General features: G+C 62.9%; 54 protein-coding genes (1 of these 54 only partly in view). 36 read left to right on the top strand and 18 right to left on the bottom strand.

Annotated elements, in window-relative coordinates; translation table 11 throughout:
* Positions 1-61: 61 nt before the first annotated feature.
* From PZL22_RS02555 to PZL22_RS02540, 4 genes are all read left to right on the top strand, one after another.
* Positions 62-1,159, top strand: coding sequence for a DUF475 domain-containing protein (locus PZL22_RS02555; RefSeq protein ID WP_003526275.1), 1,098 nt, complete (start codon positions 62-64; stop codon positions 1,157-1,159).
* A 206-nt stretch (positions 1,160-1,365) separates the two neighbouring features.
* A complete protein-coding gene (locus PZL22_RS02550) occupies positions 1,366-1,710 on the top strand; it encodes a hypothetical protein (protein ID WP_127594839.1) in 345 nt (114 codons plus the stop codon).
* Between the two features lie 257 nt (positions 1,711-1,967).
* Positions 1,968-3,716 carry a type I secretion system permease/ATPase gene (locus tag PZL22_RS02545; RefSeq protein WP_003526273.1) on the top strand — a complete coding sequence of 583 codons (1,749 nt, stop codon included), beginning with the start codon at positions 1,968-1,970 and terminating at the stop codon, positions 3,714-3,716.
* Positions 3,713-5,032 (top strand): HlyD family type I secretion periplasmic adaptor subunit, encoded by a 1,320-nt coding sequence (locus tag PZL22_RS02540; protein ID WP_003526269.1) that lies wholly within the window; start codon positions 3,713-3,715, stop codon positions 5,030-5,032. Before PZL22_RS02545 ends, PZL22_RS02540 begins: the two co-directional genes overlap by 4 nt.
* A 102-nt stretch (positions 5,033-5,134) precedes the next feature.
* Here the strand turns inward: PZL22_RS02540 and PZL22_RS02535 are convergent, their stop codons facing one another.
* Positions 5,135-5,908 carry a GntR family transcriptional regulator gene (locus PZL22_RS02535; protein ID WP_127615180.1) on the bottom strand — a complete coding sequence of 258 codons (774 nt, stop codon included), beginning with the start codon at positions 5,906-5,908 and terminating at the stop codon, positions 5,135-5,137.
* Between the two features lie 215 nt (positions 5,909-6,123).
* Between PZL22_RS02535 and PZL22_RS02530 the strand changes: the two genes are divergently transcribed.
* The 9 genes from PZL22_RS02530 (at position 6,124) to PZL22_RS02490 (ending at position 15,265) form a co-directional block, all read left to right on the top strand.
* Positions 6,124-7,509 carry a 6-phospho-beta-glucosidase gene (locus PZL22_RS02530; protein ID WP_284718445.1) on the top strand — a complete coding sequence of 462 codons (1,386 nt, stop codon included), beginning with the start codon at positions 6,124-6,126 and terminating at the stop codon, positions 7,507-7,509.
* A complete protein-coding gene (locus PZL22_RS02525; protein WP_003526260.1) occupies positions 7,500-8,435 on the top strand; it encodes a carbohydrate kinase family protein in 936 nt (311 codons plus the stop codon). The genes PZL22_RS02530 and PZL22_RS02525 overlap by 10 nt, the downstream gene beginning before the upstream one ends.
* A 35-nt stretch (positions 8,436-8,470) precedes the next feature.
* On the top strand, positions 8,471-9,733 hold the full coding sequence (locus PZL22_RS02520; RefSeq protein WP_127515735.1) for an ABC transporter substrate-binding protein: 1,263 nt from the start codon (positions 8,471-8,473) through the stop codon (positions 9,731-9,733).
* 90 nt (positions 9,734-9,823) lie between these two features.
* Positions 9,824-10,936: an ABC transporter ATP-binding protein gene (locus PZL22_RS02515; protein WP_284718444.1), complete on the top strand. Its 1,113-nt coding sequence runs from the start codon at positions 9,824-9,826 to the stop codon at positions 10,934-10,936.
* Positions 10,933-11,826, top strand: coding sequence for a carbohydrate ABC transporter permease (locus PZL22_RS02510; RefSeq protein ID WP_003526255.1), 894 nt, complete (start codon positions 10,933-10,935; stop codon positions 11,824-11,826). The genes PZL22_RS02515 and PZL22_RS02510 overlap by 4 nt, the downstream gene beginning before the upstream one ends.
* An 11-nt stretch (positions 11,827-11,837) precedes the next feature.
* Positions 11,838-12,713, top strand: a complete 876-nt coding sequence (locus PZL22_RS02505) for a carbohydrate ABC transporter permease (protein WP_003526252.1) — start codon at positions 11,838-11,840, stop codon at positions 12,711-12,713.
* A gap of 144 nt (positions 12,714-12,857) precedes the next feature.
* Positions 12,858-13,295: a hypothetical protein gene (locus PZL22_RS02500; RefSeq protein ID WP_003526251.1), complete on the top strand. Its 438-nt coding sequence runs from the start codon at positions 12,858-12,860 to the stop codon at positions 13,293-13,295.
* A gap of 300 nt (positions 13,296-13,595) precedes the next feature.
* Positions 13,596-14,873, top strand: a complete 1,278-nt coding sequence (locus tag PZL22_RS02495; RefSeq protein ID WP_127515734.1) for a DUF763 domain-containing protein — start codon at positions 13,596-13,598, stop codon at positions 14,871-14,873.
* Between the two features lie 122 nt (positions 14,874-14,995).
* The gene (locus tag PZL22_RS02490; protein ID WP_013850427.1) at positions 14,996-15,265 is read left to right on the top strand and encodes a hypothetical protein; all 270 of its coding nucleotides are present in this window, start codon (positions 14,996-14,998) and stop codon (positions 15,263-15,265) included.
* 264 nt (positions 15,266-15,529) lie between these two features.
* Here PZL22_RS02490 and PZL22_RS02485 read toward each other — a convergent pair whose 3' ends face one another.
* Complete coding sequence (locus tag PZL22_RS02485) at positions 15,530-15,865, bottom strand: hypothetical protein (RefSeq protein WP_284718443.1); 336 nt, start codon at positions 15,863-15,865, stop codon at positions 15,530-15,532.
* A gap of 140 nt (positions 15,866-16,005) precedes the next feature.
* Here PZL22_RS02485 and PZL22_RS02480 point away from each other — a divergent pair, with 140 nt between their 5' ends.
* Positions 16,006-16,221, top strand: coding sequence for a hypothetical protein (locus PZL22_RS02480; RefSeq protein WP_003526237.1), 216 nt, complete (start codon positions 16,006-16,008; stop codon positions 16,219-16,221).
* 16 nt (positions 16,222-16,237) lie between these two features.
* Here PZL22_RS02480 and PZL22_RS02475 read toward each other — a convergent pair whose 3' ends face one another.
* Positions 16,238-16,777 carry a cupin domain-containing protein gene (locus tag PZL22_RS02475; RefSeq protein ID WP_003526236.1) on the bottom strand — a complete coding sequence of 180 codons (540 nt, stop codon included), beginning with the start codon at positions 16,775-16,777 and terminating at the stop codon, positions 16,238-16,240.
* Positions 16,778-16,969: 192 nt separating this feature from the next.
* Between PZL22_RS02475 and PZL22_RS02470 the strand changes: the two genes are divergently transcribed.
* A complete protein-coding gene (locus PZL22_RS02470) occupies positions 16,970-17,692 on the top strand; it encodes a glutathione S-transferase (protein ID WP_284718442.1) in 723 nt (240 codons plus the stop codon).
* A 4-nt stretch (positions 17,693-17,696) separates the two neighbouring features.
* Here the strand turns inward: PZL22_RS02470 and PZL22_RS02465 are convergent, their stop codons facing one another.
* Both PZL22_RS02465 and treZ read right to left on the bottom strand, forming a co-directional pair.
* Positions 17,697-18,338, bottom strand: coding sequence for a UdgX family uracil-DNA binding protein (locus PZL22_RS02465; protein ID WP_127515732.1), 642 nt, complete (start codon positions 18,336-18,338; stop codon positions 17,697-17,699).
* Between the two features lie 86 nt (positions 18,339-18,424).
* Positions 18,425-20,230: a malto-oligosyltrehalose trehalohydrolase gene (gene treZ / locus PZL22_RS02460; protein WP_127515731.1), complete on the bottom strand. Its 1,806-nt coding sequence runs from the start codon at positions 20,228-20,230 to the stop codon at positions 18,425-18,427.
* 143 nt (positions 20,231-20,373) lie between these two features.
* Here treZ and glgX point away from each other — a divergent pair, with 143 nt between their 5' ends.
* Positions 20,374-22,470 (top strand): glycogen debranching protein GlgX, encoded by a 2,097-nt coding sequence (gene glgX / locus PZL22_RS02455; RefSeq protein WP_003526232.1) that lies wholly within the window; start codon positions 20,374-20,376, stop codon positions 22,468-22,470.
* Positions 22,463-23,605: a DNA topoisomerase IB gene (locus tag PZL22_RS02450; RefSeq protein ID WP_127515730.1), complete on the top strand. Its 1,143-nt coding sequence runs from the start codon at positions 22,463-22,465 to the stop codon at positions 23,603-23,605. Before glgX ends, PZL22_RS02450 begins: the two co-directional genes overlap by 8 nt.
* Before the next feature lie 422 nt (positions 23,606-24,027).
* Here the strand turns inward: PZL22_RS02450 and PZL22_RS02445 are convergent, their stop codons facing one another.
* A complete protein-coding gene (locus PZL22_RS02445; protein WP_284718441.1) occupies positions 24,028-24,771 on the bottom strand; it encodes a BON domain-containing protein in 744 nt (247 codons plus the stop codon).
* Positions 24,772-24,937: 166 nt separating this feature from the next.
* Here PZL22_RS02445 and PZL22_RS02440 point away from each other — a divergent pair, with 166 nt between their 5' ends.
* From PZL22_RS02440 to PZL22_RS02425, 4 genes are all read left to right on the top strand, one after another.
* The gene (locus tag PZL22_RS02440) at positions 24,938-25,102 is read left to right on the top strand and encodes a hypothetical protein (protein ID WP_003526228.1); all 165 of its coding nucleotides are present in this window, start codon (positions 24,938-24,940) and stop codon (positions 25,100-25,102) included.
* An 86-nt stretch (positions 25,103-25,188) separates the two neighbouring features.
* Positions 25,189-25,518 carry a DUF2934 domain-containing protein gene (locus tag PZL22_RS02435; protein ID WP_127515727.1) on the top strand — a complete coding sequence of 110 codons (330 nt, stop codon included), beginning with the start codon at positions 25,189-25,191 and terminating at the stop codon, positions 25,516-25,518.
* A 61-nt stretch (positions 25,519-25,579) separates the two neighbouring features.
* Positions 25,580-26,020: a CBS domain-containing protein gene (locus PZL22_RS02430; protein ID WP_003526225.1), complete on the top strand. Its 441-nt coding sequence runs from the start codon at positions 25,580-25,582 to the stop codon at positions 26,018-26,020.
* Positions 26,021-26,093: 73 nt separating this feature from the next.
* On the top strand, positions 26,094-26,450 hold the full coding sequence (locus PZL22_RS02425; protein ID WP_033048287.1) for a hypothetical protein: 357 nt from the start codon (positions 26,094-26,096) through the stop codon (positions 26,448-26,450).
* Between the two features lie 116 nt (positions 26,451-26,566).
* Here the strand turns inward: PZL22_RS02425 and PZL22_RS02420 are convergent, their stop codons facing one another.
* Positions 26,567-27,001: a DUF4168 domain-containing protein gene (locus PZL22_RS02420; protein WP_003526223.1), complete on the bottom strand. Its 435-nt coding sequence runs from the start codon at positions 26,999-27,001 to the stop codon at positions 26,567-26,569.
* A 308-nt stretch (positions 27,002-27,309) separates the two neighbouring features.
* On the opposite strand from PZL22_RS02420, the gene PZL22_RS02415 reads away from it, so the two are divergent.
* From PZL22_RS02415 to PZL22_RS02395, 5 genes are all read left to right on the top strand, one after another.
* Entirely contained in the window at positions 27,310-27,702 is a 393-nt protein-coding gene (locus tag PZL22_RS02415) for a RidA family protein (protein ID WP_003526222.1), read from the top strand.
* A 135-nt stretch (positions 27,703-27,837) separates the two neighbouring features.
* Positions 27,838-28,836 carry a TRAP transporter substrate-binding protein gene (locus PZL22_RS02410; protein WP_003526221.1) on the top strand — a complete coding sequence of 333 codons (999 nt, stop codon included), beginning with the start codon at positions 27,838-27,840 and terminating at the stop codon, positions 28,834-28,836.
* An 82-nt stretch (positions 28,837-28,918) separates the two neighbouring features.
* The gene (locus tag PZL22_RS02405) at positions 28,919-29,395 is read left to right on the top strand and encodes a TRAP transporter small permease (RefSeq protein WP_033048304.1); all 477 of its coding nucleotides are present in this window, start codon (positions 28,919-28,921) and stop codon (positions 29,393-29,395) included.
* Positions 29,392-30,672, top strand: a complete 1,281-nt coding sequence (locus PZL22_RS02400) for a TRAP transporter large permease (RefSeq protein ID WP_003526219.1) — start codon at positions 29,392-29,394, stop codon at positions 30,670-30,672. The genes PZL22_RS02405 and PZL22_RS02400 overlap by 4 nt, the downstream gene beginning before the upstream one ends.
* A gap of 36 nt (positions 30,673-30,708) precedes the next feature.
* Complete coding sequence (locus tag PZL22_RS02395; RefSeq protein ID WP_003526218.1) at positions 30,709-31,953, top strand: Zn-dependent hydrolase; 1,245 nt, start codon at positions 30,709-30,711, stop codon at positions 31,951-31,953.
* A 55-nt stretch (positions 31,954-32,008) separates the two neighbouring features.
* Here PZL22_RS02395 and PZL22_RS02390 read toward each other — a convergent pair whose 3' ends face one another.
* Both PZL22_RS02390 and PZL22_RS02385 read right to left on the bottom strand, forming a co-directional pair.
* Positions 32,009-32,929 carry a LysR family transcriptional regulator gene (locus tag PZL22_RS02390; RefSeq protein ID WP_010976084.1) on the bottom strand — a complete coding sequence of 307 codons (921 nt, stop codon included), beginning with the start codon at positions 32,927-32,929 and terminating at the stop codon, positions 32,009-32,011.
* 278 nt (positions 32,930-33,207) lie between these two features.
* The gene (locus PZL22_RS02385) at positions 33,208-34,017 is read right to left on the bottom strand and encodes a class I SAM-dependent methyltransferase (protein ID WP_003526215.1); all 810 of its coding nucleotides are present in this window, start codon (positions 34,015-34,017) and stop codon (positions 33,208-33,210) included.
* Between the two features lie 105 nt (positions 34,018-34,122).
* Here PZL22_RS02385 and PZL22_RS02380 point away from each other — a divergent pair, with 105 nt between their 5' ends.
* From PZL22_RS02380 to PZL22_RS02370, 3 genes are all read left to right on the top strand, one after another.
* Positions 34,123-35,256: an ABC transporter substrate-binding protein gene (locus tag PZL22_RS02380; protein ID WP_003526214.1), complete on the top strand. Its 1,134-nt coding sequence runs from the start codon at positions 34,123-34,125 to the stop codon at positions 35,254-35,256.
* A gap of 129 nt (positions 35,257-35,385) precedes the next feature.
* On the top strand, positions 35,386-36,453 hold the full coding sequence (locus PZL22_RS02375) for a FecCD family ABC transporter permease (protein ID WP_411974186.1): 1,068 nt from the start codon (positions 35,386-35,388) through the stop codon (positions 36,451-36,453).
* Positions 36,447-37,208: an ABC transporter ATP-binding protein gene (locus PZL22_RS02370; protein WP_003526212.1), complete on the top strand. Its 762-nt coding sequence runs from the start codon at positions 36,447-36,449 to the stop codon at positions 37,206-37,208. The genes PZL22_RS02375 and PZL22_RS02370 overlap by 7 nt, the downstream gene beginning before the upstream one ends.
* 24 nt (positions 37,209-37,232) lie before the next feature.
* On the opposite strand, the gene rfbC is transcribed toward PZL22_RS02370, so the two are convergent.
* Positions 37,233-37,772 carry a dTDP-4-dehydrorhamnose 3,5-epimerase gene (rfbC, locus tag PZL22_RS02365; protein ID WP_127515723.1) on the bottom strand — a complete coding sequence of 180 codons (540 nt, stop codon included), beginning with the start codon at positions 37,770-37,772 and terminating at the stop codon, positions 37,233-37,235.
* A gap of 136 nt (positions 37,773-37,908) precedes the next feature.
* Between rfbC and PZL22_RS02360 the strand changes: the two genes are divergently transcribed.
* The 3 genes from PZL22_RS02360 to PZL22_RS02350 are packed head-to-tail and all read left to right on the top strand — an operon-like array spanning position 37,909 to position 40,017.
* Complete coding sequence (locus PZL22_RS02360) at positions 37,909-38,397, top strand: acyltransferase (protein ID WP_003526209.1); 489 nt, start codon at positions 37,909-37,911, stop codon at positions 38,395-38,397.
* Positions 38,397-39,239 (top strand): NAD-dependent epimerase/dehydratase family protein, encoded by an 843-nt coding sequence (locus PZL22_RS02355; RefSeq protein WP_003526208.1) that lies wholly within the window; start codon positions 38,397-38,399, stop codon positions 39,237-39,239. The genes PZL22_RS02360 and PZL22_RS02355 overlap by 1 nt, the downstream gene beginning before the upstream one ends.
* A 1-nt stretch (position 39,240) precedes the next feature.
* Positions 39,241-40,017, top strand: coding sequence for a cephalosporin hydroxylase family protein (locus PZL22_RS02350; protein WP_003526207.1), 777 nt, complete (start codon positions 39,241-39,243; stop codon positions 40,015-40,017).
* A gap of 46 nt (positions 40,018-40,063) precedes the next feature.
* Here PZL22_RS02350 and PZL22_RS02345 read toward each other — a convergent pair whose 3' ends face one another.
* From PZL22_RS02345 to PZL22_RS02325, 5 genes are all read right to left on the bottom strand, one after another.
* The gene (locus tag PZL22_RS02345) at positions 40,064-41,800 is read right to left on the bottom strand and encodes a CocE/NonD family hydrolase (protein WP_003526206.1); all 1,737 of its coding nucleotides are present in this window, start codon (positions 41,798-41,800) and stop codon (positions 40,064-40,066) included.
* Positions 41,801-41,802: 2 nt separating this feature from the next.
* Positions 41,803-42,798, bottom strand: a complete 996-nt coding sequence (locus PZL22_RS02340) for an ABC transporter permease (RefSeq protein WP_010976073.1) — start codon at positions 42,796-42,798, stop codon at positions 41,803-41,805.
* Complete coding sequence (locus tag PZL22_RS02335; protein ID WP_127515719.1) at positions 42,791-44,287, bottom strand: sugar ABC transporter ATP-binding protein; 1,497 nt, start codon at positions 44,285-44,287, stop codon at positions 42,791-42,793. The genes PZL22_RS02340 and PZL22_RS02335 overlap by 8 nt, the downstream gene beginning before the upstream one ends.
* Positions 44,284-45,345 carry a sugar ABC transporter substrate-binding protein gene (locus PZL22_RS02330; protein WP_003526202.1) on the bottom strand — a complete coding sequence of 354 codons (1,062 nt, stop codon included), beginning with the start codon at positions 45,343-45,345 and terminating at the stop codon, positions 44,284-44,286. Before PZL22_RS02330 ends, PZL22_RS02335 begins: the two co-directional genes overlap by 4 nt.
* Before the next feature lie 73 nt (positions 45,346-45,418).
* A complete protein-coding gene (locus PZL22_RS02325; RefSeq protein WP_003526201.1) occupies positions 45,419-46,846 on the bottom strand; it encodes an arabinose isomerase in 1,428 nt (475 codons plus the stop codon).
* 245 nt (positions 46,847-47,091) lie between these two features.
* Between PZL22_RS02325 and PZL22_RS02320 the strand changes: the two genes are divergently transcribed.
* Positions 47,092-47,979 (top strand): helix-turn-helix domain-containing protein, encoded by an 888-nt coding sequence (locus tag PZL22_RS02320; RefSeq protein WP_284718440.1) that lies wholly within the window; start codon positions 47,092-47,094, stop codon positions 47,977-47,979.
* Positions 47,980-48,000: 21 nt separating this feature from the next.
* Here PZL22_RS02320 and PZL22_RS02315 read toward each other — a convergent pair whose 3' ends face one another.
* Genes PZL22_RS02315 through rfbF form a run of 3 tightly spaced genes read right to left on the bottom strand, consistent with a single transcriptional unit; the run spans position 48,001 to position 51,074 of the window.
* Entirely contained in the window at positions 48,001-49,233 is a 1,233-nt protein-coding gene (locus PZL22_RS02315) for a class I SAM-dependent methyltransferase (RefSeq protein ID WP_003526197.1), read from the bottom strand.
* 6 nt (positions 49,234-49,239) lie between these two features.
* Positions 49,240-50,310 carry a CDP-glucose 4,6-dehydratase gene (rfbG, locus tag PZL22_RS02310; protein WP_003526196.1) on the bottom strand — a complete coding sequence of 357 codons (1,071 nt, stop codon included), beginning with the start codon at positions 50,308-50,310 and terminating at the stop codon, positions 49,240-49,242.
* Positions 50,307-51,074, bottom strand: a complete 768-nt coding sequence (gene rfbF, locus PZL22_RS02305) for a glucose-1-phosphate cytidylyltransferase (protein WP_003526195.1) — start codon at positions 51,072-51,074, stop codon at positions 50,307-50,309. Before rfbF ends, rfbG begins: the two co-directional genes overlap by 4 nt.
* A 243-nt stretch (positions 51,075-51,317) precedes the next feature.
* Between rfbF and PZL22_RS02300 the strand changes: the two genes are divergently transcribed.
* From PZL22_RS02300 to PZL22_RS02290, 3 genes are all read left to right on the top strand, one after another.
* A complete protein-coding gene (locus PZL22_RS02300; protein WP_003526194.1) occupies positions 51,318-52,757 on the top strand; it encodes an FAD-binding oxidoreductase in 1,440 nt (479 codons plus the stop codon).
* A gap of 42 nt (positions 52,758-52,799) precedes the next feature.
* A complete protein-coding gene (locus tag PZL22_RS02295; protein ID WP_284718439.1) occupies positions 52,800-54,221 on the top strand; it encodes a pyridoxal phosphate-dependent decarboxylase family protein in 1,422 nt (473 codons plus the stop codon).
* A 172-nt stretch (positions 54,222-54,393) separates the two neighbouring features.
* A protein-coding gene (locus tag PZL22_RS02290; RefSeq protein ID WP_003526192.1) for an EF-hand domain-containing protein crosses the window boundary here: on the top strand, positions 54,394-54,542 show its start. 319 nt of this gene lie beyond the right edge of the window; the window shows 149 of its 468 coding nt (coding positions 1-149); it begins with the start codon at positions 54,394-54,396; the stop codon falls past the right edge of the window.

The following is a 54,542-nucleotide window of genomic DNA, read 5'->3' as shown; positions in this document are numbered from 1 at the left end:
TTGTCTCCGGAAATCTCCCTTTCGCCAACGCTTCCACAGCGCGTGGAGGGGAGGTTCGCCCATGACCGGATCCAGCACACAGACACCCGCCCTCGGTTATTTCAAATGGGCGTTCATCGTTACGGCTGCCGGGCTTCTGCTTGGCGGATGGCTCGGCTGGCAGTCGACCGGCACCATCGGCGGAATGATGACGGTGTTCTTCATCTGCACCGTGCTTGCCGTCCTGGAAATCTCGTTGTCCTTCGACAACGCCATCGTCAATGCCAACAAGCTCAAGGACATGACTCCCGTCTGGCAGCAACGCTTCCTGACCTGGGGCATTCTCATCGCCGTTTTCGGCATGCGCATCGTCTTTCCGCTGCTGATCGTGGTCATCGCCGCGGGTATCGGTCCGATCGATGCCGTGATTCTCGCCGCGTCCCGGCCCGAGGAATACTCCCGGATCATGCACGAGGCGCATCTGCCGATCGCCGCGTTCGGCGGTACGTTCCTGATGATGGTCGGTCTCACCTACTTCTTCGATCATGAGAAGGACGTGCACTGGATCGCATGGCTGGAGAGCCGGATGGCACGCTTTGCGACCATCAAGGGCGTCGAGATTGCCTTCGTGCTTGCGCTCATACTCGGCTTTTCGAGGCTGCTCGAAGCGGAAGAAGCCGTGGTCTTCGTTCATGCCTGCGTTTACGGCCTCCTCACCTTCCTGGCGGTCGAGGTGGTCGGCGGTCTGCTCGACGCCTCTCAGCAGACGATGAGCGCTGCGGCGAAGGGGGGCTTCGGGGCTTTCCTTTATCTGGAAGTGCTCGACGCCAGCTTCTCCTTCGACGGGGTCATCGGCGCTTTCGCTCTGACCCAGAACCTTTTCATCATCGCCATCGGGCTCGGCATCGGGGCGATGTATGTCCGCTCAATGACGATCATGCTGGTCGAGAAGGGCACGCTCAGTGAATACCGTTACCTGGAGCACGGCGCCTTCTACGCAATCCTGATCCTTTCCGTGGTCATGTACTTCCAGACGCTGATCCACATTCCCGAAGTCATTACCGGCCTCGGCGGGGCGGGCCTCATAGGTCTTTCGCTCTGGTCTTCGATCCGGCACAACAGGTGGGAAATGGAGCAGGACGAGGACGACACGCGCGGGCGCAGACGCGTCGAGGCCTGAGCCAGACCCGGGCCCCTGGACCCATCCGGCCGAAAGGCCTCATCAGGACAAGGAACGACCCGGCGGAAATTCCGCCGGGTCGTTCTTTTTCGTGCGCCGTATTTTCTCCTGTCTTGCCGGAAAAGGGCCAAAGTCTTGGGCAATTGGGGCCGGCCCTGCCGGCCGCGAGCCCCTGCGCCGTCGGGCTGAAGAAATTATGCGGAGGAATGCTTGTGAACGCCAGTCCGAACGATCTTGCCCTGATTGCGGTAATGCGCCGGTATTTTTCGCTGAAGGAGGAGTCGGGCGCCTTGAAGGGGCGGCTCGAGGCCGCCCGCAGAAGCGCCGGCGACGAGATAGACCGCTTCTATGATCCGCGCACGAATGCGACGCACGCGGACGACATCCTGGCATGGCATCGGCTTCGGCGGGAAATGGAGGAACTGATGAGCCTTGCCGCGACATGGGGAAGGGGCGGCAGCATCGAGGGAAGCCCTCTGGCAGCGGCGGACGCGCCTGCGCCTCCGACCGAGTCCGCCCCTCTGGCCGAGGCCGCTGCTTCGATGGAGTGATGGCGCCGAATGCCGGCGGCAAAGCGCGGGATTCGCAGTGCCCGGTAGTCAATTAAGCAAGTTTGGCGTACATCATTGTATTTCGGGGAACAACTCTTCCTTGCGAGCTTTTGAAGTATGAGCCGGCACGATCCAGACAGCGAGACAAAAAGCGTCGATGCGGATGACCGGTCTCCGGTGTTCGGCGGCGGAGCAAGAGAGAAGGGGCCACATGCACCTGAAACCCGATAGCGAGACATCAGCCGGTGCCTGAGTTCATGGCTACATCCAAGGGCAGGAATGCCGATCCAGCCGCCGCGCTTCGCGATTGCCGGGCGGCCTTTATCGGCGTCGGCGTCGCCAGCGCGCTCGTCAATCTTCTCTATCTCACCGGTTCGTTCTTCATGCTCGAAGTCTACGATCGGATCCTGCCGAGCCGCAGCATTCCGTCGTTGATTGCGCTCTCTCTTCTCGCGCTGTTGCTTTATGCCTTTCAGGGAGCCTTCGAGCTCATCCGCGGGCGGATGCTGGTGCGCATCGCCGGCGCGCTCGATGAGAGCCTGAACGGACGCATTTACCGCGCCATCGTGAAGGCGCCGTTGAAGCTCAGAATGCAGGGAGACGGCCTCCAGGCGCTGCGCGACTTCGATCAGGTCCGGTCGTTCCTGTCGGGTGTCGGTCCGGCGGCGCTCTTCGACCTGCCCTGGCTACCTTTCTACATCGCGATTTGTTTTCTCTTTCACCCGGTCATCGGATTGATCGCGATCATCGGCGGGTTGATCCTGACGTTGCTCACCTATCTCACCAACCGCGGCACGCAGGCGCCTGCCAAGAAAGCGTCCGAAGCCGGGGGGCTGCGCAACGTCTTCGCTCAGGCCTCCCAGCGCAATGCCGAGGTAGTGCATGCCATGGGCATGTCCGCGCGGCTCACCGCGCTGTGGGAGCGCCGCAATACGGAGTTCCGCGACGAGAACCGGCGTACGTCCGACATCGGCAACGGCTACGGCGCGTTGTCGAAGGTCTTCCGCATGGCGCTGCAATCCGGCGTTTTGGCGGCCGGCGCCGTTCTGGTGATCCGCGGCGAGGCTTCGCCCGGCATCATCATCGCCGGCTCGATCCTGACGGCCCGGGCTCTTGCACCCGTGGAACTTGCGATCGGCAATTGGCGCGGTCTTGTCGCCGCGCGTCAGAGCTGGCAGCGTCTCAAGGAATTGCTCAAAGCCCTGCCGGAAGCCGATGCGCCGCTCCAGCTTCCGGACCCGCACGAACGCCTTACGGTCGAGGGGCTGGCAAGCGGTCCGCCAGCGGCGCAGCGCCTCATCGTCTCTGATGTGAACTTCACCGTCCGTGCAGGCGGCGCCGTCGGCGTTATCGGCCCGAGTGCCTCGGGAAAATCGTCCTTGGCGCGCGCCATCCTGGGCATCTGGCCCGCCTATCGCGGTTCCGTTCGGCTCGACGGCGCGGCGCTCGACCAGTGGGACAGCGACGCGCTCGGCAGACATGTCGGATACCTGCCGCAGGACGTGGAACTGTTCGCCGGGACGATCGCGCAGAACATCTGCCGCTTTGCCGAAGACGCGACATCGGAGGCGATCGTCGCCGCCGCCAAGGCGGCGCGTGTCAACGACCTGATCCTGCGCCTGCCGAACGGCTATGACACCGAAATCGGCGATGGCGGCATGACGCTGTCGGCCGGCCAGCGTCAACGGGTGGCTCTGGCGCGGGCCCTTTACGGCGATCCCTTCCTCGTCGTTCTCGACGAGCCGAATTCCAATCTCGATGCGGAGGGCGAGCAGGCGCTCAGCGAAGCGATCATGAGCGTGCGCAGCCGCGGCGGCATCGTCATCGTCGTCGCCCATCGGCCGAGTGCGCTTGCAAGCGTCGATCTCGTGCTGATGATGAACGAGGGCCGCATGCAGGCCTACGGGCCGAAGGAGCAAGTTCTCGGCCAGGTACTTCGCCCGCAACAGGTGGAGCGACAGAATGCCCTGAAAGTCGTTGCAGAGGGGCAGGAGGCGAAGCAATGAAAGGATGGCTCCAGCAGCAGAAGCCGACTGCACGTCGGTCGCTCTCCCGCCATTTGATCGGCGTCTCGGTCCTTGCGCTTGCCCTCGTCGCCGGCGTCGGCGGCTGGGCCGCGACGACGGAGCTGTCGAGCGCCATCGTTGCCGGCGGTGTCGTGATCGTCGACGACAACGTCAAGAAAGTCCAGCATCTGACCGGCGGCATCGTCGGCGAACTCCTGGTCAAGGAGGGCGATCGCGTCGAGGCGGGCCAGGTGCTGATCCGCCTGGACGGTACGACCGTGCGCGCCAATCTGGCGATCATCGAAAGCACGCTGGCGCAGTTCTACGCCCGACGCGCCCGGCTGCAGGCCGAGCGGATCGGCGCCGCATCCTTCGAAATCGAAGAGGATCTTGCCGAGTTCATCCCCGGCACGGCGGCGGCGAAGCTCATAGAGGGCGAACAGCGGCTCTTTGCGAGCCGCCGGTCGGCGCTCTCGGGCATGAAGGGACAGCTCGATTCGAGAAAGGCGCAGCTCGCCGATGAGGTCGAGGGGCTCACGGTCCAGTTGAACGCGATCGAGGAGGCGCTGAAGCTGATTGCGGAGGAACTGACCGGGGTCGATTCGCTTTTCGGCCAGGGGCTCGTGCCGATGCAGCGGGTAACGACGCTGAAGCGCCAGCGGGCGGAGCTCGAGGGTGGACGCGGCAGGCACATCGCCGCCCGGGCCCAGGCCCGCGGCAAGTCGAGCGAGATCGACCTGCAGATCCTGCAGCTGGACGAGGACCGGCGCAGCGAGATATCGAAGGAACTGACGGACGTCGAGGCGAAGATCGCCGAATATGAGGAGCGCCGCACCGCCGCGACCGACCAGCTGCGCCGCCTCGATATTACCGCGCCGCTTCCCGGGCGCATCTACCAACTGGCGATCCATACGGTCAACGGCGTCATCAATCCGGGCGAAACGCTGATGCTTGTCGTGCCGGAGGCCGAGGACCTGACGGTCGAGGCGAAGGTAGCGACCCATGACATCGACCAGATCCGTGTCGGCCAGCCGGTCGAAATCCGCTTCAGCGCCTTCAACCAGCGCACCACGCCGGAGGTCGAAGCCGAAGTCGTGACCGTCGCTCCTGATCTCGTCACCGACGAGCGCACCGGCGCCAGCTACTACCCGCTGCGCATCCGGCCGAAAGCGGAGAGCCTCGCCAAGCTGAAGGGCCTTTCGCTCTATCCCGGCATGCCGGCCGAGGTGTTCATCAAGATCGCTGACCGGACGGTCATCTCCTATCTGACCAAGCCCCTTACCGACCAGATGCGGCATGCCTTCCGGGAAGATTGAGGCTGGCGGGAGGGCGGTATTAGACGTTTCCCGGAGTTGCTCTAACGCTTTGATACTACGCACTTCCGGAGGGAAAACCGCTACACACGTTTCTGAAGTGCTCTAGAAGCGCCGGTGCGACTGCCTCAGCGAGAGCGGATAGCGGGTTGGATGATAGGCTGCCGCGCTGATATTGACGGTATGGTTGTGATTGTCATAGGCGATCTGATCGAGCGTCAGGACGGCCGCCGGCCGCTCGAGTTGGAGTAGGGACGCCTCGAGGTCGGATGCTAGCCTCGCGCTCAAGGTCGATTGTCCGCGCGTCGGGACGATGCCGTAGCGGTTCTCGAATTCGCCGTAAAGCGACCTGTTCTCGACCGTCCAGTCGATGTCGAGAATGCCGGGCGCGAGCGAGGCGGAGAACCAATCCCGCTGCACGACCACCGGTAAATCGTCGAGAAGGCGCAGCCTCTCCAAAAAGACCACTTCGGCGCCGGTCGGCAGCGAAAGCGGTCTTGCGACCTCCGTATCGGCCCGGACAATCTCCGCCTTGAGGAGCCGCATGCCGGGCTTGCGATTGTTTGCTTGGGCTGTCTGGGTGAAGCTGCGAACGACTTCCAGTTCGTAAAACGGGGCGGGCGCGGTCACGTAGATGCCCTTTCCGGGCCGCGTCTGCAGGTAGCCGAGATTTTCGAGTTCCTTGATCGCCTGGCGCACGGTGATGCGGCTGACGCCGTAGGCGGCCACCAGCTCCCGCTCGGAAGGGAGCTTATCGTTCACTGCCAGCTCGCGCCGCTCGATCATGCCTCTCAGAAGGTTTCGCAGCTGTGCGTAAAGCGCATCCGGATGGTTGCGATCGATCGGGCTTTCGTCCGGTAGGTTTGCTTGTCGTGCCATGCTCTCTTGTTTCAGCCGCCGGTTTCCGGATGTTCATTTGCATTGCACCCTGCCCGACCGAAGACAAGGGCCAAGCGGCTTTTCGGTTCGCCGGCAGGCGCCGCTGACTATCCCTGCGGCCCGCAGTGGAAAACAGGGAAAACGGCTTCTTCCGCGAATTGACATAACTGGTTATATCCAGTAGCGATACCACGATCGGAACGGCGGAGTAAAGAATGAAACTGACCTTGATCGGCGGCGGCGGAGTCCGGGCACCCCTTTTTGTCGGTTCGGCGCTCAGGCGCGCGGAGAGAAGCGGCCTAACCGAGATCTGCCTGCAGGACATCAACGAGCGCAAACTCGAGCTTTTCGGGCGCATAAGCCAGGAACTGGCGCGGCGCATGCAGTCCCCGGTCCGGATCACCATGGCGGCCGACGCCGAACGCGCGCTCGACGGCGCGCGCTATGTCGTCACGACGGTTCGCCCCGGCAATGAGGATGGGCGTATCAAGGACGAGCGCATTGCGCTGGCCCATGGGGTGCTTGGCCAGGAAACCACCGGTCCCGGCGGCTTTGCCATGGCGCTTCGCAGCATTCCGGTCATCCTGAAATATGCCGAGATCCTGAAGAAGGTCAGTCCCGATGCGTGGCTGTTCAACTTCACCAATCCGGCGGGACTCGTGACTCAGGCCCTCCAGAACGAGGGCTATCGTCGCACCGTCGGCATCTGTGATGGGGCGAACGGTGCGCAGGAGGCGCTGGCGCACTGGCACAAGGTGCAGCAGAACGACGTGCGCTGCGAGGTCTATGGGCTCAATCATCTGTCCTTTACCAGGCGCGCGACAATTGACGGCAAGGAAGTGCTTCAGCCTCTGCTCGATGACGACGGCTTTCTTCGCTCCACCTCGCAGCGCATGTTCGATGCGAGCCTCATCAGAAGCCAGCGCAACTGGATCAACGAATATCTCTACTATTACTATTATGCGGAGAAGGCGGTCGAAGCGCTCAAGGCCGATGCGCGCACGCGCGGCGAGGAGGTCAAGGACCTGAACGCAGCGCTGATCACGCGGCTTAGCGCGATGGATTTGAATGCCGACGCGGAGGCGGCGCTCGCCGCCTATTACGCCTACGAGCGGCGTCGCAACGCCACCTATATGCATTATGCGCTGACGGACGCCCTCAGCATGGAAGAGGCCGACCGGCTGGTCGAAGGCCTTGCTGCCGCCGAGACGGGAGAGGAGGGCGAGGGCTATGCCGGCGTCGCGCTCAATCTGGTTGATGCGCTTGAGACCGGCAAACCCTGCTACACCGGTCTTAACGTGCGTAACGAAGGCGCCATCGAAGGCTTGCGGGACGACGATGTCATCGAGGTGAGCTGCGTGGTCGATGGGGAAGGTATCCGGCCGCTGAAGATCGGTGCGATGCCGGAAGCGCAGTCGCAGATCGTCCACAATGTGAAACGCTACGAACGGCTGGCCGTGCGGGCGATCAGGGAACGCAGCCGCGATCTTGCGGTCCAGGCGCTCATGGCTCACCCTCTTGTGCTTTCCTATTCGCGCGCCGTGCCACTGGTCGATGAATATCTGGCGGCACACGCGGAATTCGCAGGGGAATGGTCGTGAACGGCGCCGGCCCCGGTTCGCGCCATGACGTGATGGTGGTCGGAGAATACTACTTCGACCTGATCTTCCGTGGCCTCCCGGAGGTGCCGAAGATCAGCGCCGATCTCTGGGCGGAGGAATTCGAGTGGGTGCCGGGTGCGGCCTATTCGACGGCGCTGGCATTCGCGCGGCTTGGAACGAGTGCCGGCTGGTGGTGCCAGTTCGGCAACGATATCTTCAGCCGCATGATCCTCGAGGAAGCCCGCCGCGAGAATATCGACGATCGCCTCTTCATCCATCTCGACAGGCCGCTGCGCCGCGTGAGTGCAGCCTTTTCTTTCGTGCATGACCGCGGCTTCATCAGCTATGCCGAAGAGCCGGATCCCTTGCCGACGCCGGAGGATCTGGCGCGGATCAGGCCGCGCATACTGCTTCTGCAGGGGTTCTCGCTCGACACTGAAAGACGGCGGCTGATCGAGGCCGCGCGCGAACTCGGGATCACCGTCTGTTCCGACTGCCAGCATGTCGACTATCGGCTCTCGACGCCCGGAATGGAGGAGATGCTGGGACTGATCGACGTCTTTCTGCCGAACGCATCGGAAACGAAGGCGCTGACGGGCGAGGAGGACGTGGAGCGTGCGCTATCGTCGATCGCACGCTTCTGCCCGACCGTCGTGGTCAAATGCGGAGCGGATGGAGCGATCGCTTCCTCAAAGGGCCGGACGACTCGTGTGCCGGCGCTTGCCGTCGAGGCCTTCGATACCACGGGCGCAGGCGACTGTTTCAACGCCGGCTTCGCTCACGGGCTTCTGACCGAGCCCGACATCGGCGGCGCGATCGAGCTCGGCGTGATCTGCGGCTCGCTGGCGGTAACGGGATATGGCGGCCGCAACCTGCCTTTCAAAGAGGATCTGACGAAATATCGGCGGCGGGAGGCTGCGATATAGCTTGCGTTCACAAGAGAACAAATGAGGGAACGAACATGAAGCATATGTTGAAAACACTCGCAGGCATGACCGTTTTTGCCGTCGCATCGGCCTTTCCGGCAAAGGCGGACACCGTGTCGATGTTCTGTTCGGCGACCGACTACGAACTATGCGAGAAGGCCGTCCAGAAATGGACGAAAGACACCGGGCACGAGGTGAAGCTCAACCGGATGCCACAGAACCTCGACGACGCCATTCCGATCTATCAGCAATTGTTCGCGGCCCAGTCGTCGGACATGGATGTCCTCTATATCGACGTCATCTGGCTCGGCATGTTCAAGGATCATCTCCTCGACCTGACCTCTCTCGTACCCGAGAACGAGGTTACGGCGCATTTCGCCTCTGCCGCGGATGCGGCGCGCCTCGACGGCAAGCTCCTGTCGATGCCCTTCTACATCGATACGGGCCTCATGTTCTACCGCAAGGACCTTCTGGAGAAATACGGCAAGCAGCCGCCGAAGACCTGGGACGAGCTGACGGCGACAGCCAAGGAGATCCAGGACGCGGAGCGCAAGGCCGGCAGCCCGGACATCTGGGGCTATGCCTGGCAGGGCAGGAGCTATGAGGGCCTGACCTGCGATGCTCTGGAGTGGATCGCTTCCGCCGGCGGCGGCACTATTCTCTCCGACGACGGTGAGGTGACGATCAACAATCCGCAGACGGAGGCGGCGCTCACCCGTGCCCGCGGCTGGATCGGTACGATCTCGCCCGAGGGGGTCTTGAACTATGACGAGGAGAACTCACGCGCCCTCTTCGAGAGCGGTAATGCCGTCTTCCACCGCAACTGGCCCTATGTCTGGGGAACATCGCAGGCCGAGGGTGGCAAGCTCGTCGGTAAGGTCGGAGTGAGCGCGCTTCCCGTCGGTGCGGAAGGGCAGAAGTCGAGCGGCGCGCTCGGCACGGCCTATCTCGGCGTCTCCAAATATTCCAAGAAGCCGGAGCTTGCAGCGGAGCTGCTGCGCTATATGGTCGGCGCGGAAGACCAGAAGATGCGTGCGATCGAAGGCGGCTACAATCCGACCGTCGAGCCGCTCTACGAGGACGCCGATGTGCTGGCGAAGATCCCGTTCCTCGGCATGGCGAAGACCGCCTTCGAGGAATCGGTCGCACGTCCGTCGGCTGCGACAGGCAAGAACTATAACCGTGTTTCCCGCACCTTCTACCGGGCCGTTCACGACATCATCTCCGGCAAGGACGATGTCGCCAAGGAGCTCGCCGACCTCGAGCGCCGCCTCGAGCGAGACGTGAAGGCGAAATGACGAGAGCTGCGCCCGCGGCCCGGCCGGGGGCGCCTCATCGAACCGGCTGCGTTGGACGCGCTGCCGCGAAAGGCCTGGAAGGGAAATGGAATGGCTTCGGTCTCCCTGAAGAATGTCAGCAAGACCTTCGGCACATATGACGTGATCCGCTCCATCGATCTCGAGATCGAGGACGGGGAGTTCGTCGTCTTCGTCGGCCCATCCGGTTGCGGAAAGTCGACGCTTCTGCGACTGATCGCCGGCCTCGTGCCGGTTTCCGGCGGCGACGTGTTTATCGGCGGCGACCAGGTGACGGACGTGCCGGCGTCCAAACGTGAACTTGCCTTCGTCTTCCAGTCATACGCGCTCTACCCGCATATGAATGTGGCGCGAAACATCGGCTTTGCGTTGGAAACGGCGCGGCTCGGCAAGGATGAAATCCGTCGCCGTGTCGCCAGGGTCGCGGACATGCTGAAGATCGGTCACCTGCTCGAGCGTCGGCCGCGCCAGCTTTCCGGCGGTCAGCGGCAACGCGTGGCGATCGGCCGTGCGCTGGTCGGCCAACCGGAAGTCTTCCTCTTCGACGAGCCGCTTTCCAATCTCGACGCGGACCTGCGCATGGAAATGCGCTTCGAGATCGCCAAGCTGCACGCCGACGTCAAGACGACGATGATCTATGTCACCCACGACCAGACGGAAGCGATGACGCTCGCCGATCGGATACTCATTCTCAACCACGGGCAGATCGAGCAGGTGGGGCGGCCGCGCGAGCTTTACGACCGGCCGGAAAATCGCTTCGTTGCCGGCTTCCTCGGCAGCCCTAGAATGAATTTCGCCCCGCTCGAAGCGACCGGCCCCGCCGCTACGGTTCTGAGGGGAGCCGGCGGCTTCGCCTACGCCGCAGAGTATGTCGCGGCCGAAGGAAGGCCTGCCGAAATCGGCTTGCGGCCGGAGGCTTTGAAGCTTGTCGGTGCCGAAACGAAAGGTGCGATCCGCGGGACCTTCGAGCGCATGGAGGACCTCGGCTATGAATATGTCTGCTATGTGCGGCTCACCGAGACGCTGGTCTGGACGGTTCGTTCAACGGGAAGTCCACCGCAAGTCGCCCCCGGCGACCCCGTCGGCCTGAGCTGGCAACCGGAAAGTCTCTACCTCTTCGGAGAGGATGGCCGGCGCATCGATCACCGCGCGAGCGTTTCATTGGCCCTTGGAGCCTCGTCGTGAACGCCGCCCGCCGGATGGAGCGGCAGCAACGCCGCACCGCATGGATATTCCTGCTCCCGTTGCTGCTGACGCTGATGGCCGTGGCGATATGGCCGCTCGCCCGCAGCATTTTCTTCTCCTTCACCGACGCTTATCTCGACGCCCCTTCGGACTACGGATTCGTGGGTATCGAGAACTTCGTGGAAGTCGCCGAAGATCCGGTGTTCTGGGGCGCGGTCAGGAACACGCTCGTCTTCACGCTCGTATCCGTCGGGTTGGAGACGCTTCTCGGACTTGCGATCGCCTTGCTCCTGCACCGCGCTTTTCTCGGCCGCGGCATCGTGCGGGCGGCGATCCTCATTCCCTGGGCGATGCCGATGGTCGTCTCGGCCCGGATCTGGGAATGGATGCTCAACGATCAGTTCGGCCTGATCAACAAGCTCCTGGTCGCGTTGGGACTCGTCGAAAACGGCGTCGCCTGGACAGCCGATCCTTCGCTGATCCTCGGGACGGTGATCTTCATCGATGTCTGGGTGACGACGCCGTTCATGGTGCTCCTCATTCTCGCCGGCCTGCAACTGATCCCCGAGGAAATCTACGAGGCAGCCGACGTTTCCGGCGTGCCGCACTGGAAACGCTTCTGGTCCATAACCTTGCCGCTCGCGACGCCGGCGATCGGTGTCGCGATACTCTTCCGCACGCTCGACGCGCTCCGCATGTTCGATCTGAGCTACGTGCTTGCGGCCAACAACGAAAACACGATGACGATGTCGATCTATGCGCGCGACCAGCTCATCAGCTTTCAGGACCTCGGCCTTGGAGCCGCTGCTTCCACCTGGGTGTTCATGATCATCGGACTGATCGCTATCGTCATCGTCGGGCTTTTGCGCCTCGATCGGGCGACAGGCTGAGGGGGGTATCGATGACGGTGAGCGCAGTCACCACGAGGCGCTATTCGAACGCGACTTACCGGACCTTGCGCCGCGTAAAGACGGCCGGACTCTATGCCGGCGTGGCGGCCGTCCTCGTCTACATGCTGTTTCCCTATTACTGGGCGATCGTCTCCTCGACCAAGACGGGGCAGGCGCTTTACCAGTTCACTCTGCTGCCGGCGCTCGATTTCAGCAACTACAGGCAATTGTTCGACAATCCGGTATTCATGGGCGCGCTCGTCAATTCCGGCGTGGTCGCGCTTGTCAGTACCGCGATCTCCCTCGTCATCGGCATTCTTGCGGCTTACGCGCTCGGCCGCCTGCATTTCCCGCCGGGCCGCATTGTTCTGATCGCCGTTCTCATGATCTCGGTCTTTCCGCAAGTGGTGGTGCTTTCGGGAATGTTCGAGGTGATCGGATGGCTCGGGCTCTACAATCGGCCGTCGGCGCTGATCGTCTCCTATCTCATTCTCACTTTGCCCTTTACGACATGGATCCTGACGAGCTTCATCCGTGACCTGCCGAGCGAATTGGAGGAGGCGGCGCTCATCGACGGCTGTTCGCGCCTGCGCATCCTCACCCACGTGCTGCTGCCGCTGATGGGGCCTGCGATTGCCAGCACCGGTCTGCTGTCGTTCATCCTTGCATGGAACGAATTCCTCTTTGCGCTCACCTTCATCCTGACCGACGAGAACCGGACGGTTCCGGTAGCGATCGGCCTTCTGACAGGCAGCAGCCGCTATGAATATCCGTTCGGCCAGATCATGGCCGCGTCCGTCACGGTGACGCTGCCGCTGCTCGTTCTCGTCCTGATCTTCCAGCGCAAGATCGTGGCGGGGTTGACGTCCGGCGCCGTCAAGGGGTGACGACCGCCGCGGCGGGCAACGTCATGCGCCAAATTTGGCATGATCTATTTTCGTGATTGGACTTCCCGACCGGTTGGAGTCACGCTGATCAGGCCTACGAGGTGGAAATTGGGGGACCAACTATCGTTAGAGTAGGAGGTCGCAATGAAGCACCAAGCAATCGAGCAGTTACAGGGCGTCGCCGAGGTCAAGCAGGACCTGCCGCGACGGACGTTATCGCGCAAGGAGCGCCTTGAGCGTTGGGCGGAACTCCTGGAACGGGATCCTCACAGACGCCTTTCGACGCTGCACGAGACAGAGTATCAGCCAGCGAGAGTCCGCGCGGCCATGCGCGGCGACGGTTCGCCGATCTCCGTCGCCTTCGAGGATCCGGTCCTCCGGACTGCCGGGATGGAGAACGACAGCTACGGTGAAGCCAGGCGGTTCTTCGAGCTGAGCGACGAGCAATTACATAAGGTCATCTGCTATTGCCATTTCGGCGCGACGGTCAGCGCATCGACGGCCGCCCGCCACATCCGCGCAATGCTTGTAGAGAAACAGCCAGGCCTGTTTGCTCGGTTGCGCCAGATGTTCGTCGGCTAGGCAGGCGACGGCATATCGGAGGGTCGTGATCGAAGGCGGCCGCCGGAGGAGGCGGGCTGCAGTGCGAAGGCTAATCGCGCTCGCACTGTGGTGCTCCCATCCCTCCGGCTGGCGGATTGCCTTCGATCCGCGGCGTCGCCGTCTCAGCATCGCAACTCGATCTCAAGGCTTTCGTCGCGTACAACGCGCCCTCATGTCTGCGTTTTTCGCTTCGTGCTCTAAATTCCACTATGTTAAGTGGATCGACGCGACGCCGGATGGCGACGCGCCCTGTCGGCCGGGATGACGAACGGAAACACTATGGCTCAAAGAGCAGGCAACGCGGATCTCCCGCTGCATGGCGGCCGCGTGCCGCGATGGCTCGGCGACCGTATGACGCGCCTCGGCGCGCTGGTCACCGAAGCGGTCGTTCACCACTATGGACGCGACGAGTTTCTAAGGCGGCTGGCGCATCCGTTCTGGTTCCAGTCTTTCGGCGCCGTCATGGGCATGGACTGGCATTCCTCCGGTATCACCACGAGCGTCATAGGTGCGTTGAAACGCGGTCTCACCCCGGTTGCCGGCGAGCTGGGCATCCATGTCTGCGGCGGCCGCGGCCAGCACTCCCGCAAGACGCCGGGCGAACTCATATCGATTGGCGATCGCGTCGGTTTCGATGGCGGTGCATTGGCAGAAGCGAGCCGCCTCGTCGCCAAGGTCGACAGTGCCGCCGTTCAGGACGGCTTCGATCTCTACCTGCACGGTTTCATCGTCACGGACGATGCCAGGTGGGTGGTCGTCCAGCAGGGCATGAACGGCGACCGCCGGCAGGCGAGGCGCTATCACTGGCTCTCGGAGGGCCTGACAAGCTTCGTCGACGCGCCGCATAGCGCGATCGAAGGCAGAGAACAGGGCGAGATCGTCAATCTTGCCGACCGCCGCGCCGCCGCCTCGCGGACTGCGCAGCTCGATCTCCTCCAGTCCCTCGGGCCCGACGGGCTCCTGCGCGAGGTCGCCCGGATCGAGTCTCGTGGGGCTCCTGTGGCCGCGCTGGCACAGCCGATGCTGCCGCATCTCTTCATGCCTACCCACCACGACGTGCGCGAAAGCGACGTCAATCTCCGGCGCCTTCACGGCAACTTCGCCGCCGCCGCCGACCGTGGTCCGGAGGACTTCAAGGACCTGCTGCTGGTGCCAGGCGTCGGCGCGCGGACGGTCAAGGCGCTGGCGATGGTCGCGGAGGTGGTCCACGGGACGCCATGCAGGTTCTCGGACCCCGCCCGCTTTTCGCTCGCCCATGGCGGCAAGGACCGCCACCCGTTCCCGGTGCCGTTGAAAGTCTATGACGAGACGATCAGGATCATGAAATCAGCGGTCAGCAAGGGCCGCCTCGGGCGCCAGGAAGAGCTTGCGGCGCTGAAGCGGCTCGACGAGCAGTCGCGCCGGCTGGAGCGCTACGTCACGGGCCCCGACCTCAAGGAGATCGTCGCGGGCGAATTCAGGGACTCCGCGCGTTTCGGCGGGCGCAGCATATTCGGCTGGGAACCGCACGACGACGAGGCAACCGCCGCGGTGCCAGGCGACCGCGCGCGGCGCTGAGGCGGAACAATAAGCGCAGCGATCGATTTACACAGCTAGGGCGCGGTGAGGGCACACCGCGTTCCCTGCCGCTGAAGATGGCGCTCGAGGCGCCTCCGGCATCCCAGTTCATGGAGTTTCCGATGACCGCTGCGATGACTACGATCGACCACGACACAATCCGCAATTGGATAGAGGCCCGCAAAGGACAGCCGGCGCGCGTGAAGGGCGCGACCGAAGACGGTGGTGGTCTCCTCCGCGTTGATTTCGGCAAGCCGGAAGACACGCTGGAGAAAATTTCCTGGGACGAATTCTTCAAGATCTTCGACGAGGAGAATCTGGCTTTCCTCCATCAGGACATGACTGACGACGGGCAACCCAGCCGCTTCTGCAAATTCATTCACCGGCACTGAACCGAAGAAGGAACTCGGAGACGGAAGCGGAAGGAGCACTTGAGGGGAAACGCCTTTACGGCGGAAAGGATCTCGCGATGCTTACGATCAAAAAACCGGAGCCCGCGACGGAACGCGAAGGGCGCCCTGTCCCTCCCGCAAACGACCGCAAGCCGGCATCTGCAAAGATCAGGAAGCCTGCGACGGACGATTGCGAACGCCTCGATGACCCAAACTCGCTTTTCTGGCGCGGCGTGTGGATGACCGTGTTTTAGATCGAGTAAACTAGGCGGCGCTGCCGCCAAGCGTCTGCTCGATCTCTTCGAGACGCGCCGTCAGGCGCTTGATCTCCTCGCGCTTTTCGGCAACCACGTCTCTCGCTGTTTCGAGCCTGTCGGCTCCGGGCACGGTGCCCACGGCCGTGTGGGTCTCGGTTGCGATGGCGTCGATTTCGGCTTGAAGCCGGGCGATCCGCTCGCGCAGTTCGTCGAGTTGGTTTCCGACCTCTGGCGCGCTCTTCCGATCTCGCTCCCATGCGTCGATCGGCTCGTCGACGCTCGGGGGATCGAGCGGGCGCGCATCATCCCCCGGGCGCGGTTCTCCATGCTTGTTCGTGCTCATGACTGACCTCCCGTAAGCGTCATCAACTCGGAAGCGACGTCTATGTTCCGTCCGCAGCCCTTACCGTCGCAGCAAGCGGCGGGCTTCATGGAACTTCCCGCGACGGCCGCCGTTTTCCTCTCGCCACCTGGGACGGTTCCTTGCATTCCGAAGAATACCTCGAGCTTCACTACGATCTGTTGAGTCACAGGGCGCTCCTGTCGTGTGGCCATAAGGCCTATGTGCTGCCGGACATCTACGAGACCAAGGAAATGGCACAGGCTGCTGCCCAGAAATTCGCCTGGGAAAAACTGGGACTGAAAGAGCGGGCGGCGGGCTGCCGCACGGCCGCCGATCTCCCCGTCTGGCTGCGCTAACGATTGCGGCGAGTGATCAGTGGCCCTGTCCTTCGCCGAGACCGCGTTCCGTATGCATGGCGGACTGCCAGACCGTGACCGCAGGTCCCTCGGCGCCGAGAATGGGGTCAAGGCTCGGCAGCGGCACCGAGACGATCGCCTCACGGTCATCCGCGGTCGCGGCGCCGCTCTGAATCCCGGCGTCCTGCCCCGGCGGATAGCCGCCGACGACCAGGAAATCCACGCTTGCTTCGTTCCGGCGGTGGCCCGTACCCGCGGGGAGGAGGATGACGTCGCCGGCGGCGACCTCGACCTCCTGACCGTCCGGCCCTCCGATCAGCAGCCGTGCCCGGCCTTCCGCGATCCCGAGAACCTCGTGCGCACCGCAATGGTAATGGTGATGGGCAAAGACGCCGTCGCGCCACAGGCCGCGCCAACCATTGGCCCTGAAGCGTTCCTCTATCCGTGTGGCTCCATTTTCCGTAACGTCGATCGCTTGACGATAGACCAGAACCGGCAGGCGCGGGTTGTTTGGTACGCCGCCGCTTTCGGCGAATATGAGCTCTTCGATTTTCATTGGTTTCTCCTCGGCGCAGGATGTTCTGTTCCCTGCCGAACCGGAACGAATTCCGCGGCTGTATGTTTCCTTCAATCGTGCCGATACAAGAAGATAGCTCGGAGCACCGGGCGTGCGCGAAAGGCGAGAACGAGCTCGGAAAAGACTTCGGCCGCGAACCAAGATGAATGCTGGCAAAGAAGGGGACCTTTCATGCCATACAAGCTCTATTACTGGGACGGCATTCCCGGCCGCGGTGAATTCGTGCGCCTTGCGCTGGAGGAGGCCGGCGCGGATTACCTCGACATTGCCCGCCAGCCGGGCGGCACGAACGAAATGCTGAAGCTGATGAAGATGCCCGGTGAAGCCGCCGCTCCCTTCGCTCCCCCGTTTCTCGTCGATGGCGACCTCGTCATAAGCCACGTCGCCAACATACTTTTTTATCTCGGGCCGAGGCTCGGCCTCGTTGCCGAGGACGAGGGGCTTCGAATCTTCACAAATGGTCTGCAGCTGGCGATCACCGATTTCGTCGCGGAGGTTCACGACACGCACCATCCGATCGCCGTGTCGCTCTATTATGAGGACCAGAAGCCTGAAGCGCTGAGGCGGTCGGCCGATTTCCTCTCCGAGCGCCTGCCGAAGTTTCTCGGCTATTTCGAACGCGTGCTCACACAAAATCCCAGGGGCCCGGAACATATGGTCGGGGACCGGCTGAGCTACGTCGATCTTTCGCTTTTCCAGGTGATCGAAGGACTCCGCTATGCCTTTCCCAAGGCGATGGATGCCTATGAGGCAAACATTCCCGGACTGGTCGCCTTGCACGATGCCGTTCGTGCACGGCCGAGAATTCTGAGCTATCTGGCCTCGAAGCGGCGGCTCGCCTTCAACGAATCCTGCGTCTTCCGCCACTATCCGGAACTCGACCGGCAGTCCTGACCGGTCAACCGATGCGAGCCGCCACCTTGGCGAGATCGTCGACAAACCGGGCGCGTTCCGCTTCGGGGTCGGATCGGCCTCGGATTCTCAGAAGATAGGAGGGGTGGATGGTCACGAGCACGGAGAAGCCGCCGGACGCCGTCAGAAGCTCGCCGCGGTTTCTGGTGACACCCACGCTTCGCCCGAGCAGGGACATCAGCGCCGTTGCCCCGAGCGCGACGACGATTTCGGGGCGGAGCTCAGCGAGTTCGGCGCCGAGCCACCAGGCGCAGGCCTGAATCTCACCGGCGTTCGGCCGCGAATGCATTCGGCGCTTGCCGCGCTGTTCGAATTTAAAGTGTTTAACGGCATTGGTGAGATAGCATTCCGACCGGTCGATGCCGGCTTCGTGCAGGCACTCGTCCAGGATGCGCCCGGCGGGTCCGACGAACGGGCGCCCGGCAAGGTCCTCGCGGTCGCCGGGCTGTTCGCCGACGAGCACGACACGCGCGTCGACCGGACCCTCGCCGAAGACCAGTTGCGTGGCGTTCTTGTAGAGGTCGCAGCGCTCGCACCCCTCCGCCTGCCGCCGCAGAGAGGCAATCGTCGTTGCCTCGGCGTGTTCGCCGGCAAGGGCCGGGCCAAGTTTCACAAGCTGTTTCGGCATCGTTCCTCGAGACTCTCCGCCTTTATTCTCGGGCGCGATGTCTAACCGTGAGGCTCAAGGCATGTTCCACGGTCTGCCGATGGCGGTCACCGTGCTATGGCGACGACGATGCCAGGGCCGGCCAACTCGCTGCCGTAGACGGTCTCGCCACCGGACGTTTCGCTCGTGAAGATCGGCTGACCGCGTAGTGCGGGAACGGCGTGTGTCTCGTGCAAAAGATTGACGCGCAATTCCAGGCAGGCCTCCCCGAATTGCCAGTCGACGGCGATGATGCCATCCTTGGTCTCGTATGCACGGCAATCCGGTACGGCGGTGCCGGCGATCAGCGGTACGATGTGCCGCTGCCTTATCCCGGCGAGGTCGCGCATATAGGCAAGATGCCGCTCGCCGGCAGGGCTTGCCGCGCGGTTCCAACGTAGCTTCGAACCGGCAAAGACGTCCGGGTCGAGCGGATCAGGCAGATCATCCATCGTCTTGCCCTCTGGAAGGCCGCCGAAATTTTCGGCTTCGTCCCGGCGTCCGAGCCGGATAGCCTCGGCTATTTCCCCCTGGTAGTCGGAGAAGAAATAGAAGGGCTGCGTCTCGCCGTATTCTTCACCCATGAACAGGAGAGGGATTTGCGGCGTCAGCATGTGCATGGCCGCCAATACGCGCAGGCTGTCCTCCTGGAGGAGCGAGGCAAGACGTTCGCCGAAGGCGCGGTTGCCAATCTGGTCGTGGTTCTGCAGGAAATTCACGCGGCCTTGCGGCGGCACGCGGGCTCGGCTCCCCTCAGTGGAGAAATTGTCTTCCTTTGCCGGCACGGCGAAGCCATCGGTCAGCGCGCTGCGGATCTTGCCCCAGGGCTCGTCCGCGAAGGGGCGATAGTGGCCCTTGGTTTCGCCGGTCGCCACGACGTGGAGGGCATTGTGAAGATCGTCGTTCCATGCCGCATCGAAGAGCATGCGCGAGCCGCTCGCGTCGCGCTGCAGAAGGCTTCTGCGGCGGTGAGCGTCTTCCAGCACCAGGTGGATTTGCCGCTCGGCGAACGTTTTCCGAAGCTCGTGCTCCAGCGCGACGAGAAAATGCGGCTTGGTCGTATCGCGGATCTGTTCGGTCGCATCGAGACGCAATCCGTCGATACGGAAATCGCCGAGCCAGTAGAGCGCGTTCTCGATGAAATAGCGCCGGACCGCTTCCTCCTCGAAGGCGATCGACGCCCCCCACGGTGTCGGGCGATCCTTGTTGAAGAAGCGGCTCGCATAGCGGGAAAGGTAATTTCCCTCCGGCCCGAAGTGGTTATAAACGACATCGAGCAGGACCGTCAGACCGAGCGAATGGGCCGCATCCACGAGCGCCTTCAGGTCATCCGGCTTGCCGTAGGCATTGTGCGGAGCATAGTGCAGCACGCCGTCGTAGCCCCAGCCCCGCGCACCGGGGAATTGCGCGACGGGCATGATCTCGATCGCGGTGATTCCGGCCCCTGCCAGATCCGGCAAGCGCTCGATTGCAGCGCGGAAGGTGCCCTCCGGCGTGAAGCAGCCGACATGCAACTCCGAAATGACCGCCTCCTCCCAGGGCCTGCCGCGCCAGGAGGAAGCCTGCCATTCATAGGCGGCGTGATCGACGACGATCGACGTACCCGACGCTTCCCGCTCCTGTGCCGAGGAGGCGGGATCGGCCACCTCGGTGCCGTCGGCAAGGCGGAAGCAATAGCGCTCTCCCGCCTTCGCCTCGAGCGTGATTTCGAACCAGCCGCCGTCGAGCGACTGCATCTTATGCGCGGCCCCGCCGAGAACCAGATCGACGTCCCGCTCGTCGGGAGCCCACAAACGAAACCGGCATGTGTCGCCGTCGATGAAATTTGCGCCCCAGCTGTTTCTGAAATGTGCACGCGTCGAACTTGCCGGCATCGATATGTCCTTCGAGATGAAAGGCGAGGAACTGGCCGAGGGCGGGGAAAGTTCCCCCGGCACCCGTTCGGGGGAGAGGAACAAATGCCGGCCCGTTGCGTTGCATCAAAGCTGCCGGGCAAGGCGGTAGAGGGCGCGACTGAATGAACCTGACTTTTTCCGAACTCGATTTCATGAAACCTGAACTCGGTGCAGAATACACCGGCCAGGGGACGCATTTTGCGGTCTTCTCGGCGCATGCGGAGAAGATCGAGCTCTGCCTGTTTTCCGAGGATGGGCGCGAGGAAACGGCGCGCATGCCGCTGCCGAAGCGCGAGGGCGATATCTGGTCCGGTTACATCGAGGGTATCGGTCCCGGCACCCTCTATGGCTACCGCGCCCACGGACCTTACGACCCGCACAATGGTCACCGCTTCAATCCGAACAAGCTGCTGCTCGATCCCTACGCCAAGCTGGTCGCGGGTGAGCTCATCTGGGACGATGCCCTCTTCGGCTATACGATCGGCAGCCCTGAGGGCGACCTTTCCTTTGACGAGCGCGACAGCGCCCCCTTCATGGTGAAGGGCGTCGTTCAGGACCCGACTTTCGACTGGGCGGGCGAAGAAGCGATCCGCCGCCCCTGGACTGAAACGATCATCTACGAGGCGCATGTCCGCGGCATGACCATGACGCATCCCGGCGTGCCGGACGAGCTGCGTGGCACGTTTCTCGGCATGGCGAGCGATCCGATCATCGAGCACTTGACGAAGCTCGGCGTTTCGGCGATCGAATTGATGCCGGTGCAGTATTTCCTCGACGACCGCTACCTGGTGGAGCGGAACCTCAGAAATTATTGGGGGTATCAGACGCTCGGATTCTTCGCTCCCCACGAGCGCTATCTCAAGGGCGACCGCTTTACCGAATTCAAGACGATGGTGAAGCGGTTTCATTCCGCCGGCATCGAAGTTCTGATGGATGTCGTCTACAACCATACGGCCGAGGGTTCGGAACGCGGCCCGACCTTGAGCTTCCGCGGGCTCGACAATTTCAGCTATTACCGCCAGTCGCCGGACAAGCCGCGCCACACCTACGACACGACGGGCACCGGCAACACGCTCAATGTTGCCCATCCCCTGGTGCTGCGCATGGTCTTCGACAGCCTGCGTTACTGGGTGGGCGTGATGCATATCGACGGCTTCCGCTTCGATCTCGCAAGCACGCTCGGCCGCGAATACATGGAGTTCGATCGCGAAGGCGGCTTTTTCGACGCGATCCGGCAGGATCCGATTCTGGCGGGTGTGAAGCTGATCGCCGAACCCTGGGACGTCGGCGAGGGCGGCTATCAGCTCGGCGGTTTCCCGCCGCCGTTCCGCGAATGGAACGACCGGTTCCGCGACGATGTCCGGCGCTTCTGGAAGGGAGATGGCGGCATGGTTCCGGTGCTTGCCGAGCGCATTCTCGGCTCGCCGGTTCAGTTCAGGCATTCGGACCGTGCCGCGACCTCGTCGATCAACCTGGTGAGCGCCCATGACGGCTTCACCCTGACAGACACGGTCTCGTACGGCGAAAAACACAACGAGGCGAACGGCGAGGAGAACCGGGACGGGCACTCCGACAATCATTCCGACAACATGGGCGCCGAAGGCCCAACCGACAACGGAGAGATCATCGAGGCCCGCAAGCGACGGCGGGCGGCCATGCTCGCCACCCTGATGATCAGCCAGGGCGTGCCGATGGTGCTCGGCGGCGACGAGCTGGGAAACAGCCAGCAGGGCAACAACAACGCCTATTGCCAGGATAACGAGATCGGCTGGCTCGATTGGAGCGGTGCGGACGATGGCTTCGTGGATTTCTGCCGCAAGCTCCTCGCCTTCCGCAAGGAACACCCTGTCCTGCGGCAGGAACGGTTCCTCGACGGAGAGCCCGAGGAGAATGGACGGGTCGAAATCGCCTGGTACAAGGCGGATGGCAGCCCGATGGACGAGGACGCCTGGCACGACGCTGAGCTCCGCCTGATCTGCGCCTATATCTGCCGCGTCGGGCAGGGCGAAGCTCCGCCGGCCGGCGAGATCGTCCTCGTGCTCAATGCCGGCGGTGATTGCGAGATAGCCCTGCCCCACGGAAATGGAAGCAGGCGCTGGCTACGCGTGCTCGACACGGCAGCCGACGAACCGTTCGGCATGCGCGCCAGCGCGGATCGCAACACTATCCCGGCGCAGAGCGTCGTCGCCTTCGTGCCGCAGGAGGGAGGCAATGGCTAGAGCAACGTCGGTCGACGTGCTCGAATGTCCGCCTTGCGTGATCGCGGATGGTCCGCGGAACCTGGCGGCGGCCGGTCACGTGCCCGAGGAAACCGGGCTCGTCTATGTCAGCGACAGCGAACCGGGCATCCGGCGGCAAAGGCGTGGCAAGGGGTTTGTCTACCGAATGCCGGACGGCTCGATCGTTACCGATCCGTCGATCAGGAGCCGCATAGCGGCGCTGGGCCTGCCGCCTGCCTATGAAGACGTCTGGATCTGCCTCGAAGAACGGGGGCATCTGCAGGCCACGGGCTACGATGCACGCGGACGAAAACAGTACCGCTACCACAGGGAGTGGCAGGCTCTCAGGAGCGCCGATAAATTCGCGCAACTGGTGGAATTCGGCAAGGCATTGCCCAAGATACGCCGCACCATACGGCGCCACATGCAGGGCGACGTGGAAAACATGCAAACCGTGCTCGCTGCGCTCGTGGCCTTGCTGGACGAGGCCCATCTGCGCACCGGCAACCAGGCTTACGTGCAGGCCAATGGGAGCTACGGTGCCACCACGCTGCTGAAGCGGCATCTCAGGCTGGGCGATGGCTTCATAGAGCTGAAATTCATCGGCAAGGGCGGCAAGCGCGTCCAGCGCCTGCTCCGTCGCCCCAAATTGCAGCAGTTGCTGGAAGAGATCGCGGATCTGCCGGGCAGACAGCTTTTCGTTTGGAAGGATGAAAATGACGCCCTTCGGCCGGTCGATTCCGGCCGGCTCAACCGGTACCTCACGGACATGGCCGGTGCAGCCGTTTCCGCAAAGACATTCCGGACCTGGGGCGGCACTCTCGCGGCTTTCACGGCCGCCCGGACCTCGATCGAGCAGGGTGAGTGGCCGACGATCAAGCAGATGAGCGAAGCGGCTGCGTCAGTTCTTCACAACACGCCCGCCATCAGCCGGAGCAGCTACATTCATCCGGATGTGCTCGCTCTCGCCGACAAGTCGGCCTCGATCTCGGCACGGCAGCTTCAGGCGCGCGGGCGCTTGGATAGCGAACTGCGTGTGGAGGAACAGCGCTTGCTGAGTTTTCTTCAGCGCTCGGCGCGCTCGAGGGCGCGGCAGGCAAAATCGGTCGCGGAAGAGCGACGAGCTTCCAGCTAAGGCCTGTTGAGATTTATCTCGAGTTATGACGGCTGCTTCAAGATGAATGATGGCGCTCTGATTGCTTTTGTCGGCGCGTAGGGCGGTGCGGACAAGGTTGCCGGGCGCTTCGGCTGAGGAAACGTATCGGAGGACTGAAATTCTTCTCTTCCTCATCTCTGTGCTTGTCACAGAGATCCAGCAGCGCCGCGTCTGCGGCGCGGGAAGGGTTCTTTCAGCCCAAGGACTTGGTCTGGCTGCCCTGTGACGAGCACAGGGGAAATCAAACAAGCCGCCGCGGTATCTCAATAGGCCTTAGCTAAGAGCGGGATGAAGAAAAGTGTGCGCGGTTTTCCCCGCGGGCATCCCGCTCTAACCTGATCTAGGCAAAGACGCCGCGCAAGCTTACGCGGCACCCCTCGGCTCGCATGCCCGCAATCGCCTCAGCTAAGATCGGTGAGGTTGGGGGTCTGCTGGACGGTGGCGGCATCCGCCGTCTCTATGCGCAGATTGTTTTGCACATTCGTGACTCCGGAGACGTTTTCGGCACAGTCCTCGGCGCGGCGTTTTGCCCATTTCGAGCTCACCGATCCGTTGAGCTGTACTTCGCCGTTCGTCACGCTCACTTCGATGTTGGAGGCGTCGAGAGCGCCGTCGTCGCTCAGGCGGTCGCTGACATCTTCCTGGATGCGGCCGTCGGTGCGCCTGTAGCCTTTCGGACCCTTGCCGCGGTGCCGGTCCATCTCCCGCCTGCGCTCGGCATCTTCGTCACCGAACCAGGAAGCGACCTCGTCGCTGGCGCGGTCGAGAAAATCGCGGTCGCGACGATAGTCGCGCGTTTCGCCGTAACCTCCATAGCCGCGGTAACGGCCCTCGCTGCGATAGCCGTAACCGGGCCCGTGATAATCCCTGAAATAACGCTCGCGGCCCTTACGATCGTAGTCGTCGTCGCTCCAGCGTTCGCGTTCGCTTTCGCCGCCGCGGTAGTTCCCGGCCGGCCACGACATCGAGCTCTCGTAGTCGACGCCACGCGGCTCGACATCTTCATCGAAGCGGCTGCGCGCCCGACCGCGGCGCTCGGATCCATAGTTGTAAGGGTCGCGTTGGCGCTCGTTCTCCCAGTCGCGGCGGGCCCAATCGCGACGGCCGTAGGGATCGTTTCTGCCATAGTCCGGATGTCTGGGCATGGGCTCTCTCCTGGTTTTTGCTCTTGCTGATGTTGAGTCAAACCCGCGATCGACCCAAAGGGTTCCGCGCTTCGCCCCGTTCCCTGCGCCGGCGGCGGAACAATCCCGCACGGTCGGGATTGTTCCGAAAAGGGGTGTCGCCCCCGCATGCTCAAGGGAGACAAAAATGCCGAACCCGCGTCAGCTGGAGCCAGTACCCGAGCCGCCGCCGCCGGACTTGCCGCCTTGGCATCCGGAGCCGCCGATCGAGGAGCCCGATCCGGACCGCCTTCCGGATGAAATTCCGCTCCCTAATCCGGACGAAAATCCGGAGCCGCCAAAGCACATATGAAGGTCATCGAGGCGCGGGCGGAACAAATGGACGGTCGCGCCGTTTGAAACTCGCCATCAACGAAGTCCAGCGGCGAGGTAAGGGACATGGACGAGCTAAGGGACATGGACAACGAGCGGGAAGAGCTCATCAGGCGCAGAGCCTATGCGATCTGGGAGCAGGAGGGGCGGCCGGACGGGCAGCATCAGCGCCACTGGGAGCAGGCGGCCAGAGAAATGAATGGACCGGAAATGCAAGCACCGGAAATGCAAGGATCGGAAATGCAGGGACCGGAAACGCAGAGAGACGGCTCCGCGCGGGAGAGCGAGGTCCAGGCCAACGGCAGCAGGCGGCGCGAAAAGCAGACCGCGGCGGGGACTGGGGCACCCGCTTCGCCCGAAGGAAATCCGGCGGCTCGCCCGGACGACGGGCGGTGAGCGGCCGTCACGGCGGCTTGAGCATTCGCGGGCCGCCGTTGAAACGTGAAGGAGAAAACAAATGCGTGTATCGGAGATCATGACAAGAGACGTTCATCTTGCAAGCCCCAACGACACCATAACGGAAGTTGCGCGGCAGATGGCGGAAAACGATATCGGCTTCATGCCGGTCGGAGACGATGACCGCCTGATCGGCATGATAACCGACAGAGACATCGTCGTGCGCGGCGTTGCCGATGGTATGGACCCTCAGGCACGGGTCGCCGACATCATGACCACGGACGTGAAATATTGCTTCGACGACGATGAGGTGGACGATGTCGCGCGCAACATGGGCGACATCCAGGTTCGACGGCTGCCCGTTGTGAACCATGACAAGCAGCTGGTCGGGATAGTCTCGCTCGCCGACGCGGCCCGTGAACAACCGCAAATGGCTGGCACTGGCCTGAAGGGCGTGACCGAGCCCGGTGGATCCCACAACCAGTCCAATCGAAGCGGCTGAACGATTTGCCGTTTTGGCACGGGTGGGGGCGTGATGGCGCCCCCGTTCTCATTTCGCACAAGGGAGTCCAACTATGGCGGGGAAACAGGAAAGAATGCCGGTCCGGACTGGTCTCGCTCCCGGCGGTGGTGCGGAGCCCGACGATCACGTCGCTGATGCCGGCGATGCAGGAAGCGGTGTGCCGTATCTCGGCGAGGCGGACCGGGCGCGCCCCGACCCGCCACAGCCGCGGCCGCGCAATTTCAGTGCAGGCGACGGAAAGGTCGCGACGACGCCGGCAGAAGCGGGCATCGAAACGAACGACGCCACTGGCGGCGAATACTGGAATCGGGTGCTCGGCGACAATACGAGCGCCGGCACGCTGCGTTTCCTGGCCGCTGTGGGGCTGTTCGTTCTGATAGGCGCGGCGCTGTTCTGGCTCGTGGGCTGAAGAGCTTAGATCGTTTCACTCAATGGTGAAACGATCTAGTCTTTGACATTGCGCAATTCCGGACAGAAGACCGTCACGCGATCTTCTCGGAGCTGCTCAAAGTGTCGAAGCCGTGCTTATTGCTGCTGCGGCTGCTGCGGCGTCGACGTCTGGAGCTTTTCCTGAACCTTCTGGGCAAGCGCCGGATCACTCTGCGCAGCCTTCAGGATCGTCGTATATTCCTCCACCGACATGTTCGGCGCGGTTTCCACGGCCTTGACCATTTCCTGGCTGGCTTCGTTCTGCAGCTTTGCCTTCGCAGCCTCGTCGGTGGTAGCCCCGATTTTCGTGGAGTACTCCTGCCTTACCTTGTCGACCTGAAGATAGGCCACTGCGAAGGCCTCGATCTTCTGATCGCTGATCGGGGCGCTCGTGCCGCTGGCGTCGGGTTGGGTCTGTGTCGGCTGCGCCTGTTGCGCCTGCGCGATTTCGAGCGCCGAAGCCGGGCTGAGAAGCATTAAGCTGGAGGCTGCAACGGTCAGCGATGCAACGAGTGTATAGCGAGTAATCATGTTCTGTCCTCCATGACGTGCATGACTTGATCGGCAGCAATACCGCCTTGCTCATTCGCTCCGCCGTCGAAACGACGCAAGCTACTCGGGGAGCATGTACGCCTCGGAAGTGCTCGGTGCGGCGACGAGGGGGCATTTTGCTGACCATTAGGCGGCAGCTTTGTGGCTGCCGCGGGGGCCGTGCAGAACAAGATGCAGGGGCTTGGAACGCGACATACGCTGCGGCTAGACATTGGTTGAAACGTGGCGCAAATGCTGTCTCCCACACGACCGGGTACGATCTGCGCCGCTATAAAGGGTCATGCGACATGAAGCACGAAATCATTGAAATCCCCGTGATTTCCGAAGCAATCCGAAGACTGGGCGCGCCGACCTCCGCGTTGACCCGCGTTGGCGGTTTTCTCTACACGTGCGGGATGCCGCCGATCGACCTGAAGACAGGCGAGATCGTCAGGGGGGACATGGCCACCCAGACGCGCGCCTGCATGGACGCGCTCTCATTCACCCTCCGCCATGCTGGCTCCTCGCTCGACAACGTCTTCAAATCGCTCGTCTTTATCACCGATAACGATTTGGCTGCGGAGATGAACGCGGTTTATCGCGCGTATTTTCCTGGCGGCTTTCCGGCCCGCAGTTGCGTGGCGATCAAGCCTTGGACGCATTTCGATATCGAGATCGAATGTATCGCGACCGTGGAATGATGCGATCGTTTCTCACAGGAAATCGCGGCCGCTCCCATAAGCGGACTCAATGTTTGCCATTGAGTCCGGCTATTTGCGTTGCGGGCATCATGCACGCCTAATATGCCCAGAATAAACGCAACAAATGAGGGCGCTATGAAACTGGGCATTTCGAAAATTTCACGCGGTCTTGCCGCCACAGTGATGGCTGGCATTGTCGGCCTTTCCGCTCATTCTGCTGTCATGGCCGAAACGACGATTCGTTTCGGCCATGTGCTTGCCGATATCCATAGCTGGCACAAGGCCTCGACGGACTTCGCCAAGGAGGTCTCGGAGAAGACGGAAGGCCGCGTCAAGATCGAGATCTTCCCCTCCGGCCAACTCGGCACGGAGAAGGAAGTCATCGAGGGCATGCAGATAGGCACCATACAGGGCGGCCTGATCGGCAGCGGCTCCTTCCAGTTCGTCGAGCCGAAGTTCGGGATCATCGAGATGCCCTATGCCTGGACCAGTCGCGAACAGGCCTTCGCCGCGCTCGACGGCAAGCTCGGCACAGCGCTTGCCGATCTGCTTCGGCCGAAAGGCATCGAGGTTCTCGCCTGGTGGGAAAACGGCTTCCGCAACATCACCAATAACAAGCATCCGATCGTCAAGCCGGCCGATCTCGCCGGCCTCAAGATCCGCGTAACGCCGGACAAGGTTCGGCTTGCGACGTTCGAACGTCTCGGCGCGCAGCCGGCGCCGCTGGCCTTCGGCGAGCTATACTCGGCCCTGCAGCAGGGCGTGTTCGACGCGCAGGAAAATCCGCTCTCGATCATCGATGCCTCGTCGTTCTACGAAGTACAGAAATACGTTTCGATGACCGGTCACATCTGGGGGGCCGCATGCCTGACCGTGTCGAGCATGACCTGGGCGCAGGTTTCCCCCGAGGACCAGGCCATCGTGAAGGAAGCGGCCGTCAAGTGGGGCAACGCGCAGCGCCAGATGGTTGCCGATAACGAGGTCGCGCTGATCGAGAAGCTGAAATCGAAAGGCATGCAGTTCAACGAGGTGGACAAGGCTGCTTTCGCCGACGCCCTGAAGCCGATCTGGGAAAGCGAGAAGGACGTCTTCGGTCCCCAGCTGCTTGAAGTCATGGACAGCTATCGCAAGTAATATGATCGTCCTGCCCGCCGGTTGCGGGCGGGACGTTTCCCATCGCCGGATCATGTCCGTCCGTCCACACAGCGAGGCTTCCATGCAAGACGCATCGATACCGCGTCCGCGGATTTCCAATGCCATAGACAACTTAGCCCGCGCGGTGGGCGGCCTGGCCATCGCCACCTTCACCGCCATCATCGTCTACGTCGTCATTTGCCGTTATGCCCTTTCCTTCACACCCCGTTGGTCTGAGGAAATCCCCCGTCTTCTATTGGTTTGGGTGACGTTCATCGGTGCGGTTTCCGCCTTCGTCCGCGACACGCATCTTTGCGCCGGCCTGACGGACCTGCTTGTTGCGCCCGGCCGGTTGCGTTCCTTCTTTGCCGTGCTCGCGCGTCTGGCATCCCTCCTGTTCCTAGTCGTCGTCATCTGGTCCGGATGGAAGATAACGGTGCTGACATGGTCGCATGAAACCACGGTGCTGAGCTGGCCCGCGGGGCTCGTCTATCTCGCGCTGCCGGTCACGGGTGCCATCGCCTTCGTTGCCCTCGTTGCCGCGGAACTGCGCAAATGAGCCTTGCCCTTCTCGTCCTCTTTGCCGTCTTCATTCTCTTGCTCCTGATCGATGCGCCGATCGCGATCGCGCTTGCGCTTTCCTCGGTCGCTTATCTGCTGGTCGGCGATGTCTTGCCGCTGATGGTGGTCGCGCAGCGCATGGTGGCGGGGATCGACAGCTTCACGCTGCTGGCAATCCCGCTTTTCCTGCTCGCCGGCCTGCTCATGGTGCATGGGGGGCTCGCCCCGAGGATCGTCAATCTCTGCGCGGCTGTCGTGGGCCAGCGGACGGGTGGTCTCGCTATCGTGATGATTGCCGCCTGCATGATGTTCGGCTCGCTCTCTGGATCGGGTGTCGCGGACGTGGTGGCGATCGGTTCCATGCTGCTGCCGGCCATGAAGGAGCGCGGCTACCATCCGGGTTTCTCCGCCGCAGGTCTCGGCTGCGCCGGTTCGCTTGGCACGGTCATTCCTCCGTCCATAGTCCTGATCGTCTACGGAACGGCGACCGGAACGTCGATCGGGCAGCTTTTCATCCACTCCATCGGCCCAGGCATCCTGCTCGGTCTCGGGCTGATGGTCGTCGCGTGGTGGATTTCCCGCAAGAACGGTTGGAAGGGCGGAGAACCGTTCAGCTGGACTCGGCTGGGCACCGCCCTGCGCGAATCCGTGCTTGCCCTGCTCGCGCCAGTCATCATCGTCGGCGGCATCCGCTTCGGCATCTTCACGCCGACGGAGGCGGCGGGCATCGGCGTCGCCTATGCGCTGCTCGTCGGGGCCCTCATTTATCGCCAGCTGACGCTCGCCAAGGTCTTCAGCCTCCTGCGCGACACGACGGAAATGACCGGTTCCATCCTCATCGTCATCGCGGCCGCCTCCGTCTTCGGCTGGATCCTGACGGTCGAGCAGGTTCCGCAGCTCGTCGTCAATGCCATCACCGGCGCGACCGAGAGCGCCACAGTCGCACTCATGCTGATGATGGTCGCGGTCCTGGTCCTCGGCACGTTCATGGAATCGATCGCCATCATTCTCATCCTGGCGCCCGTTTTCCTGCCGGTGCTGCGGGTCTTCGAGATCGACCCGGTCTATTTCGGCGTGCTGCTGACCATCAACCTGGCGATCGGCGCCAATACACCGCCACTCGGCATCGACCTGATGGCCGCGTGCCGCACCGGTGGCATACCGATGTCGGCGTCCTTCCGCTACCTGCTGCCGTTCATCGGCGTCATGGCGCTCATCATGTTCCTCCTCGTTCTCTTTCCGGGGCTGATGACACTGATGTCGCTCGGAATGTGAGCCGCTTCGTCCGCAATTGCATTTGAAAGGTGAACCATGTCGTTCGCATCGAACACCCGTGCCAACATCGATCGCTTCTGGTCGACCATCGAGACTTCCGCCGAAATCGGCCAGGGGCGGCCGGGCGGCCTCGCCCGCCTAACGCTGACGGACGATGATCGCAGAATGCGCGACCTCTTCGTCAACTGGTGTCGTGATGCGGGGCTGTGCGTTGAGATCGATGAACTCGGCAACATCTTCGGCCGCCGCGAAGGAAGCGATCCGTCGCTGCCGCCGGTGCTGATCGGCAGCCATCTCGACACCCAGATCAACGGTGGTCGCTTCGATGGGATCGCCGGCGTTCTCTCCGGACTCGAGGTGATCCGTACGCTGAACGACGTCGGTCATGTCACCCGCCGCCCGATCGTGGTCGTCAACTGGACGAATGAAGAGGGAGCGCGTTTCTCGCCGCCCATGGTCGCATCCGGTTGCTTCGTCGGGGCCTATGACGGGGACTGGGTCAAAGAGCTCGTCTCCGACGACGGAGCGCGTTTTGGCGCCGAGCTCGAGCGCATCGGTTACAACGGAAACAAGCCCTGTCGTGCCGGTGAGATCGATGCCTATTACGAATTACATATCGAGCAGGGGCCGATCCTCGACCTCGAGAATCGCGATGTCGGAGTGGTGACGAGCGGATATCCGAGCTACGGGATGCGGGTGCGTTTTTCGGGCAAGACGGCGCATACCGGCCCGACGCCAATGGACCTGCGCCGCAATGCGCTGATCGCGGGCGCACGCTGGCTGACTGCCGTGGACGACATCGGCTGGGATTTTGCCGTCGGCGACGGCAAGGCGACAGGCGCCCGGCTGGCGGCGTGGCCGAACAAACCGGGCATTCTCTCCGACACGGCCCAAGCGATCTGCGACGTTCGCCATCCCGATGCGGCGACGGCGCGGGTCATGGGTGAAAAGATGCGCCGTGCGGTCTTCGAAAGCGCCGCCCGCGCCGGCTGCGACGCGGTCATAGAGGACGAGTGGTTTTGGGGCGGGGACATCTTCGATCACGCGATGGTGGAAGGAATCCGGGCGGAAGCGGTCCGGATGGGCTATGACTGGCGCGACATCCAGTCCCAGGCCGGGCACGATGCCTATTTCCTCGCCCGACATTGCCCGACGGCAATGATCTTCACGCCCTGCAACGGCGGCATCACCCACAACAACGAGGAGGACTGCGACCGCGACGATCTTGCGCCGGGCCTCAATGTCCTGTTGCATGCCGTCGTGGCGCGCGCCGACCGCTGATTGATCGGAGCACTTCCAGGAAAAGTGTATAACGGTTTTTCGTCGGGACGCGCGCTCAGTGCATTTCCGGGTAGAGCGAGCGTAGCTCCTGCACCAGGTCGATGAAATGTTGCTCGGCGCGGGAATAGTCGCCTTCCGGGTGCGTCACCAAAAACACGTCCGCGCCGAGCGGATAACCCTTGATTTCGAGCGGCCAGAGAAGTCCGCTCGCGACTTCGTCGTGAACCGCCGTCAACGGGAGGATTCCGATCCCGAGACCGGCGACGATCATGCGTCTTACTTCCTCGAGATTGGGGCTTTGCCCGCTGATCCGTTCGCCGAGACCGAGGCTTTGGCTGAGGACCGCCATGGGCTCGAGGCCCATGCCTTCGGTGGCGCAGGTAAAGGAAACAAATGACTCCTGCCGCAGTTCCCTCTTCTCCACCTCCTTACGACCGAAAAGGGGATGCTCAGCGCCACAATAGACGCTGAATTCCTCGCGAAACAGCAACTGGCAATTCAGGCTGAAGACGGGGCGCGACAGGAGACATAATCCTATTCCGCATTTCTCCGTCTGGATCCGCTTGACCGTATCCTGGCTGTTCTGGACCTCCATCACCCAGGTTACGGAGGGAAAGCGCTGATGGTAGAGACGCAGCGCTTCGTTTATGAGCGGGGACTCGAGGTTCGAGATGATCTGGATGCGCACCTCGCCGAACTCTTCGGCGGTCCTCTCCTGCGTGAGCTGGCCGATACGCTCGACGGCTCGGAAGATCTCGCCGCATTCCTCGTAGATTTTCTGCCCCCGGGCCGTCAGCTCGAACTTCCGGCTGCCGCGAAGGACGAGCTGACAGGCCAACTGCTCCTCCAGTCGTTGCAGCGCCTGGCTGACCGATGGCTGGCTCATGTTGAGCCGGGCCGCTGCCCGCGTGAGGCTTCGCTCTTCGGCGATCATGAAAAACGACCGCAGGAGATTGAGATTGAGATCTGTCGACATCGTATGGGCCTATCCATTTGCGACTCCACTCACGTGGAGTCGGCACGAGCTGCTGAACCACGATGGCAGCGCAGCCTCCGGGAGAGATAGAGCGGGATGAGGAAAAATGTGCGCGGTTTTCCGCCCGCATCCCGCTCTAACTTCTTGGAATCGATCACGTTCATGCTTTTAGGTCGACTCGACCCAAAAGCATGAACGTGATCTAGAGCACCGACACGTCGAAGCTCAAGAGTGCTTTATGGCCCGTCGCTGCGCGCAGCCTGTTCAGTAGGCCGGTATCAGGCCACCGGTTTGCTTGCGCGGATCGCAAAGCGGTGCTGGCTTCTTCGTGCGAGGCCTTTGAACACATTCCAATTCTTCGCCTGCATCCGATGTATCTCTCCGAGATCGGTATCGACTGTTGTATCGGCGAACCCGGCGGCCCGCAGCAGCCCGACTACGGCCTCGGCGCGCGCCCCTTGCGAGAAGTGGACGCGGGCAAGTATGCTTCGATGCGTTTCCAGCATCTCCCGGGGCTGGGACGGCGCGTCGGGTCTCAGGAGCCCGACACGCTGCCCCCAAGCGTTGAGCGACGAAAAGAACCGTTCGAGCCGGGTCACATTGACGAAATCGCCATCGACGATCAGCACCCTGCCGCCTGGCTTCAGCACGCGAAGCCATTCCCTAAAGGCCGCGGCCGGATCGACGAGCGTCCATACCAGATGCCGGTTGACGACCACGTCATAATGGTCGTCCGGCTCCATGGTATTTTCCGCATCGCCCATGCGGAAGGAAATATCGCGTCCGCGGCTCTTCGCTTTTTGCCGTGCGCGTTCGAGCATCGGTTCGGACCAGTCCATGCCAGCCACCCGGAAGCCGAGGTCGTCGAGAAGGTGCGAGACCACCCCGGTCCCGCTTGCAAGGTCGAGTGCCGAGCGGCCGGCTCCTTCGCCGAGATGGCGCAGGATGAGCCGATGCCAAGCGGCGCGTTCCTCCTCGGAAAAAATCTCGTGGCCGGGAGAGAGATCGAAAGTGGCCGCACGTTCCGACCAATAGGCTTTGATTTCGTCGCGAAGATCATAGTTGGGCCGCGTTGCCACGTCGCTCATTTTCGGTCCCGGTCTCGTCTGTTTGGAAGCGTTCTAAAAGATATATGTTGACCGGTAAAGTCATGAAATATTAGAAGGCATCGAATTTTCATGGAGCAGGGAACGATGAAGTTTTTCAACAAGGTGGCCGCTGCCGCTGCGGGTTTCTGCTTATTCATTTCAAGCGTTGCGCTTGCCGACACCCTCAAGGTGACGGACGTAACCGGTCGCGAGGTCGAGGTCAACGTGCCGGTCGAGCATGTGATCCTTGGAGAGGGGCGCCAGATCTACTTCGTCGGCGCTCTCGACAAGGACGAGCCGTTCAAGCGCGTCGTCGGCTGGCGCGACGACCTCGCCAAGGCCGACCCGGAAACCTACGCCGCCTATCTCGCGAAGTACCCTGACATTGCCAAGCTGCCGACCTTCGGCGGAATGAAGGACGGAACCTTCGACATCGAACAGGCGGTCGCGCTGAAGCCCGACGTCATGCTGATGAATATCGACGCCAAAACGGCGACGGAGGAGGCTGGTTATATCGAGAAGCTCGAGAAGGTCGGTATCCCGCTCGTCTATGTCGATTTCCGCGAAAAGCCGATGGAGAACACCGAGCCGAGCATGCGCCTCATCGGCAAGCTCTTCGGCAAGGAGGAAAAGGCCGAGGAATTCATCAAGTTCCGCGCCGACAGCATCGCCAAGGTGACCGATACCCTCGCCAAGGCCAACCCGAAGAAGCCGCTCGTTTTCATGGAGCGCGCCGGCGGTTATTCGGATGACTGCTGCATGTCCTTCGGTAACGAGAATTTCGGCAGGATGGTCGAGTTCGCAGGCGGCGTGAACATGGCGAAGGACATCATTCCCGGCACCTTCGGCACTGTCAATCCGGAGCAGGTCATCGCATCCAATCCCGACCAGATCATCATTACGGGCGGTAACTGGGAAGGTTACGTGCCCGGCGGGGCCTGGGTCGGCGTCGGCTATGGCGCGGACGAGAAGGAGGCGCAGCGTAAGCTCGAAGGTCTCACCGAGCGTCCGGCTTTCACGGGTGTGAAGGCAGTCAAGGAAGGCAACGTCCATGCCATCTGGCATCAGTTCTACAACAACCCCTATCAGTTCGTGGCCATTCAGCAGATGGCAAAGTGGCTCCACCCGGACCTCTTCGGCGATCTCGATCCCGAGGCGACGTTCAAGGAACTGCACGAGCGTTTCCTGCCGCTGCCGTACAAGAGCGGCTACTTCGTTTCCCTGAATGCAAGCCGGTAAGGCTTCGGATCGGAGGGCGAAAGCCCTCCGATCTCCTGTTCGCGAGGTTCGAATGCGAATACCGAGGAAAGTCCTTCCGGTCGCCTGTCGGCCAGATCATTTGGTCTCGCTCATCGGCGGAGGCGAATGATGGCTGCTGTCGCCGAGGAAATCGCAAGCATCGAAGGGCGCGGACGATACCGCGCCCTCGTCTTTCGCCGGCTCGTCATGCTCTCGGGCCTCGTTGCCGCGCTGTTCGTTTCCGTTGCCGTCGATATGGCGCTCGGCCCTGCAAACTATACGCTTTCCGACGTCCTGACGGCGCTTTTTAATGCCGAGACCGTGAGCGATCAGCTCCGCGTCGTGATCTGGGATATACGCATGCCGATCGCCCTGATGGCGGTGACGGTCGGCGCCTCGCTGTCTCTGGCGGGTGCGCAAATGCAGACGATCCTGGCCAATCCGCTGGCGAGCCCGTTCACGCTCGGCATTTCGGCCGCCGCCGGCTTCGGCGCAGCGCTCGGGCTCGTCGCCGGCGTCGCAGTGTTCCCGGTCGCCGTTCAATATATGGTGCCGGTCAACGCCTTCCTGATGGCGATGGTGGCGGCGCTCTTCATCCATTTCGCCTCCACAATGCGCGGCGTCACCGTCGAGACGATCGTCCTTCTCGGTATCGCGCTCGTCTTCACCTTCAATGCGGCGCTGGCGCTGCTCGAATATCTCGCATCCGAACAGGCGCTGGCGGCGGTCGTGTTCTGGACCATGGGAAGCCTCACCAAGGCAACCTGGCCGAAGGTCTGGGTCACCGGCGCGGTGCTGCTCGTTGCGGTGCCAATCTTTGCAAGGCGCGCCTGGGCGCTGACCGCGCTGCGGCTCGGCGAGGACAAGGCGGCGAGCTTCGGCATCAATGTCCGCCGGCTCAGGCTCGAAACGATGCTGACGGTCAGTCTGCTCGCGGCGATCCCGGTTTCCTTCGTCGGCACGATCGGTTTCATCGGCCTGGTCGGGCCGCATATCGCCCGCATGCTCGTCGGCGAAGACCAGCGCTTCTTCCTGCCGGCCTCGGTGCTTTGCGGCGCACTGCTGCTCTCCGTCACCTCGGTCGTCAGCAAGATGCTCATCCCCGGTGCGGTGCTGCCGATCGGCATCATCACGGCGCTCGTCGGCGTCCCCTTCTTCTTCGTGCTGATCTTCACCAACAGGAAGCGCGCATGGTAAGCCTCGCCCTCAAGGATGTCGGTGCGACCTATGGCCGGCGCGTCGTTCTTTCCGACATCAATACCGGGACATTGAAAGGCGGGCATCTTACCGCCGTCATCGGCCCTAACGCGGCCGGGAAGTCGACGCTGTTCAAGCGGATCGCCGGCCTTGCCGCCGGCCCCGGCCTCGTCCACCTATCCGACACGGCCAAGGGTGCTGAGGCGATCTGCTACATGCCGCAGGACACCGGCGCCAATGCCGTCCTGACCGTCTACGAGTCGGTTCTGCTTTCTGCGAAGCAGGGATCGGGATGGAAGGTGAAGGACGGCGAACTGGCGGAGATCGATCGCGTGCTCGCGGCGCTCAAGATCAACGATCTCGCCTTCCGCGGACTTGGCGAACTATCCGGGGGACAGCGCCAGCTCGTCTCGATCGCACAGGCGCTCGTGCGCAAGCCGGAGGTTCTCCTGATGGACGAGCCGACCTCGGCGCTCGATCTCTTCCGCCAGATCGAGGTGCTCGGCTTCATGAAGCGCCTCGCCGCTCAATCCGGCATGGCGGTACTGATCGCCCTGCACGATCTCAATCATGCGCTGCGCTACTGCGAAGACACGATCGTGATCAGCGGCGGCTCCGTCGTCGCAAGCGGCCCGACGCGCACGGTCGTCACGGCCGACATGCTGAAATCCGTCTACCGCGTCGAGGCGCGGGTCGAAGCCTGCTCCCGCGGCCGGCCCGTCATCATCGTCGACGATTCCATCACCTTCGGGTGAAGCGCCGCCGCTTCGGCTGCGGCCTCAAGCGGAGATGAAGGCGAAGGCGCGATCGCGCTCCGACATCTGCGCCACTTCGAGCGGCCAGGAAATGGCAAGCCGCGGGTCGAGCGGATTGAGCCCGCCTTCCGCGTCGGGCGCGTAGGGCTTGTCGTGCAGGTAGACGAGTTCGCAACTGCCGCTCAGCGTCTGGAAGCCATGGGCAAACCCGCCGGGGATCATCATCGAGCGGGCATTCTCGGCGCTCAGGATTTCACCGTGCCATTGCAGATAGGTGGGTGAATCCGGCCTGATGTCGACGGCGACGTCGAAAACGGCGCCGGCCAGGCACGAGACGAACTTCGCCTCGTCATGGGGCGGCCGCTGGAAGTGCATGCCACGGATCGTGCCCTTCGCTCGCGTCAGGGTGTGGTTGATCTGCGAGATCGTTCCGTCAGTTCCGAAATCGCGCAATTCGTCCCGGCAGAAGAAGCGTGAGAAAAAGCCGCGTTCGTCACCCGTCTGCTTGCGCTCGATGACAGTCAGGCCGGCGAGTGGCGTGGAGAGACGGCTGAACCGCGACATGAGGCCCTCGAGAGAACATTTCAACCGGTGCTTCTTGCACGATCCGGCGTTGACGCGGCAAGCGCTAACTGGAAAAGAGAGACCTCAAACAGCCTTTGACGCCGGGAAATTCCGGCGCCCGGATATCGGAGTCATCATGATCGAGGTGCATCCCTCGGCTAAGATCAGCCCGCTTTGCGATATCGAGGATTCCGTGCGGGGTACACAGATCGTCGTCGGAGAGGCATCGGTCATCGACAGCTTCGTCAAGATCAAACCGGCGGGCGGCACCGGCGATCTCACGATCGGCCGCTTCTGTTATGTCAACAGCGGCTGCGTTTTCTACACCGGCAATGGCATAAGCATCGCCGACAATGTCTTGATCGCGGCCAATTGTACCTTCGCTCCGGTCAATCACGCCTATGGCGACCGGGATCGCCTGATCCGGGAACAGGGCTTCCTGCCGAGCCGCGGCGGCATCGTCGTCGAGGAGGATGTCTGGATCGGGGCGAATTCGGTGATCCTGGACGGCGCCCTGTTGCGCAAGGGCTGTGTCATCGCTGCCGGGTCCATCGTGCGCGGCGAGGTCGAAGCCTACACCGTCTGCGGCGGCAATCCGCTGAGGCGCCTGGGGGTGCGATCGTGATGTTCACGGTATTCGGCGGCTCCGGTTTCATCGGGCGCAATCTCGTCCGCCGATTGCGCAACCGGGGTGCCGAGGTGCGTGTTCCTTCCCGCGCCGCTATGCCTGCGGCCGGCGAGGACCTCGGCCATGTCGTCTATGCCATCGGCCTTACGGCCGATTTCCGCACGCGGCCGTTCGACACGATCGAAGCGCATGTCTCGCTCGCAGCGAAGCTCCTGCGTGAGAATGGGTTTTCGTCCTTTCTCTATCTCTCGTCCACTCGAGTCTATGCTGGCAGCGAAGATACGCGCGAGGAAGCCCGGCTGACGGCCTCGCCTCTCGATCCTTCGGATCTCTACAATCTCTCCAAGTTGACGGGGGAAGCGATCTGCCTCGCCTCGGGCCGCGAGAAGGTGCGGGTCGCCCGCTTGTCGAACGTCGTCGGGCCCGGCGAGGCGAAGTCGGACACGTTCCTGGGCGCGCTGTGCCGTGAGGCAGGCAGCGGCCGTATCCAGCTCCAAACCGCGCTCGATTCGAGCAAGGATTATATCTGGATCGACGATGCCGTGGACCTCCTCTTGCGGATCGCGCAGGAGGGCCGCCATTCCGTCTACAACGTCGCAAGCGGGCGTCAGACGAGCCACGCCGAGTGGTGCGCAGCCATCCAATCCCGGACGAAATGCTCCGTAGCTGTGGACGAAGGTGCGCCGACGATTTCATTCGCACCGATCGCTGTCGACAGGTCGAAGGACGAGTTCGCTTTTGCTGCAGCACCTGTGCTAGAGCGCATCGCAGAAATCCTGGGCGAGGGAGAGCCGGATACCGGTTCCCACCCGCGGCCCTCCACAAGAAGCAGGATCTGACATGGACCCCATCGAACAATTCCGCACCGAGCGGGCGGCCGCGATCGACGGCTATGGCCGTGACGGCGATTTCCAGGCGCTTTCGAACCGGTGGCGCGAGGCTTCTATGGCGAAGCGCTACGTCTATAATTTCGATTGGATGGGGCGCCCGATCATCCAATATCCGCAGGATATCGTGGCGATGCAGGAGTTGATCTGGGCGACACGGCCCGATCTGGTGATCGAGACGGGGATCGCGCATGGCGGCTCGCTGATCATGAGCGCCTCGCTGCTCGCGATGCTCGACATGTGCGACGCGATCGAGGCGGGCGTTTCATTCGACCCCAGCCGGTCCAAGCGCAAGGTCATCGGCATCGACATCGACATCCGCCCCCACAACCGCGCGGCGATCGAGAGCCATCCGTTGGCGAGCCGCATCCAGATGTTTGAGGGATCTTCCATCGATCCGGACATCGTCGCGCAGGTGCGCGAGGCGTCGGCCGGCTACAGCCGCGTCATGGTATGCCTCGATTCCATGCATACCCATGCGCATGTGCTCGCCGAACTCGAAGCCTATGCGCCGTTGGTGACGGCCGGCTGCTATTGCGTGGTCTTCGACACTCTGGTCGAAGACATGCCCGCGGGTTTCTTCGACGACCGCCCCTGGGACGTGGGCGACAATCCGAAGACCGCGGTGCATGAGTATCTGAAGTCGCATCCTGAGTTCGAGATCGACCGGTCGGTTCAGAACAAGTTGATGGTGACCGTTGCGCCGGATGGCTTCCTGAAGAGGCTTTGATCGGTCCGCTTCCCGTTTGAGGGAGATCGCCGCGACTGCAAGTATCTTACCTTCCCAGTGCCGACAGCGTTTCCGCCTGCGCATAGCTCGTGGTCACCACTGGCAGGATGAGTCGGCTTGGGAAAGCCTCTCCCGAGAAGATGCGCTGTTCTGCTCTGATGAAATCGGAGGCTCTCGCCAAGGTCGGCGGGATGCCGGACTGCGGATTGCGGTCGAAGCGTGGAAAGTTCGACGAGGCGATCTGCAGCCGGAGCCGGCATCCCTTGCGGAACAGGCGGCTGATGTGACCGAGGCGCACGGCGATTTCTTGTGGTTCGCCTCCTGCTTGTCTCGAACGGGACCAGCGCAGGATGCCGTCCACAATGCCGGAGCTTCCGCCATCCGCGCCGACTTCGCAGAGCCGTGCCGTCCAGTCACAGCTTGCGGCTGAGGACGATACCCAGAGCCGTGCTCTGACTAGTCCCGTAACCTCCAGATCTTCACCCAGCGGCTGGCCGGTGAAAATCACGACATCGTCGCGCGCTTCGATCGCGGCCTGGTCCACCGGGCCGGAGTTGCGGCCGAGCAAAAGGCCGGGCAGAAAAGTGGCGCCACCGGCAGTGGGAACCGGCTTCAACGGGTCGGAGATGAAGGAAGCGCTCGCCTGTTCGGCAGGCGTGGAGCCGAGCGAAAACCGGCTGCAATCGAGAATGAGCGACACCTCAATGCTGTCCGGAAGGGGCCAGTCGGGCGCGGCGTGCCAGGTGTTGGATCCGGAGCGGAAGTAGCGGACCACGGGGGATGCCGGTTCCCGGTCCTCGAGAGCGCTGTCGAAGAACCTTAGGGTTTCCTCCGGGAGATCGACGGTGGACGCAGCGTAACCCAGCCACTCCCGGCCCTGCCAGTCGGTCGGGTTGCCGTGCGACCAGGGACCGATGATAAGGCGGTCTGGCATGTACTCGCCTCGGGACCAGCGCGATCTCGCCTTCTCGAAGAGCTCGATCGTCCCTTCCACGAAGATGTCGTTCCAGCCGCCGACCACGAGCAGCGCCGCCCGACTTTTCTCAACCCATTCGAGACGGTCGCGGTTGCGCTCGCCGGCGATCGCTTTCGAATCGAGCCAGTCCGCGAGGTATGGTGCAAGCTCGATGATCGCGTCATCGAGGACCGGAAGACGCTCGAAGGCGGCGTGAGGGCTCTCCCGCAACGTCTGCAACAAAGCCCGGGCACGCTCGCGCATGCCTGCCGGCAAGAAAGAGATACGATGCTGCAGATGATCGGGACCAAGCGATTCGATCACCCAAAGCAGTATGAAGGCGAGTTCCACCGCTCCGCCGCGATACATCCAGGTTTCGCCGTGGCGGGCTGTGGTCAGCTGCGGCGCTATCGCCTTCAAACCTTCCGGGTTTTCCGCAAGAGCGAGGATCTGCGTCGCACCGACATAGGAGGCGCCGAACATCGCAACCGAGCCGTTGCAGAACGGCTGCATACGAAGCCAGCCGATGGTATCCGCCCCATCGCTCGCCTCGGTCTGGAAGGGGGTGAAATCGCCTTCCGAGCCGTAACGCCCTCGCGTATCCTGCACGACGACGGCATAGCCCCGTCCTAGAGCCGTCTGGAACTCCAATGCTGAAATGTACTGGGAGCCGAACGGCGTCTCCCGACGATACGGCGTTCGCTGCAGCAGAACGGGGCACGGCTCTTCCGTCGCGGGTAGCCAGATATCCGTCTTCAGCCTCACGCCATCGCTCATCGGGACATCTATATTGTCGAGCAGGCGGATCGTCGATTGCGTGTGCATCATGTTCACCGTCGGCCGACGAGCCGCTGGCGGAGCTGATCGAAAGACACGGCCAGGATCAAAAGTAAGCCCGTGGCGGCCTGCTGCCAGGACGAGTTGACGTTCATCAGCGTCAAGCCGTTGTTGAGAACGCCGACAATCAACAATCCGATCACGGTACCGAGCATGGTGCCGGTCCCGCCCTTCAGCGAGGTACCTCCGAGAATGACTGCCGTGACGACGGCAAGCTCCAATCCGAGACCCGTGGTTCCGGATGTCGAGCCGAGCTGCGAGGCGCTGATGAGACCGCCGAGCCCGATGAAGGCGCCGGAGAGGAGAAAGCCCGCGAATACCACGCCCTTGGTCCTGATGCCGACGAGGCGGGCAGCGTTTTCATTCGCGCCGATCGCATAGATCGAGCGGCCGAAGACGGAGCGTTTGAGCACGATGCCGACCATGATAGCAACGAGCAGGAAGACGAGCGCCGAGAGCGGAATGTTCAGGAAGGGACGCCAGATAGCCCAGTCGAAATTGGCGATCGGGATATTCCTGCCGCCGCCGATGGACTGCGTGAGGCCGCGAAAGATGGCCAGCGTCCCGAGCGTTGTGATGAGCGCGTTGACACCGATCCTCGTCACCAGAAAGCCGTTGATCAGGCCGATTCCGACGCCGACGAGCATCGCAAGCACGCTGGCCGGCAGAACCCCCAGGCTGTCGATGGTCAAGGCCAGCACGAGGGCGACGAAGGCGACGCCGCTACCGACCGACAGATCGAATTGGCCCGCAATCAGAAGCATTGTGCCTCCCGCGGCAAGAACGCCGGTGATCGAAAGCGCGGTGAAGACGTTGACCCAGTTTCCCCAGGTCAGGAAGTAGGGTGAGCTCAGCGAGAAGAAGATGATCTCCGCAACAAGGAATGCGAGCAGGGCGGCCGATTCCGGCGCCCTGCGGATTGCCGCCCTGTTCCGGTTGCGCTCCAGATCGGCCATGGGGAGGGTCTCGGATTGAAGATTGTCAGGCATGGACACCGCCTCCTGCGGCTTCAGTCAGGGCTTCAGTCGAAATGCGCTCGTACGGGATCTCAGCGACCATCCGTCCGCGCACCATGACCAGCGCGCGGCTGGCAACGGCCGTGATGTCCTCGTAATCCGAGGTGGCGACGACGATGGCGTGGCCCTTGGCAGCCAGTCCGGCGAGCACGCGGTAAATTTCCTGGCGGGCGCCGACGTCGACGCCGCGTGTCGGTTCGCTCAGCACGAGGATTTTCGAACCGGCTTCAAGCCACCGGCCTAGCAGAACCTTCTGCTGGTTGCCGCCGGACAGTTCCGTGATCAGTTGTTCGCCGGAAGCGGCGGCCTTGATGTGCAACGAGCGATGCCAGCGGCAATAGGCCTGGCGCAGCTTGCGGCGGTTCACGAAGCCGCGCCTGGCCAGGCGGCCCCAGCTGGGAGCTGAAAGATTTTCCGCAAGCGTCATCGTGCGAAGTAGGCCGTCGGCCGCGCGATCCGCCGATAGATGGCCTATGCCAGCCGCAATCGCGTCCGCCGGGTGCCGGAAGTGCCTCGGCGAGCCTTCCACATACAGTGTTCCTTCGTCGAATGCGCGCGCGCCGACCAGCGAACTCGACAATTCCTGAACGCCCGAGCCGACCTTACCGTAGACGCCCAGGATCTCGCCCGGGCGCAACGCAAAGGAAACGTCTGAGAAGGAAGCAGACCCCAGGCCGGTTGCTTTCAGCACCGGAGGAGCGTCGGTCGATGGCGGTACGGCATGTCGCGCATAAGCGACCGCGCGGCCCACCATCACCTCTATGACCTGGTCCTGAGTGACGTCGCCCGCCGCGCGATCGAGGCAAACGCGGCCGTCGCGCAGGACACACACCCGGTCGGCAAGCGCGAACACTTCGTCGAGCCGGTGGGTGATGTAGAGAATGGCGACGCCGCGTCCCGCAAGACGCCGAATCAACTGGAAGAGCTTGCGTGCCTCCGCGTCCGAGAGGGCCGCGGTCGCCTCGTCGAAAATAATGCATTTCGAGGCGCCTATCGTGGAGCGGGCGATCTCGATGATCTGCCGTTCGCCCAACCGCAGAGAGGCGACCTTCGCCTCCAGTGGAAGTTCGGTGCCAAGCATTTCCAGCGCCTGTCGTGCCAGTTCGCGCATGGACCGGTAATCGACGAGCCCGGCCCGCGTCGGCCATGCACCGAGCAGAATGTTCTCCGCCACCGAGAGCGTCGGCGCATCGGCGATCTCCTGGGCGATCAAACGGATTCCCGCCGCGCGCGCATCTCCCACACCGCGAAAGGAGGCAACGGCGCCGTCCACAGAGATCGTGCCGCCGTCGGGCATGTGGTCTCCGGCCAGGATCCGCACGAATGTGGACTTGCCGGCCCCGTTCTCCCCCAGAAGGGCGGTAATCGTTCCTGCCGGCAGATCGAGGTCCACGCCATGGAGAACCTCGATCTGGCCGAACGATTTCCTGATGCCGCGTACGGCGAGGAAATCCGCCGTCATTTGCAGGCAAACTCCGGATAGACCTTGGAGATGTTCTCCGGCGTGATCAGTTCATGCGGAACGAGAATCTGCTGGTTGATCGTCTCGCCCTTGATGGCCTTCACCAGATTGGGAACGATCAGCTCGGCATACCGCTCCGGGAAATAGGCGGCAGTCGCGATGAAATGCGACGCAGTCCAGATCTGGCAATTGTCGGGGTCAAAGTTCTGGACGCCGAGATACAGGTCCTGGTTGCGACCCTGGGTGCGCGCCGCCGCAAGGGCGGCTATGACGACGTCCTCGTTGATGCCGACCGTGATGACCTTGGTGGCGCCGGGAAGAGCCGTCAACGTGTCAGTGAACTGGCGCTGCGCTGCATCGGCCTGCCCGCCGGCACCGGTGTCGATGATGCGAAGGTTCTGTACCGGCCCGCACACCGCTTCGAATGCCTTGCGGATGCCGCCCATGCGCTGGTCGTTGACGACGCCGACGGCCGTCGATTCCAGCGAGACGAAGGCGTCGTACTCGCAGTTGAAGTTTTTGGCGAAGTGCATACCCAGCTCGTGGCCCACGATCTCGCCGGCATAGGAATTGGCGGCACCGACGAAGGCCGTTTCGCAAGGTTTCTGTTCGATGTCGATGGCGATGACCGGCACCTGCGGGCCCTCGGCGCAGATGTTGGCAGCAGCGGCGGCGTCCGCCTGAAATGTGACGAGGCCGTCGACATTCTGGGTCTTGAACTGGCGGGCGCAGTTGAGTGCCGTCGCTGCGTCGAGCTTGGAGTCGCAGGTGACCAGCTTGAAGCCGGCCGTTTCAGCAGCCTTCTCCATGCCGGCCTGAAGCGCATCGGGGAAAGGGACGCCGAGAATGAGCTGGGTGAATCCGATTGTCAGGCCTTCGGCGCTGCCGGGCTCGATCGCCTGAAACTTGGCGATCTCGGGAGGAAAGGTCGGGGCTGGTGCGTCCAGATTGATCTCCGCCGCGGTCGCCATCGGGCTTGCCAGCCCCATGGTGGCGGCAAAGAACAGGCCGATCAGCCGCCGCGCTCGGATGAAGTTCGTTGATTTTTCTGCAGGCATTTCAGGTCCTCCTCACCTGTTGACTATAGGTTTCTCGCGGGTCTCGAGTTGCAGCTCTCCCGGATTTGTCCGTTCAGCACACCTGGACCACTTGCAGACCGAGAAGTTCGCCGAGTTTTGCGATCTTGCGGGCGATGTGACCGACGCCGACGGCGCAGTGATGCGCCGGCCCCTGCGCGTTCCAGTCCTCCACGAAACGGCGCGCCCCGACATCGAACTTGTAGCGGCTGTTGGTATTCCCGATCTCGAGAATCGGACCAGGCACGGATTGTCCCTCCGCACATAGGAGGACGATCCGGCCCTCACGCTCGATCACGGAAAGAAGCGTCACGGGACCATGCCTGACGGACATTTCGACGCTGATGCCGGAGCCGACCTTGCCGTGATAAACCTTGAGGGGACGTATCTTTGTTCTGCCTTCCGAAACCTTGATGTGCCCCGGTCCGTCATGCCCCATGAGGACGACGTCGTCGTTGAAGTCCATGGCGTAGTATTCGGTGAAGGATCCGCCCGCGCCGAAGGTGTCCATGATCTTCATCGCCTGGGCGTTCTTGATCTCGTACTCGCCCGCGACCGGAATGCCTGCCGCCGTCAGAAGCGAGCAGCCGACGATCACCGATGCGATGAGATCCTCGTATTCATGCCCCGCCATCGATTCGTAATAGTAGGCGAGCGAGCCGAGCTTTTTCTGCTCGGCAAGCTTGCGCAGGGCCACGGCCGTATGCGCTGCCCGGTGCAGTTCGGCGGGATCGCAGTCCGGCTGGATGTCGAACTCGCTCCGGATATTTTCGAGGCAAAGCTCGACCTCCGCCTCGGTCGCCTCGCGCCGGAGCCGGGCGAGCTCGTCGATCTCGACGACCTCGATGTGGGTTCCGAAGGCGGCCGCTTGGGCGGTCAGGTCGGAATAGATGTCGAGCATGCCGTTATAGTACCGGCCCATCACGCCCAGGCGGTTATGTGCCATGACATGGGCGACCCGCGCCGCGTCCATCCAGTCGCCAATCTCCCGGTCGACATGCGGATCGCCGTTGAGCATGCCCGTGATCTGGTGGAACGCGATGCCCGACCGCCGGAACACATTGGCGATTTCCGGTACCGGGCAGGCTCCGCAATGGGCGAGCCAGTCACCGGTCATCTTGGTCCTGTCGCCGAGCGCATTGAAGCTGTGGTAGTCGATCGCGGCCGCAGGCTGAAGATTGAGGATCACCACCGGCACGCGGGCTCGCCGGACCACGGGCAGAACGGTGGACGACAGAGCATAGGTAGTGACGTGAAGGAATATGATATCGACATCGGCCTCGCGAAAGCGGTGACCAGCGTCGTATGCCGCCTCGGCAGAGTCGATGAGGCCCAGGTTCACCACCTCGATGTCGGGTCGGGCCAATTTCTCGGCCATCTGTCCGACATAGCCTGTGAGCCGATCCTCCAGGCTCTCAAACTGGGGCCAGTAAGTGGACAGACCGATGCCGAAGAGGCCCACCTTCAAGATGCGGTCCGTCATGAGCGCCCCGCAACCGCAAGGCAAAGATCATGCTCCGGCAGCAGGCTCGTGCCTGCTGCCCCGTGCGGCGATCGGTTCATCATATCTCCTCCGAGGACCGCGCTCTCCCTGCGGCCATGGCGGCTTCCGTTGCCGACAGCCGAAACTTGCATCCCCGGGTAAACCCTAGCATCGGCCATGCGGATTGACATCATGGTCTTTTCCGCAAAAATGATCAGAAGCATATAAAAAGTGATCCTGAGGGGATGCCTTTGGCGGAGAACTATTTCCTCTATCTGCCCGATAACAGGCTGTGTTCGGCCTGGGGGTGCACGGCAGTATCGACCGGCCATACGAAAATACCTCCGCATTCGATCTACCCGCCGATACGTCATCCCGATGACCACCACTTCGACTGGAAAAGAGGGAGGATCCTCCAGGCCTATCAGGTGATCCTGATCGCGGACGGGCGGGGCATGTTCGAATTCGGACGGCGCGGGAAAACGCAACTGGTGGAAGGCGGATCGATCGTTCTCCTGTTCCCCGGCGTCTGGCATCGGTTTGCTCCGGATCCGGAACTGGGCTGGACGGAGAACTGGATAGAATGCCGAAGCCCGGCATTCGACTTTGCGCGTGCGATCGGCCTAATCGACCCCGCGCGCCCCGTCTTGCCCTCGGGGCCGGAATTCGCCGCCATTTTCGATGAGATTCACGACCGTGCTGTCGAAGACGGTTTGAAAAACCAGCCGGTTCTATCAACGCTCGGCCTGCAATTGCTGGCGCTACTCTCACAGCAGCAGGAAGGCGCCTCCGCTGCTCCTGCGGACCGGCTGGTCGAAAGGGCGCGCGTGCTCTTGATGGAACGCTGTGCGGACCAGATGCCGGTCGAGGAAATTGCCCGCGAACTCGGTGTCAGCTATTCCTATTTCCGGAGGGTATTCAAGGAGAAGACGGGAGCCTCACCCAAGCAGCACCAGATGGCGCTCAGGATCCGGCGGACACAGGACATCCTGACCAATACGGATAAGCCTATCAAGGAAATTGCCGCCTTGCTCGGATTTAGCTCGGCCTTTCACCTGTCGACCCAGTTCCAGGATCTGATGGGATGCAGCCCGTCGGAATACCGGAGGCGATCGGGCAGCCTGGGCGAATGAGGTGCAGCGCGGCAGCCCGGCTCAGATCACCCGCACTTGCGGAATGGCGACGACGAAGCGGCCGTCCCAGGAGCGGATATAGGCGTGGGCGGCGACGATCTCGTCGGTCAGGTTCCAGGGCAGGATGACGACATAGTCGGGTTTTACGGCCTCGATCCTGGCGGGATCGTAGATCGGAATGTGGCTGCCGGGCGAGAGCTTGCCCTGCTTCAGATCGTTGCGGTCGACGATGAAGTCGATGTCCGACGCGGTGAGCCCGCAGACGTTCAGGAAGGTGTTGCCCTTTGCCGCCGCGCCATAAGCCGCCACGCGCTTGTTCTCGCTTCTGGCGTCCGCGAGAAACGCGCGGAATCCATCGCAGACCGAAGCGATGCGCTTGCCGAAGGCGGCGTAGGTGGGCATCTGCGTGAGCCCGACGCTTTCCTCCTCGGCCCGCACTTCTGCGAGCGTCTCGGTCGCCGGTCTCGTTCCGGTCACCGGCTGGGCGTAGACGCGCAGCGAGCCGCCATGGGTCGGCAGTTCCTCGACATCGAAGACCTTCAGCCCGCAAGCGGCGAAGATACGTTCGACGGCCGCGAGCGACAGGTAGGAATAGTGCTCGTGATAGATCGTGTCGAATTGGATGCCTTCGATCAGCCGCAGGAGGTGCGGAAACTCGAAGGTAGCGACGCCGTCCGGCTTCAGGAGGATCGCAAAGCCGCTGACGAAATCGGCGATATCCGGCACATGCGCAAGCACATTGTTGGCGGCGGTGAGATCGGCGCGGATGCCGCGGGCGACGAGCGCGTTGGCTGTGTCGCGGCCGAAGAAGGCGACATGAGTCGGCACGTTGCGGCCTTCGGCGATCCTCGCGGCATTGGCCGCCGGCTCGACGCCGAGCACCGGAATTCGCTTGGCCGCGAAATACTGCAGCAGATAGCCGTCATTCGACGCGACTTCCACCACCTGCGAGCGGCCGTCGAGAGCGAAGCGTTCGGCCATCGCCTCTGCATAACGGCGCGCATGGTCGAGCCAGCTCGTCGAGAATGACGAGAGATAGTGGTAGTCGGCGTTGAAGATTTCGTCGGCCGGGACCGTCTCCGTCGTCTGGACGAGCAGGCATTCGGAACAGACCATCACCTTCAGCGGAAAAGCCTTCTCCCGGGCGATCGCCTCCTCGGTCGGTTCGAGAAACGAGTTGGACCAGGGCGTCGCCCCGAGGTCGGCCACAACGGTTTCAAGCGGGGTCGAGCAGAAGCGGCAGGAGTGGGACATCTTGGGTCAAAGGCCTTTCGTGAATGCTTCTATCTGATCGAGCGTGAGCTGACGCGCAGCTTCGCCGCGACGCCAGCCGTCGTACCAGCGCGCGGTCCACTCGATCGCCTGGCTCTGGGCGAGGCGGGGGCGCCAGGCGAGGGTCTCGCCGGCGAGAGCCGGATCAAGGCCGAGCGTTCGCATCTCGCGCGGTTGCTCGAGCGCCGAGACGTCGTCCCATTCGGGGTCGAGCCCCATCGCGGCCTGCACCGCGTTCGCCACGTCGCGCACGGGGATCGCCTGCTCGGAGGGCGAGGGGCCGAAATTCAGCGCGTCGACATCGCTTTCGCCCTTGAAGAGCGCCTCGGCGAAGAGAAAATAGCCGTTGAGACAATCGAGCACGTGCTGCCAGGGGCGCGTCGCGAGCGGGCTTCGGATATTGAGCCGGGTGCCGGAAAGCGCGGCGCGCACGACGTCGGGCACCAGCCGGTCGGCGGAAAAGTCGCCGCCGCCGATCACATTGCCGCCTCGTGCCGTGGCGACGCGAATGCCGCACTCTCTAAGATAGGCGCTGCGCCAGGTTGCGACGGCAAGCTCGCAGGCTGCCTTGGAGCCCGAATAGGGGTCGTGCCCGCCGAGCGTGTCGCTCTCCCGGAAATGCCGTCCGCTCTCGTCGTTGCGATAGACCTTGTCCGTCGTCACAACGAGAACGGCTTTCACGGAAGGCGTCGCACGGGCCGCTTCGAGCAGCCGGACCGTGCCCATGACATTGACGTCGAAGGTTTCGGCAGGCGCCGCATAGCTTTCGCGGACCAGCGGCTGCGCCGCCATATGCAGGACGATCTCCGGCTCGCTCTTCCGTGCAATCGTCGCAATCGCTTCACCGTCGCGTATATCGCCGAATTGCCCGCCCGGGGCTCCGCTCGGATGCAGCAAGTCATGGAGCGACGGCCGGGAGGCGGGCGGAAGGGCATAGCCGGTCACATGCGCGCCCATCTCTTTGAGCCATACAGCCGCCCAGCTCCCCTTGAAGCCCGTATGGCCGGTCAGCAGGACGCGCTTTCCCGCCCAGAATTCCGGATCAGGGAGACGGCTCACGCCCAGATCTTCCAGGGAGCGCGGTTCTGCTGCCAGAGCTCCTCGAGCTGGGTCTTGTCGCGCAGCGTGTCCATCGGGCGCCAGAAACCGTCATGCGGGAAGGCCATCAGCTGCCCGTCACGCGCCAGGCCCTCGAGCGGCGCGCTTTCGAAGGGGACGTGATCTCCCTCTATGCGGTCGAGCACGGAGCGATTGAGAACGAAGAAGCCGCCATTGATACGGCCGTTGTCGCCGGCCGGCTTTTCGGTAAAGCTCATGACCTGCCCGGCTTCGGTGGCGAGCGCACCATAGCGTCCCGGCGGCACGACGCTCGTCACCGTCGCCTCGCGGCCGTGACGCAAATGGAATTCGGTGAGCGCGCGAACGTCGACATCGGCGACGCCGTCGCCATAGGTCAGGCAGAAGGTATCGCCGAGATAGCCGGCGACACGCTTCAGGCGGCCGCCGGTCATGGATTCCGGTCCCGTATCGACCAGCGTCACCCGCCAGGGTTCGGCACTCTTCGTGTGATAGGCTGTTTCGCCCGTCGCCATGTCGAAGGTGACGTCGGAGGAATGCAGAACGTAGTTGGAGAAGTACTCCTTGATCATGTAGCCGCGATAGCCGAGGCAGATAACGAAATTCGAAAAGCCGTAATGGCTGTAGATCTTCATGATGTGCCAGAGGATCGGGCGCCCGCCGATCTCGATCATAGGCTTCGGCCTGAGGTGGCTCTCCTCCGAAATGCGGGTGCCGTATCCGCCGGCGAGAATGACCACCTTCATGCCCACGACTTTCCCTCTCCATACTGCCTTCGACCGCCATTTCGCGGATTGCCGCGCCGGCGGTTCATTGGAGCATTTTAGCCGCGATTGCAACAATTGCGGTGGCGGGAACCCGTGTCGGCGCCCTGCAACCTAACTCCAAAGGACTAGGGACGGCGACCGCGGGTCTGCTTGCCGGGTGCAGGGCAAAGGCGCAGAATGCCCGCCGCTGGGGGCAATGGTTCACCGCGGGAGGAGCGAATCATGAACGACATGTGCCTCACCAATCTACAAAGCGGAATAACAATGGTCAGCGCCGCGGCAATCGAGGCATTTACCGCGCGCCTTCGCGGGCGCGTCCTGGTTGCGACCGCCGCCGCCTATGACGAGGCGCGCACGATCTGGAACGGCATGATCGACCGTAGGCCCGGGCTGATCGTGCAATGCGCTGGAGCTGCCGACGTCGTCAATGCGGTGCGCTTCGCGGCGGAGAACCAGTTGCTCGTCGCGGTGCGCGGCGGCGGTCACAACATCGCCGGCAACGCGGTCTGCGACGGCGGCATGGTAATCGATCTCACGCCGATGAAGTCGGTTCGGGTCGATGCGACGACGAAGACGGCCTGGGTCGAGCCGGGAGCGACGCTTGCCGATCTGGACATGGAGACGCAGGCCTTCCGTCTTGCATTGCCGACCGGCATCAACTCGACGACCGGTATTGCCGGCCTGACGCTCGGCGGCGGGTTCGGCTGGATCACGCGCAAATTCGGATTGACGATCGACAACCTGCTTTCGGCCGATGTGGTCACGGCGAACGGCGAGCTGGTGCGGGCGAGCCCCACCGAACACCGCGACCTTTTCTGGGCCATCAGGGGCGGCGGCGGCAATTTCGGGGTCGTGACGGCCTTCGAATTCCGCCTGCACGAACTCGGCCCCGAGGTGCTCTCCGGGCTCGTCATCCATCCCTTTGCCGAAGCCGGAAGCGTGCTTCAGCAATATAGGCAGGCGCTCGAAAATGCGCCGGACGAACTCACCTGCTGGGTGGTGATGCGCCAGGCGCCGCCGCTGCCCTTCCTTCCGGCCGAATGGCAAGGCAAGGAGGTCGTCGTGCTCGCCATGTGCTATTGCGGCGATCTCGAAGCGGGCGAGAAGGCGATGGCGGGGCTGCGGGCGATCGGCAACCCGATCGCCGACGTGGTATCGCCGCATCCCTTCGTCGGTTGGCAGCAGGCTTTCGACCCCTTACTCGCTCCGGGTGCCCGCAACTACTGGAAGAGCCACGACTTCATGGAGCTTTCCGATCAGGCGATCGGGATTCTCACCGAATCAATCCGGCAGTTGCCGGGCCCGGAATGCGAGATATTCATCGCCCATGTCGGCGGCGCCGCCGGTCGCGTCGCGCCCGAGGAAACCGCTTTCCCGCAGCGCAACTCGCACTTCGTCATGAACGTGCATGGCCGATGGCGGGACCCCGCGATGGACCAGGCCTGCATCGACTGGGCGAGGCATCTCTTCGAAGCGGCAAAACCCCATGCCGCCGGCACGGCCTACGTCAATTTCATGCCTGAGGATGAGATGGACCGGGTCGAGGCCGCCTACGGCGCGAACTATGGCCGGCTCGTCGAGATCAAGCGGCATTACGACCCGCTCAATCTCTTCCGGATGAACCAGAACGTCCGGCCGATAGAGGAACGCGGGGCGGCCTGAAGCGGGCGGCCTCGTTCGTAAGGCAACACCTGGAGACAGTTCATGAAGGAGGAGACGACCCGCGAAATTCTTCAGCGTGCGGCGGAGCACGCCGCGCATTTCCGCGAGAAAATTGCGGAGCTGCCGCAGCGGCCGGAGCTATCCTACCCCGCCGCCTTGGAGACGTTTCGTGAAACTCTGCCGGAACGGGGAAGCGCCGGTAGCGAAGTGATCGGCGAGCTTGCCGCCAAGGCGGAGCCGGGGCTTCACGCGATGACGGGGCCGCGCTTCTTCGGCTGGGTCATCGGCGGTTCGCATCCGGTCGGGGTTGCGGCCGACTGGATGACGAGCGCCTGGGGCCAGAACGCCGGCAACCACCACGCGGCGCCGGCCGCAGCCGCCGCCGAGGCGATCGCGGCCAACTGGCTGCTCGATCTTCTCGACCTGCCGCGGGAGAGTTCCGTCGGTTTTGCGACCGGGGCGACGCTTGCCAATTTCATCTGCCTTGCCGCAGCGCGCGGAGAGGTGCTGCGGCAGGCCGGATGGGATGTCGAGGCGCAGGGCCTCTTCGGCGCGCCGCCGGTCGCGGTCCTGATCGGCGACGACGCGCATGCGACGGTCTTTTCGGCGCTGCAGTTTCTCGGCTTCGGGCACGACCGCGTCCTTCGCGTCCAGACCGACGACATGGGTCGCATCACCGGGCCGGCTTTTGCCGGGGCAGCGGCGCAGGTCTCCGGTCCCTGCATTGCGATACTGCAGGCAGGACAGATCAATACCGGTGCCTTCGACGACTTCGCCGGCATTATGCCGATTGCCCGGGGTTTGGGCGCCTGGGTTCATGTCGACGGCGCCTTCGGCCTCTGGGCGCGCGCCACTCCCGGAAAGCGCGGGCTCACCGACGGGATCGACGAAGCCCACTCCTGGGCGACCGATGGGCACAAATGGCTGCAGACGCCCTATGACTGCGGATATGCCATCATCCGCGATCAGGAAGCGCATCGCCGGGCGATGACGATCGCCGCGAGCTACCTGCCGCCGACCACCGAAGGTGAACGCGACCCGAGCCATTTCGTGCCCGAACTGTCGCGCCGAGCCCGCGGTTTTGCCACCTGGGCGATGATCAAGCATCTGGGACGCGAAGGCATTGCCGCCATGGTCGACCGGCACTGCCGCGTCGCCCGCGCCATCGCCGAGCGGCTGAGCGGCGAAGACGGCATAAACGTCCTGAACGAGGTAGCCCTCAATCAGGTCCTTGTGCGCTTCGGAGCGGCAATGCCGGGTGAGGAAGGCGACCGGCTGACCCAGGCGACGACCGCCCGGCTGCAGGCCGACGGCATCCTGTTCGCCGGTGGCGCCGTCTGGCGAGGCCGCAAGGTGATGCGGATGTCGGTCATCTCCTGGCTGACAGACGACCGCGCCGGCGAGGTAGCCGCCGGGGCGATCATCGCCGCCTGGCGCGCCGTTCGTGATGGCACTGAGGTGTAAGGCGCTTTTGCCCGGCTCCGAAAGAAGGGCGGCGCGTATCGGAACCTCTCCACGCCCTTGCGGTTAGCAGGCGATGAGGCGGCTGTTCCATGACCGCGGCGAAGCCGCCGCGCCGTGCAAGGACAATGCAGCCGCTACCGCACCCCGACGTGCAACTCGAGGAGGAGCTCACATGTCACCGATGAAATTTCCGACCGTGACGGCTCTTGCCGCCACCATGGCCATCAGCGCCGCAACGGCCGCCGCCGCGCAGGCCCCCGCTCCAATTCCGCCCGCAGGAGAAATGCCGGCCCAGGATCAGGCCATTGAACCCGACTTGCA

Source organism: Ensifer meliloti, assembly GCF_030064585.1.
GTDB classification, from domain to species: Bacteria; Pseudomonadota; Alphaproteobacteria; order Rhizobiales; family Rhizobiaceae; genus Sinorhizobium; species Sinorhizobium meliloti.
This window is presented reverse-complemented; position numbering and strand designations above follow the sequence as displayed.

What these genes read in the sequence shown, in the direction of transcription:
- PZL22_RS02535 (WP_127615180.1), bottom strand. Translation starts at nt 5,908, where the DNA reads ATGGCACGACAAGCAAACCTACCGGACGAAAGCCCGATCGATCGCAAC.
- PZL22_RS02345 (WP_003526206.1), bottom strand. Translation starts at nt 41,800, where the DNA reads ATGATGCACACGCAATCGACGATCCGCCTGCTCGACAATATAGATGTC.
- PZL22_RS02525 (WP_003526260.1), top strand. Translation starts at nt 7,500, where the DNA reads ATGGTCGTGAACGGCGCCGGCCCCGGTTCGCGCCATGACGTGATGGTG.
- treZ (WP_127515731.1), bottom strand. Translation starts at nt 20,230, where the DNA reads ATGCCGGCAAGTTCGACGCGTGCACATTTCAGAAACAGCTGGGGCGCA.
- PZL22_RS02545 (WP_003526273.1), top strand. Translation starts at nt 1,968, where the DNA reads ATGGCTACATCCAAGGGCAGGAATGCCGATCCAGCCGCCGCGCTTCGC.
- PZL22_RS02550 (WP_127594839.1), top strand. Translation starts at nt 1,366, where the DNA reads ATGCTTGTGAACGCCAGTCCGAACGATCTTGCCCTGATTGCGGTAATG.
- PZL22_RS02320 (WP_284718440.1), top strand. Translation starts at nt 47,092, where the DNA reads ATGCCTTTGGCGGAGAACTATTTCCTCTATCTGCCCGATAACAGGCTG.
- PZL22_RS02530 (WP_284718445.1), top strand. Translation starts at nt 6,124, where the DNA reads ATGAAACTGACCTTGATCGGCGGCGGCGGAGTCCGGGCACCCCTTTTT.
- PZL22_RS02475 (WP_003526236.1), bottom strand. Translation starts at nt 16,777, where the DNA reads ATGAAAATCGAAGAGCTCATATTCGCCGAAAGCGGCGGCGTACCAAAC.
- PZL22_RS02470 (WP_284718442.1), top strand. Translation starts at nt 16,970, where the DNA reads ATGCCATACAAGCTCTATTACTGGGACGGCATTCCCGGCCGCGGTGAA.
- PZL22_RS02495 (WP_127515734.1), top strand. Translation starts at nt 13,596, where the DNA reads ATGGCTCAAAGAGCAGGCAACGCGGATCTCCCGCTGCATGGCGGCCGC.
- PZL22_RS02435 (WP_127515727.1), top strand. Translation starts at nt 25,189, where the DNA reads ATGGACGAGCTAAGGGACATGGACAACGAGCGGGAAGAGCTCATCAGG.
- PZL22_RS02450 (WP_127515730.1), top strand. Translation starts at nt 22,463, where the DNA reads ATGGCTAGAGCAACGTCGGTCGACGTGCTCGAATGTCCGCCTTGCGTG.
- PZL22_RS02325 (WP_003526201.1), bottom strand. Translation starts at nt 46,846, where the DNA reads ATGACGGACCGCATCTTGAAGGTGGGCCTCTTCGGCATCGGTCTGTCC.
- PZL22_RS02505 (WP_003526252.1), top strand. Translation starts at nt 11,838, where the DNA reads ATGACGGTGAGCGCAGTCACCACGAGGCGCTATTCGAACGCGACTTAC.
- rfbF (WP_003526195.1), bottom strand. Translation starts at nt 51,074, where the DNA reads ATGAAGGTGGTCATTCTCGCCGGCGGATACGGCACCCGCATTTCGGAG.
- PZL22_RS02400 (WP_003526219.1), top strand. Translation starts at nt 29,392, where the DNA reads ATGAGCCTTGCCCTTCTCGTCCTCTTTGCCGTCTTCATTCTCTTGCTC.
- PZL22_RS02390 (WP_010976084.1), bottom strand. Translation starts at nt 32,929, where the DNA reads ATGTCGACAGATCTCAATCTCAATCTCCTGCGGTCGTTTTTCATGATC.
- PZL22_RS02370 (WP_003526212.1), top strand. Translation starts at nt 36,447, where the DNA reads ATGGTAAGCCTCGCCCTCAAGGATGTCGGTGCGACCTATGGCCGGCGC.
- PZL22_RS02395 (WP_003526218.1), top strand. Translation starts at nt 30,709, where the DNA reads ATGTCGTTCGCATCGAACACCCGTGCCAACATCGATCGCTTCTGGTCG.
- PZL22_RS02410 (WP_003526221.1), top strand. Translation starts at nt 27,838, where the DNA reads ATGAAACTGGGCATTTCGAAAATTTCACGCGGTCTTGCCGCCACAGTG.
- PZL22_RS02500 (WP_003526251.1), top strand. Translation starts at nt 12,858, where the DNA reads ATGAAGCACCAAGCAATCGAGCAGTTACAGGGCGTCGCCGAGGTCAAG.
- rfbC (WP_127515723.1), bottom strand. Translation starts at nt 37,772, where the DNA reads ATGTCGCGGTTCAGCCGTCTCTCCACGCCACTCGCCGGCCTGACTGTC.
- PZL22_RS02445 (WP_284718441.1), bottom strand. Translation starts at nt 24,771, where the DNA reads ATGCCCAGACATCCGGACTATGGCAGAAACGATCCCTACGGCCGTCGC.
- PZL22_RS02440 (WP_003526228.1), top strand. Translation starts at nt 24,938, where the DNA reads ATGCCGAACCCGCGTCAGCTGGAGCCAGTACCCGAGCCGCCGCCGCCG.
- PZL22_RS02315 (WP_003526197.1), bottom strand. Translation starts at nt 49,233, where the DNA reads ATGTCCCACTCCTGCCGCTTCTGCTCGACCCCGCTTGAAACCGTTGTG.
- PZL22_RS02360 (WP_003526209.1), top strand. Translation starts at nt 37,909, where the DNA reads ATGATCGAGGTGCATCCCTCGGCTAAGATCAGCCCGCTTTGCGATATC.
- PZL22_RS02385 (WP_003526215.1), bottom strand. Translation starts at nt 34,017, where the DNA reads ATGAGCGACGTGGCAACGCGGCCCAACTATGATCTTCGCGACGAAATC.
- PZL22_RS02490 (WP_013850427.1), top strand. Translation starts at nt 14,996, where the DNA reads ATGACCGCTGCGATGACTACGATCGACCACGACACAATCCGCAATTGG.
- PZL22_RS02375 (WP_411974186.1), top strand. Translation starts at nt 35,386, where the DNA reads ATGGCTGCTGTCGCCGAGGAAATCGCAAGCATCGAAGGGCGCGGACGA.
- PZL22_RS02465 (WP_127515732.1), bottom strand. Translation starts at nt 18,338, where the DNA reads ATGCCGAAACAGCTTGTGAAACTTGGCCCGGCCCTTGCCGGCGAACAC.
- PZL22_RS02350 (WP_003526207.1), top strand. Translation starts at nt 39,241, where the DNA reads ATGGACCCCATCGAACAATTCCGCACCGAGCGGGCGGCCGCGATCGAC.
- PZL22_RS02420 (WP_003526223.1), bottom strand. Translation starts at nt 27,001, where the DNA reads ATGATTACTCGCTATACACTCGTTGCATCGCTGACCGTTGCAGCCTCC.
- PZL22_RS02295 (WP_284718439.1), top strand. Translation starts at nt 52,800, where the DNA reads ATGAAGGAGGAGACGACCCGCGAAATTCTTCAGCGTGCGGCGGAGCAC.
- PZL22_RS02415 (WP_003526222.1), top strand. Translation starts at nt 27,310, where the DNA reads ATGAAGCACGAAATCATTGAAATCCCCGTGATTTCCGAAGCAATCCGA.
- PZL22_RS02540 (WP_003526269.1), top strand. Translation starts at nt 3,713, where the DNA reads ATGAAAGGATGGCTCCAGCAGCAGAAGCCGACTGCACGTCGGTCGCTC.
- PZL22_RS02520 (WP_127515735.1), top strand. Translation starts at nt 8,471, where the DNA reads ATGAAGCATATGTTGAAAACACTCGCAGGCATGACCGTTTTTGCCGTC.
- PZL22_RS02335 (WP_127515719.1), bottom strand. Translation starts at nt 44,287, where the DNA reads ATGACGGCGGATTTCCTCGCCGTACGCGGCATCAGGAAATCGTTCGGC.
- PZL22_RS02300 (WP_003526194.1), top strand. Translation starts at nt 51,318, where the DNA reads ATGAACGACATGTGCCTCACCAATCTACAAAGCGGAATAACAATGGTC.
- PZL22_RS02555 (WP_003526275.1), top strand. Translation starts at nt 62, where the DNA reads ATGACCGGATCCAGCACACAGACACCCGCCCTCGGTTATTTCAAATGG.
- PZL22_RS02340 (WP_010976073.1), bottom strand. Translation starts at nt 42,798, where the DNA reads ATGCCTGACAATCTTCAATCCGAGACCCTCCCCATGGCCGATCTGGAG.
- PZL22_RS02355 (WP_003526208.1), top strand. Translation starts at nt 38,397, where the DNA reads ATGTTCACGGTATTCGGCGGCTCCGGTTTCATCGGGCGCAATCTCGTC.
- PZL22_RS02380 (WP_003526214.1), top strand. Translation starts at nt 34,123, where the DNA reads ATGAAGTTTTTCAACAAGGTGGCCGCTGCCGCTGCGGGTTTCTGCTTA.
- PZL22_RS02515 (WP_284718444.1), top strand. Translation starts at nt 9,824, where the DNA reads ATGGCTTCGGTCTCCCTGAAGAATGTCAGCAAGACCTTCGGCACATAT.
- PZL22_RS02330 (WP_003526202.1), bottom strand. Translation starts at nt 45,345, where the DNA reads ATGCCTGCAGAAAAATCAACGAACTTCATCCGAGCGCGGCGGCTGATC.
- glgX (WP_003526232.1), top strand. Translation starts at nt 20,374, where the DNA reads ATGAACCTGACTTTTTCCGAACTCGATTTCATGAAACCTGAACTCGGT.
- PZL22_RS02425 (WP_033048287.1), top strand. Translation starts at nt 26,094, where the DNA reads ATGGCGGGGAAACAGGAAAGAATGCCGGTCCGGACTGGTCTCGCTCCC.
- PZL22_RS02485 (WP_284718443.1), bottom strand. Translation starts at nt 15,865, where the DNA reads ATGAGCACGAACAAGCATGGAGAACCGCGCCCGGGGGATGATGCGCGC.
- PZL22_RS02430 (WP_003526225.1), top strand. Translation starts at nt 25,580, where the DNA reads ATGCGTGTATCGGAGATCATGACAAGAGACGTTCATCTTGCAAGCCCC.
- PZL22_RS02405 (WP_033048304.1), top strand. Translation starts at nt 28,919, where the DNA reads ATGCAAGACGCATCGATACCGCGTCCGCGGATTTCCAATGCCATAGAC.